Source organism: Streptomyces avidinii (genome assembly GCF_014650695.1).
Classification (GTDB): Bacteria; Actinomycetota; Actinomycetes; order Streptomycetales; family Streptomycetaceae; genus Streptomyces; species Streptomyces avidinii.
Genome location: NZ_BMVL01000011.1, coordinates 57672 through 113489, shown reverse-complemented (window position 1 = coordinate 113489; position 55818 = coordinate 57672). Strand labels below are relative to the sequence as shown.

Here is a 55818-nt window from a genome sequence, read left to right as displayed (position 1 = left end):
GCGTGAAGTACCAGGGGGCCTGGCACACGAACTGGGTCTTCGTCCCCGCCTACAACAACGGCTCCGCGCCCTACGGGCAGTGGTCGGCCACCAAGACCTTCGCCACCGACCAGTGGGCCGCGAGCGAGGACATGAACATGGACGTCGGCCTCGCCGTCGTCGCCCCGCTGAACGGAAAGACCCTGAGTCAGACCGTCGGCGCCCAGGGGATCCTCTTCAACGGCGGCTACAACAAGAAGATGTACTCCTTCGGCTTCCCGGCTGCGGCCCCGTACGACGGCACCAAGCTCGTCTACTGCAGCGGCAACAGCGGCAAGGACTTCCTGCTGACCAAGGACCACAGCCTGGCCTGCAACATGACCGGCGGCTCCAGCGGGGGCCCCTGGTTCCAGGACTTCAATGAGGCCACGGGCCTGGGCACCCAGGTCTCGGTGAACAGTTTCGGTTACACCTTCCTGCCGAACCGGATGTACGGCCCGTACTTCGGCAACGAGGCGAAGGCGGCCTACGACAAGGCCCAGGCCTCCTGACCCCGCAGTCGCCCCCGCCACCCTCACCTGGCCGGTACTCTGTACCGGCCAGGTGGGTTGCCCGAGCGGCCTAAGGGAACGGTCTTGAAAACCGTCGTGGCAGCGATGTCACCGTGGGTTCAAATCCCACACCCACCGCCACACCTCAGTACACGTGCTGAGCGCAAGGGGCGCCCCGATTCCGGGGCGCCCCTTCCGTGTTTCTCCGGGGTCCTGTCGGACCCGCCATCGGTGGCCTTGACCCGTCCGGGTGGTGTTTGTCGGAAGATCGGCGCGGACGATGGGGGCTGTGCGGTTGCGGCCACATCATGACGAATGTATTCAGATCCGTCCGTCGGAACATCACGAATCGAGGCACCTCGTCATGGCTCACCGCAGCGTCCTCACGTCGATCTGGACCTCCGTCCTCGCCGCCCTCGTGGCTCTCCTCTCCTGCTTCGGTCTCGCCGGGAAGGCCGCCCCGGCCTCTGCCTCGGCTCCCGCCGCCGGGGACTCCGCGCCCACCGCCGTGCGTCGGCCGGCCGTCGTGGCCCGGCGGACGTGGCGGGCGATGATGCGGGGCGGTTCGCTGCCGCCGACCATCAAGCAGCGGATCCGCGCCGAGGCGCACGGTAAGACCCCCTCTGTCCGCCGCTCCACCACTGCCGCGGCCATGGGCGCCGCATCGGAAAGCGCGGCCCGCACGCTGACGCCGGTCACTTCCCCTGCTGCAGCCGCAGCCGCCGCCGCAACCGTCGATGTCCCCGCCGCAGCGACCGCCGGCGCCGTCCGGGAAGCGCTCCGGCTGGCCGCGTAGCTCCGTATCCCCTTTCTTCACCGCAGTCGCAGTCGCAGTCGCAGTCGCAGTCGTAGTCGTTGTCGTAGTCGCACGGTCCGGTACGCGGGCGTACGCGCCGCCGCCGGGCAGGAGCAAGAGCACAAGCAGGGCCAGAAGAAGAGGCAGGCGCTGGAGCCCGGTCGGTCGTGGCCGTGGATCGCGCCGCGTGGTGCCCCGGAGCGGGGCACGGATGGACCACCCCGGCTTGCGCCGGGGCGCGCAGGGGGCGTGAAGCTTGGTATTGCAGGGCCGCAGGCCCGGGAGACGGTGGGGTTCCCGGACGGCGCGGCCCTTCTCGGCATGTCCGGGACACGGCGTTCTGGCGGAACGCTTCATTCCTTCTGTGGCGCGGGGTTCAGCCGTTTCCAGAGTGCTGATCTGGGCTGAAGGGGCGTGAATGAGGTTTATCCGATGTTGGTCATACTTGCGGGGGAATCGGGGATTCCGGGGTGGTTCGCCGGGGATTCGGTGGGCAACTCTGGTCTCGCGACGTCGTCACCACGGAACGACCGAGGCGGTCGGCCAACTGCCTCGGAGCAAGTCCCACTTCGGTTTTCTGGAGGATAAAGACATGGCAAGCATCCGTACCGCCCGCGTCATCGCCGCTGTCGCCGCTCTCCCCCTCGCCGTCGCGCTCTGCGGCGGGGTGGCCTCGGCCGACAACGGCTCCTTCGCGAACGACGGATCGAATGCGAGCGTCGCCAGCATCATCGGCAGTGGCGTGGGCGGCAACAACAACGGCAACTCGTCCACGTCGCAGCAGGTGGCCACCGGTTCCGGCGCGTCCAACCAGAACAGCACTGCGCAGGTGAACGGCTCGGCCCTCACCGCGATCGACCAGTCCAACTCGACCGTCGCGGTCAACTTCCACCCCTGGTGGTAGAAGCGGCCTGAGCCGCTCCGATTCTTGAGGGCGTCTGTGCGACCGGACCGGCTGGGGTCCGGTAGCGCAGGCGCCCTCGCGCATGTAGCCCCGACCTTGACACCACAGGTGGATCTGACGGACAGTCAGGTCCCCTTGATGTTGTGATGCCGGGAGGCCTGCGCCGTGCACCTCGCCCCGACCGAAGGCCAGTTGCGGCTCCGCGCCGAACTGCGTGCGTACTTCGAGGATCTGCTGCCGGACGGCGCACCCGAGGATCCGGCCCGTCAGCGCGAACTGCTGCGCCGCATCGGCTCCGACGGACTGCTCGGCCTCGGTTGGCCCGTCGAATACGGCGGCCAGGGCCGAGGTGCCGATGAGCAGTTCGTCTTCTTCGACGAGGCCTACCGAGCCGGCGCCCCCGTCTCCATGGTCACGCTCAACACCGTCGGCCCCACCCTGATGAAGTACGGAACCGAGGAGCAGAAGGACTACTTCCTGCCCCGGATCCTCGCGGGCGAGATCGTCTTCGCCATCGGCTACTCCGAACCGGAGGCGGGCACCGACCTCGCCGCCCTGCGCACCCGTGCGGTCCGCGACGGAGCCGACTGGCTGATCGACGGGCAGAAGATCTTCACTTCCAACGCCCAGAACGCGGACTGGATCTGGCTCGCCTGCCGAACCGACCCGCAGGCCCCGAAGCACAAGGGCATCTCCATCGTCCTGGTGCCCACCGACAGCCCGGGCTTCTCCTGGACCCCCATCAATACCGTCGGCGGGCTCACGACCACCGCGACCTATTACGACTGGGTCCGCGTGCCCGCCGGCCACCTCGTCGGCCCCGAGCACGGGGGCTGGGGCCTGATCACCAACCAGCTCAACCACGAGCGTGTGGCCCTCGCCGCCATCGGCATGCAGGCCGAGGACTTCTACGCGTACGCGCTCGACCACGCCCGCACCCCCGACCCGGTCACCGGAGACCGGCCCGCAGACCTTCCCTGGGTGCAGTCCCGGCTCGCCGAGGCGCATGCGCGACTGGCCGCCGTACGCCTTCTCAACTGGCGCCTCGTCCAGGACGTGGGCAGCGGCGCCCTGGCCCCGGGGGATGCCAGCGGGGTGAAGTTCCTCGGCACCGAGTCCACCGTCGAGGTGTACCGGATGTGCCAGGAGGTGGTGGGCGAGGAGGCCCTGATCCGCGGCCCCGCGGCCTTTGCGGGCGGCGAGCTGGAGCGGATGAACCGGGCCGCCCAGATCAACACGTTCGGCGGCGGGGTCAGCGAGGTCCAGCGGGAGATCGTCGCCATGATGCGGCTCGGTATGAAGGGACGGAAGCGATGACGGCGGACGCGGACGTGAAGGTGAATGCGACCGGGACGGCAGCCGGGCGCGAAGCCGAGGAGGCAGCCCGGTTCCACACGCTGCTCGCGGCCTTCGAGGGGCAGCCGGCCGCCACCGGCGGGCAGGGCAAGGACGCCGTCAACGAGCCGATGATCCGCCACTGGTGCGAGGCGATGGGCGACGCCAACCCCGCGTACACCGGGCCCGACGCCATCGCCCCGCCCACCATGCTCCAGGCCTGGACGATGGGCGGTCTCTCCGGTCATGCGGCCCGCTCCTCCGCCTACGACGAGCTCCTCGGGTTCCTCGACGGCGCCGGTTTCACCTCCGTGGTCGCCACCGACTGCGAGCAGGAGTACCTCCATCCCCTGCGCCCCGGCGACGTGATCACCTTTGACGCCGTCATCGAGTCGGTGTCGCCCCGCAAGACGACCAAGCTGGGCACCGGCCACTTCGTGACCACCCGCATGGACGTCCAGGCGGACGGGGAGCTCGCCGGTACCCACCGCTTCCGCATCCTCAAGTACGCGCCCGCCGCCCGGCCGGTGAAGCGGCCACCGGCGCAGCGCCCCCGCCCGGTGATCAACCGCGACAACCAGGGATTCTGGGACGGGGTGCGGGAACACAGGCTGCTGATCCAGCGCTGCACCGCCTGCTCCACCCTCCGCTTCCCGTGGCTCCCCGGCTGCAATGCCTGCGCGAGCCCCGACTGGGACACCGTCGAGGCCTCCGGCGCCGGCACGGTGTTCAGCTACGTCGTCATGCACCACCCGCCCTTCCCGGCCTTCGACCCGCCCTACGCGGTCGCACTCGTGGAGCTCGCCGAAGGAGTCCGGATGATCAGCAACATCACCGGCGTGCCCTACGACAAGGTGCGCATCGGCCTCCCCGTCCAGCTGGAGTTCCTGCGCGTCGACGACGGCCTCGAACTCCCCGTGTTCCGCGGGAGTGAAGGCTGATGGATTTCCACCCCACCGAGGAACAGGCCACCGCGGCCGGTCTCGCCGCCCGGATCTTCTCCGATCTCGCCACCCATGAACGCCTCACCGAAGCGGGCACCGGCAGCGACGCCGAACTGTGGAAGGCCCTCACCGCGGCCGGACTGATCGCTGCGGTCGAGGAGACCGGCCTGCTCGGGCTGGTCCTGCTGCTGGAGGAACAGGGCCGCACCACGGCACAGGTCCCGTACGCCGCCACCTGCGTGTACGGGATCCTCCCCGTGGCCGCGCACGGCAGCCCCGAGCAGCGCGGCCGTCTGCTGACCGCCCTCGGCACGGGCGACGCGGTGGCCACCGGGGCCTTCCCGGCGCGCGGCCGGATCACCGCCGAGGGCGGCCGGCTCACCGGGATCGCCCCCGTGGTGCCCTGGTTGCGCGATGCCACGCACGTACTCGTCCCGGACGCGGACCGGTCGCTGTGGCTCGTACGGACCGACGCGCCCGGCGTGCGGACCTCCCCGGTGGAGACCACCGCCCCCTGGTCGGCGGGCCGGCTGGCCCTGACCGGAGCCGCAGCCGAACGCCTCGGCTGCGACGGCGCGTACGAGGACACGCTCGCCGCCGCCCGCACCGCCTTCGCCGGACTCCAGGCGGGCGTCTGCGCGGGCTCCCTCGCCCGGGCGGTGGAACACACCTCCACCCGTGAGCAGTTCGGCAGGCCGCTCTCCACCAACCAGGGGGTCATGCTGCGCGCGGCCGACGCGTACATGGACACCGAGGCGATCCGGGTCACCGCGTACGAAGCGGCCTGGCGCATCGACCAGGGCCTTCCGGCACAGGTGCACGCGCTGACGGCCGCCTGGTGGGCCTCGGAGGCGGGCAAGCGGGTCGTGCACGCGGGCCAGCACCTGCACGGTGGCATGGGCGCCGACCTGGACCACCCCGTCCACCGCCACTTCCTGTGGGGCCGCCAACTGGACGCCTATCTGGGCTGCGGCAGCGAGCTGCTGGCCGAGCTGGGGGCCTCGATCGCCGGGTCACCCGCATCCGCTTCGACAGCCGAGGGAGAGCAGGCATGAACGTCGGCGACACGCTGCCGCCACTGGAGATTCCGGTCACCCGCACCTTGATCGTCGCGGGCGCGATCGCCTCCCGCGACTACCAGGACGTGCACCATGACGCGGCGCTCGCGCAGGAGAAGGGCTCCCCGGACATCTTCATGAACATCCTGACCACGAACGGCCTGGTCGGCCGCTACGTGACCGACCGGCTCGGGCCGCGCACCGTCCTGCGCAAGGTGGCCATCCGGCTCGGCGCCCCCAACTATCCGGGCGACACGATGATCCTCACGGGCACCATCACGGCCGTGTCCGGGACCACTGTCGAGATCCGGGTCGTCGGCGCCAACGGCATCGGTCACCACGTGTCCGGATCGGTTACCGCGGAGGTGCCGGCATGAGTGTCCGCACCCGCGACGAGCTCGGCGGCCGCGCCGCCATCGCCGGCATCGGAGCGACCGAGTTCTCCAAGGACTCCGGACGCAGCGAACTCAAGCTCGCCGTCGAGGCCGTACATGCCGCCCTCGACGACGCCGGGCTCACCCCCGCCGACGTCGACGGCATGGTCACCTTCACGATGGACACCAGCCCCGAGATCACCGTCGCCCAGGCGGCGGGCATCGGAGACCTGTCCTTCTTCTCCCGCATCCACTACGGCGGCGGCGCGGCCTGCGCCACCGTCCAGCAGGCCGCCCTTGCCGTCGCAACCGGGGTCGCGGAGGTGGTGGTCTGCTACCGCGCCTTCAACGAGCGCTCCGGGCGCCGCTTCGGGTCCGGGGTCCAGCAGCGGGAGCCTTCCGCGGAGGGGGCGGCCCTCGGCTGGTCGCTGCCCTGGGGGCTGCTGACCCCCGCCTCCTGGGTGGCCATGACCGCACAGTGCTACCTGCACACCTACCACCTGACCCCGGAGGCCTTCGGGCACGTCGCCGTCACCGACCGGCGGCACGCCGCCAACAACCCCGCCGCCTACTTCCACGGCAAGCCCATCACCCTCGCCGACCACGCCGCCTCGCGCTGGATCGTCGAACCGCTGCGGCTGCTGGACTGCTGCCAGGAGACCGACGGCGGCCAGGCAGTCGTCGTCACCACGACCGAGCGCGCCCGGGACCTGCGGCACGCGCCGGCCGTGATCACCGCGGCCGCACAGGGTGCCGGGCGACGTCAGGAGGGCATGACCTCCTTCTACCGCGACGACCTCACCGGGCTGCCGGAGATGGACGTCGTCGCCCGCCAGCTGTGGCGGACCAGCGGGCTGCGGCCGTCGGACATCGACGTCGGCATCCTCTACGACCACTTCACTCCCTTCGTACTGATGCAGCTGGAGGAGTTCGGCTTCTGCGCGCCGGGCGAGGCCGCGGATTTCGTGGCCGCCGACGCCCTGCCGCTCAACACGCACGGGGGCCAGCTCGGAGAGGCGTACCTGCACGGCATGAACGGCATTGCCGAGGCCGTCCGCCAGCTCCGCGGCACCTCCGTCAACCAGGTGGCGGGGGCGGCGCACGCACTCGTCACGGCCGGCACCGGGGTCCCGACCTCCGGGCTGATCCTCGGCGCCGACGGCTGAGATCCACGACCTGTGGCCCCCCATCCCCTCCACCTTCAGGGGGTGGGGACGGCCCTACGCCTACAACCTGAGGTGGATCCACCATCGGCACCTGCGGCCGATCCCATGGCGGGTGGGCACTCCTAGCGTGGAGACATGACCACGCCTGTGTGCACGCTCGCCTCGAATCCGACGCCGTACCCGTCGTTCTCGGCGTACGTCCGGACCCGCGGCACGGTCCTGATGCGCACTGCGCGCTCCCTCACCGCCAACCCGTGCGATGCGGAGGACCTGCTCCAGACAGCCCTCGCGAAGACATATGTGGCCTGGGACCGGATCGAGGACCACCGCGCCCTGGACGGCTACGTCCGGCGGACCCTGGTGAACACCCGTACCTCCCAGTGGCGCAAGCGCAAGGTCGACGAGTTCGTCTGCGACGAGCTTCCGGAGACCGAGGCGGCCCCGACCTCCGACCCCGCCGAGGCACAGGCGCTGCGCGACGCGATGTGGCGCGCGGTGACCCGGTTGCCCGACCGCCAGCGGGCCATGGTCGTCCTGCGGTACTACGAGGACCTGAGCGAGGTGCAGACCGCGGAGCTGCTGGGTGTCTCGGTCGGCACGGTCAAGAGCGCGGTCTCCCGTGCGCTGGGCAAGCTCCGCGAGGACCCGGAGCTCATGCCGGTCCGGTGAGCCGGAGCTGTTTCACGTGAAACGTGAGGACGGCAGCGGATGTTTCACGTGAAACACGCCCTGCTTTCTACTCCCGGGTAGTGACATGCCGACCGGTACGTGCGCAGAATCGGCAGCATCCGTAGCCGCCGCAGCGCCGCAGCGCTCACCGGGAGGACGCTTTGCTCAGCACCATGCAGGACGTACCGCTCCTCGTCACCCGCATACTCCGACACGGGATGACGATCCACGGGAAGTCCCAGGTCACGACCTGGACCGGGGAGGCTGAGCCGCACCGCCGCAGCTTCGCCGAGATCGGCAACCGCGCCACCCGTCTCGCAGGCGCCCTGCGCGAGCAGCTCGGAGTGCAGCAGTCCGAGGCTGTGGCGACTTTGATGTGGAACAACGCCGAGCATGTCGAGGCGTACTTCGCGATCCCCTCCATGGGCGCGGTCCTGCACACCCTCAACCTGCGGCTCCCTCCTGAGCAGCTGGTCTTCATCGTCAACCACGCCGCCGACCGGGTGGTGCTGGTCAACGGCACCCTGCTGCCGCTGCTCGCGCCGCTGCTGCCGCACCTGCCGACCGTCGAGCACGTGGTGGTCAGCGGCATCGGCGACCGCTCCGCGCTCGACGGCCTGAACGTGCAGGTGCACGAGTACGAGGAGCTCCTCGCGGGCAGCTCCGACAGCTTCGACTGGCCCGAGCTGGACGAACGCCAGGCGGCCGCGATGTGCTACACCTCCGGCACCACCGGGGACCCCAAGGGAGTCGTCTTCTCCCACCGCTCGGTCTACCTGCACTCCATGCAGGTCAACATGGCCGAGTCGATGGGTCTGACGGACCGGGACACCACCCTCGTCGTGGTCCCGCAGTTCCATGTGAACGCCTGGGGACTGCCGCACGCCACCTTCATGACCGGCATCAACATGCTGATGCCGGACCGCTTCCTGCAGCCCGCCCCGCTCGCCGAGATGATCGAGCGGGAGAAGCCCACGCACGCCGCGGCCGTCCCCACCATCTGGCAGGGACTGCTGGCCGAGGTCACCGCCAACCCGCGCGACCTGACCTCGATGAAGCAGGTCACCATCGGCGGCTCGGCCTGTCCGCCCGCCCTGATGGAGGCGTACGACAAGCTCGGAGTCCGTGTCTGCCACGCCTGGGGCATGACCGAGACCTCCCCGCTCGGCACGATGGCGCACCCGCCGGCCGGCCTGAGCGCCGAGGAGGAGTGGCCCTACCGGATCACCCAGGGCCGCTTCCCGGCAGGCGTCGAGGCCCGGCTGGTCGGCCCGAACGGCGACCTCCTGCCCTGGGACGGGGAGTCGGCGGGCGAGCTGGAGGTGCGCGGCAACTGGATCGCGAGCTCCTACTACGGCGGCGCGGCCGGCGAACCCTTCCGGCCCGAGGACAAGTTCAGCGCCGACGGCTGGCTCAAGACCGGGGACGTCGGCGTCATCAGCGCCGACGGCTTCCTCACTCTCACCGACCGGGCCAAGGACGTCATCAAGTCCGGCGGTGAGTGGATCTCCAGCGTGGACCTGGAGAACGCGCTGATGGCGCACCCCGAGGTCGCCGAGGCCGCGGTCGTCGCCGTCCCCGACGACAAGTGGGGTGAGCGTCCGCTGGCCACGGTCGTCCTCAAGGAGGGCGCGACCGTGAACTACACGGGCCTGCGTGACTTCCTCGCCCGGACCGTCGCCAAGTGGCAGCTTCCGGAGCGCTGGACGTTCATCGAGGCGGTGCCGAAGACCAGCGTCGGCAAGTTCGACAAGAAGGTCATCCGCAAGCAGTACGCGGACGGCGCACTGGACGTCACCAAGCTCGACTGACGACCACGGGGCCAGGTCGTCTCTGCCGACCTAGCCCCGGGTGAGCCACGGTCGCAGCAGCCTGCTGACCGCGGGCATGGCCAGGTAGGTCATCAGGGTGCTGAACACGACGGCGAAGGCTGCCGTCCGCAGCACGAAGTGCAGATCCACCAGGTACGGCCCGAGCACCGCGTTGCCGATCAGCGAGATCGGGAAGATGGCCAGCCCCGAGCTGATCGCCATCTTCCACCGCGGCGGCGCGGGCCGGGTCGTACCAGGCTTGGCGAACCAGGTCTCCATGCCCTGCAGTTCCCGGCGGGCTATCTCGGTGTGGTGGTGGCCGAGGCAGTTGGAGAACCACTGCGCCCGCTCCGGGGAGTCCTGCCAGCGCTGAAACGCGGCCTGATTGCGGAAGCGGTGGACCAGGAACCACGGCCCGCCCTCCACCGCCGGGCGGAAGAGCCCGTACCCGAGATGGTCCGGGAAGCCCGCGGCCGTCTCCAGGATCCCGTGCGCCCAGGCCTCGAAGGTCTCCTCGTGCCCGGGCTCCACCTGCCGCGCGATGAGCAGGTTCACCTCCCCGTTGTCGGCGGGGACGGTGTGCTCGCTCGTGTGGGTGATGGCCATCGGCCCAGGATTACTAGTTCGTGCCGATCTTGGCCAGCAGGTCCACGATGCGGCCCTGGACGTCCGCCGTCGTGGCCCGCTCCGCGAGGAACAGGACGCTCTCGCCGGAGGCGAGCCGCGGCAGTTCGGCCGGGTCGATGCCGGTCGTCGTGTAGACCACCAGGGGCGTTCGGTTCAGCTGCCCGTTGGCGCGCAGCCAGTCCACGATCCCGGCCCGCCGACGGCGTACCTGCATCAGGTCCATGACCACCAGGTTGGGCCGCATCCGCGTCGCCAGTTCCACGGCGTCGGTGTCGGCACCAGCCCGGGCGACCTGCATGCCGCGCCGTTCCAGGGCGGCGGTCAGCGCGGTCGCGATCTCCTCGTGCTCCTCGATCAGCAGCACCCGGGAGGGGTGCTGCTCGCTGTCGCGCGGCGCGAGCGCCTTCAGCAGTACGGCCGGATCGGCGCCGTACGCCGCCTCGCGCGTGGCGTGCCCCAGCCCGGCCGTGACCAGTACGGGGACCTCCGCGGCCACCGCGGCCTGGCGCAGGGACTGCAGGGCGGTCCGGGTGATCGGACCGGTCAGCGGGTCGACGAACAGCGCGGCGGGGAACGCGGCGATCTGCGCGTCCACCTCTTCGCGGGAATGCACGATCACCGGCCGGTAGCCGCGGTCGCTGAGCGCCTGCTGCGTCTGCACATCGGGCGCGGGCCACACCAGGAGTCGGCGCGGGTTGTCCAGCGGCTCCGGCGGCAGCTCGTCGTCCACGGGCCGCGGCGCGGGCCGGTTGACCACCTCGACGGCGCCGCCCGGACCGTCCAGCGGCTCGGGACCCTCGTCGGCGCCCGCCTCGGGCGCTCCTATCGCGAAGGCCCGGCCCTGCGGGGCGGGCTCGGCGAGTCGGCGACGGCGCCCGGACCCGGAAGCCGCACCGGCCGCGGAGGCAGCGCCGGAGCCGCCCGGGTCCACGGAAATGCCCTGGCCGAGGGTGCCGAGGGCGCGCACGCTGATCGGCTGCGCGGCCTGGCCCTCCGCGGGCGGGTCCTGCGGCCGGCGCGCACCCGGGACCGCAACCGGGCCGGAGGCCTCGTCGTCCTCGGGCGCCGTACGGGCCGCCGGTACGGGCCAGGCCGGGGCGCCGGCCAGCGCGCGGCGCCGCCCGGTGGGGCTCTCGGCGGACTCGGCGGACTCGGTGGGCTGCGCGGCGGGAGCGTCGGGCTCCCCGGCGGGGGCGCCCAGCACGCGGCGGCCACGCCGCCCGGCCGGGGCGTCGGTGTCCGCATCGGCGCCTACGGGAGCCGGAGCGGGGGCCGGGGTCGGGCCGGCGGGCAGTGCGAAGCCGCCCTCGGGGGCGATGGGCCGCGCGGGAGCGGGCGTCGGCCCGAGCCCGGTCGCGGGGACCGGACCGCCGGGCTGCGCCGGACCGGCCGCACCGAGCGCGCGGCGGCGCCCGGCGGGATGCTCGGTCACCGGGACCGGCGGCACCGCGGGTACGGGCGGGAGCGCGGGCATGGCCGTGCCCTGCGGGGGCACGGGCCGGCCGGGGCCGCCCGGGCCGTCGGCGCCGCCACTGCCGTCACCGGCCCGGCCGCGCCGGCGTCCGGTGCCGAGTCCCGCGGGGTTCACCGGGGACTGCGCGAGCTCGGGTCCCGACTCGGGTGCCTCGCCGGCCTCGCCCGCCCGCCGCCGCCCGGAAGGCAGCGCCAGCGCGCCACCACCCTGTGCCACCTGCGCGGCCTCGGGGCCGGGGGTCTCGTCGTCCAGGAAGGCGTCCACACCGCGCCGACCGCGCCGGCCACCGGAGACCTTGCCGGGAGCGGCGCCCCCGGCGGTGCCCGCGCCGTCCGTGGTCGGACCCGTCGGAGGCTTCTCTGCCGGCTCCGGCAGGGTCACCGTTCCGGCGCCCGAGCCGAGCGGGAGCTCCAGCACGTACGCCCCGCCGGGCGCGCCCGGAACCTCCACCGTCTGCAGCACGCCGCCGTGCGCGGCGACGATCCCCCGCACGATGGGTTCGTGCACCGGGTTCCCGCCCTCGTACGGCCCGCGCACCTCGATCCGTACGACATCGCCGCGCTGAGCGGCGGCCACCACGATCGTCGAGTCGCTGTAGCCGCTGCCCTGGCGGGTCTTGCCGGTGGCGTCCACCCCGGCGACGTCCGCGACCAGGTGGGCGAGCGCGGTCGCGATCCGGTCCGCGTCCACCTCGGCCTCGATGGTCGGCGCGTGGACGGCGAACTGTGCGCGCCCCGGGCCGATCAGCTCGACGGCACCGTCGACGCCCGCCGCGACGACGGTGTTGATCAGGACCTTCTTCTTCGAGAGCCGGTCACGGCCGGAGTCCAGGCGCTGGTAGCCGAGGACGTTGTCCACCAGGGTGGTCATCCGCGAGTACCCGGCGGCCAGGTGGTGCAGAAGCTGGTTGGCCTCCGGCCACAGCTGTCCGGCGTCGTCGGCGGCCAGAGTCGCCAGCTCACCGCGCAGCTCGTCCAGCGGCCCGCGCAGGGAGTCGCCGAGGACGGCCATCAGCTGCGCGTGCCGGGCGGCGAGGGCGTCGTAGGGGCGCCGGTCGGTGAAGGTCATGACGGCGCCGACGAGCTGCTCCCCGTCCCGCACGGGCGAGGTGGTCAGGTCGACGGCGACCGGCTGCCCGGCCTTGTTCCACAGCACCTGCCCGCGGACGCGGTGCTTGCGTCCGCTGCGCAGCGTGTCGGCGAGCGGGGACTCCTCGAAGGGGAAGGGGGAGCCGTCGGCGCGGGAGTGCTGGACGAGGCCGTGCAGTTCGCGATTGCCGAGGTCGGTGGCGCGGTAGCCGAGGATCTGGGCGGCGGCCGGGTTGACCAGCACCACCCGTCCGTCGGTGTCGGTGCCCACGACGCCCTCGGCGGCGGCGCGCAGGATCATTTCGGTCTGCCGCTGCGAGCGGGCCAGCTCGGCCTCGGTGTCCACGGTCTGCGAGAGGTCCCGCACCACGAGCATCAGCAGCTCGTCACCGGTGTACGAGGGTTGCGGCTCGCGGTAGGCATCGCGGCCGTCGAGATGGGCGCTGGTGACCTCGACGGGGAACTCGGAGCCGTCGGTGCGGCGCGCGATCATCCGTTTGGGCTTGGCGCGGCCGCCCTCGTCCTCACCGGGCCGGCGCATGGAGCCGGGGATCAGCTTGGAGTCGAACTCCGGCAGGAGGTCGAGCACGCCGCGGCCGACGAGCCCGGTGCCCGGGCTCTCCATGACCTCGAGAGCGATCGAATTGGCGTTGACGACCGTGCCGTTGGCGTTGACGAGCAACAGCGCGTCCGGAAGAGCGTCGAGTATTGCTGCGAGGCGAGCAGCGCCTCGGGATGGCCTGCTGCTCACGACGAGCTTCCTCCCTGACCACAACTACCGGCAAGTCACGGGAGGAGTCTAAGGCCACGGGCCCGTGATGGGGTGGCCGATGTGCGGCGGATACCGCCCATCCCGTGCATCCTCCCAGGTCAGGAACGCCCACTCGGAAGCAGAGGTTCCAACTTGTCCCAGCGGCTGATTTCGCATCCGTTGGTCCGCCGAAACGTGGAGTCCACCCTGTGGCCGTGCCAGGTTCCGGTGATCCGGGCGGTGGCGGGGCCCCCGTACTGCATGGAGCAGATCTGCCGCTGGGACGCGGGGGCGAACGGGTCCTTCCCCTCCCTGGCGAACTGGTCCAGCCGGGCGCAGGCCCCCTCCGCCTGGGGGTGATCGCCGCCGACGGGGTCGCATTCGAGCCGGTACTCCCGGTCCAAGTGACGGTTCCCGGTGTCGGTCATGGCGATGGTGAGGCGGTCGGGTGTCGCCAGCAGCCGGCCCAGTGGCAGCGGGGGCAGCGGCCCCGCCGCCGCGGCGGCCAGGGCGGAGGTGACGGCGAAGGCGGCGAGACGCAGCATGGGGCACTCCAGGTCGTCCGTACGTCGTACGCCTGCCCAACGACGAGGGTCCTGCCGACGTTGCGTGCCACGGCCGCTTTAAGGCTTTGCCCTCCGCCCGTCCCGCCTAGTACCGTGGGAGCGGATTGGTGAGGGGCCCTGCGCCTGTGTCATCATCTGCACGCACCTTCGTACGCGAGGGTGTGCTGGAGGCGTCGCCTAGTCCGGTCTATGGCGCCGCACTGCTAATGCGGTTTGGGTCTTACCACCCATCGAGGGTTCAAATCCCTCCGCCTCCGCACCTCATCGAAGCCCCGGTCCTGACGGACCGGGGCTTCGATGCGTTCCGGGGCAATTCGGTCGGCCGCAGCCTCTGCGCGAGCCCATCCGGATGATCTTCTTCCAGCGCGTTTCCGCAGGTCAGTAGCGGTTTGGCTAATGGATTTCGCGTCCCGGCGAGGTCCATGTATTGTTGTTCTCGCAAGGCCAACGGGGCGCAAAACCCCGAGAAGCCCAAGCACTCGTAGCTTAACGGATAGAGCATCTGACTACGGATCAGAAGGTTGCAGGTTCGAATCCTGCCGAGTGCACAGCAGGACAGAGGCCCCGGACGGAAGTCCGGGGCCTCTGTCGTATGCCCCGACGCTTCCCGTCTCCTCCTTGATGGGGACGGGGTCCCCCGGAGGATGTCAGGGGTGGGATGGCTCTGGCGGGGGACGCCGACCACGGGCCGGCCTCGGTACGGTTTCCGAAGATCGTTCGAAGTCGGAAAACGGGGGCACTCATGGGACTGTTCGGGAACGCGCACACCGTCGACCCCGTGTCGGCGCAGCGGGACTACGCGCGACTGCTGGGGCAGGGGGAGCAGGTGCATGCCGCCTACCTGCTGATCCGGGACACGATCCTGTTCACGGACCGGCGGCTGGTGCTCGTCGACAAGCAGGGGCTCACGGGGAAGAAAGTGGAGTACCACTCCATCCCGTACCGGAGCATCACGCACTTCTCCGTCGAGACCGCCGGGCACTTCGATCTCGATGCCGAGCTCAAGATCTGGATATCCGGCAGCTCGACGCCGATCGAGAAGACCTTCACCAAGGGTGTCGACATCTACGAGGTGCAGGCGATCCTGACGCAGTTCGTCGCCCGGTAGTCGGGCGGGTCGGCCCGGCTACCGCAGGACGCGGGGGAGGCCGGTCACCGACATCACCAGGGAGTAGAGCGAGGTGGTGGCGGTGATGAAGAGGCGGTTGTTCTTGGCGCCGCCGAAGGCGATGTTCGAGACCGGTTCGGGGACGCGGAGGCGGCCGATCAAGGCGCCGTCGGTGGCGTAGCACCGGACACCGTCCTCCATCGCGGCCGCCCACAGCCGGCCCTCGTCGTCGAAGCGGATGTTGTCGACCCGGGGGCAGGTGGTGAAGACCCGGTCGTGGGTGAGGGCGCCGTCGTCGGCGACCTTGAAGGCGCGGATGTGGCCGGCCCGGGTGTCCGCCGCGTACAGCTCGCTCTCGTCGGGAGAGAAGACGAGGCCGTTGGGGCCGAGGAAGCCGTCGGCGACCATTCGGACCTCGCCGGTGGAGGGGTCGGCGCGGTAGAGGTTGCATGCGCCGATCTCGCCGGGTGCGCGGTGGCCCTCGTAGTCGCTGGTGATGCCGAAGTCCGGGTCGGAGAACCAGACGGAGCCGTCAGAGCGGACCACCGCGTCGTTCGGGCTGTTGAGGCGCTTGCCGTCGAAGCGGTCGGCGATGACGGTGAGGCTGCCGTCCGGTTCGGTGCGGGTGACGCGCCGGTTGCCCTGCTCACAGGTGATCAGGCGGCCTTCGCGGTCCAAGGTGTTGCCGTTGGGGTGGCCGGCCGGTGAGCGGAAGACGGAGACGGCGCCGGTCGCCTCGTCCCAGCGCAGCATCCGGTCATTGGGGATGTCGCTCCACACCAGTTGCCGCCAGGCGGGCAGGTAGAGCGGGCCCTCCGCCCAGCGGCAGTCGTCGTGGAGCCGCTCCAGCCGGGCGTCGCCATTGGCGCAGCGGCCGGTCCGGAAGCGCTCGTCCAGAATCTCGTACAAGGTGAGGTCGGCTATGGCAGACATGATTCCCCCTGGAAGAGTTCTACCGAATTATCTTCGGTCTGATGGTGAGATTGCAGGATCAGGTACCGTCTTCGCAAGGGTCGACAGGCCCACGAGAGGAAGATTGCGTGGACGACATCGACCGTGCGCTCGTCCTGCGCCTGCAGCAGGACGCCGGCCAGTCGTACGCCGCCTTGGGCACGGCCGTCGGACTCTCGGCGGGGGCGACCCACGAGCGTGTGCGCAAACTGCGCGAGCGCGGGGTGATCCGGCGGACCACCGTCGACGTCGACCCGGCCGCCGTCGGCAGCGGAGTGCTGGCCTACGTGATGGTCGACTCCAACGCGTGGATGGGCGAGTCCGGCGCCGACTTCGCGGCGATCCCCGAGATCCAGGAGGCGCACATCATCGCGGGCAGTGCGTCCGTGCTGGTCAAGGTGCGCACGGCGTCGACCGAGCAGCTGCAGGACGTCCTGCGCCGCCTCTACGCCATCAACGGCGTCAGCGGTACGCACGCCACCGTCGTCCTTGACACCTTCTTCGAGCGGCCCCTCCCGCTGTGACGTGGTGGTGCACCGGGATCCGGTGGAAGGGCGGCCGCCCCGCCATCGGGTGGTACGGGGACGGGCGAGGCGAGCGGGTGAGCGAGCTCGTGTACGGGCAGCGGATCGCCTTCGCCGCACGCGGGGAGCGGCACTGCCTCGGGGTGTGGCGGACGGGGAAGCGTACGCCCTGCCCCACCGCGGAGACCGTGCCGGGCCGCACCGGGAACGCGCAGTGCCCCGAATGCGCCCGCCTCGACCGGTCGTTCTCCGTGGCGGCCGACACCAACGCCGCCGATCCGCGGACCTACCGGGTCTATCTGGCCTGGTTCGGGCCCGGCATGGTCAAGGTGGGAATCACCGCCGAGGAGCGTGGTCCGGCCCGGCTGCTGGAGCAGGGGGCGGTGGCATGGGCCTGGCTCGGGCGGGGTCCGCTGATGGCCACCCGGCGCACCGAGGAACTGCTGCGGGCGGCGCTCGGGGTGCCCGACCGCATCGCGTACACCCGCAAGCGCGCCGTACGGGCGCACCTGCCGGGTGCGCCCGACCGGGCCCGGGAGGTCGCAGAGCTGCACGCACGGGCGGCGGCGCTGCCCGGGTGGCCGGAGTCGCTGGAGCGGGTGGAATGCGCAGTGGCCGACCACGCCGGGGCATTCGGGTTGGACGCACTGACCGGTCCGCCCGGGCCGGAGCGGGTGCTCACCGAGATGGTGCCCGGCGGGTCCGTCGTGGGCCGGCTGGTGGGCGCGGCCGGTCCCGACCTGCACCTCGCGGACGGGCTCGTGGTGGACGCCCGGCTGCTGGCCGGCTGGGAACTCACCGCCCCCGGGGAGGAGGCGGTGACCGCGGTGCCCACGGTGCAGATCCCGCCCGCCGACGCCGGGGCTCCCGCCGCGCAGGACGGGCTGTTCTGACCACGGTGGACCGCGGCGCGGCCTGCAGCGGTCATGGTCAAAACTTGGATCCCTTTGGCCTCCCGGAGCCGTTTGCGATGGACATGCCGGGGGTCCGCCGCCGAGGGTGTTCGACATGACCACTCAGCCGGTACCGGCCTTCGAACCCCCTTATGTCATGGCTGTTTTCAGCAACACCCGTGCCGCCGACGACAGCGGATACCCCGAGACCCTCGCGCGGTTGAATGAGATCGTCCGGGCGAATCCCGGCTTCCTCGGGTACGAGTCCGCGCGTACCCCCGGCGGCCTCGGCATCACCGTCGCCTACTTCCGCGACCACGAGTCCCTCACCGTCTGGCGGGAGGACCTGGAGCACCGCGCGGCGATGAAGCAGGGCCGCGCCGACTGGTACGAGAGCTACACCCTGCACGTTGCGACCGTCGAGCGGAGCCACGGCTTTGTCCGCAACGGCTGAGGCGGTCCGCGCCTTCCGGGAGCGACTCGGACTGCCCGGACTGGTCGACGTCCACACGCACTTCATGCCCGAGCGGGTCCTGGACAAGGTCTGGGACTACTTCGACGCGGTCGGCCCGCTGACCGGCGTCGCGTGGCCCATCACCTACCGGCACGAGGAGGAGCAGCGCGTCGCGCTGCTGCGGGAGTTCGGGGTCCGTGCCTTCACCGCCATGCTCTACCCGCACAAACCGGCGATGGCCGCCTGGCTCAACGCCTGGTCCGCCTCTTTCGCCGCCCGCACCCCCGACTGCCTGCACACCGCGACCTTCTTCCCGGAGGAGGGCGTGACCGCCTACGTCCGGCGCGCCGTCGACTCAGGGGCCCGGATCTTCAAGGCGCACCTCCAGGTCGGTGGCTACGACCCGAACGACGAGCGGCTCGACCCCGTCTGGGGGCTGCTCGCCGAGGCCGGCATCCCGATCGTGGTCCACTGCGGATCCGGCCCCGTCCCGGGCAAGTACACCGGCCCCGATCCGATCACCCGCCTGCTGGCCCGCCACCCGAGGCTCCCGCTGGTCATCGCCCACATGGGCATGCCCGAGTACGCCGATTTCCTCGACCTCGCCGACCGGTACGCGGAGGTCCGCCTGGACACCACCATGGCCTTCACCGACTTCTCCGAGCAGCTCAGCGGCTTCCCGCCCGGTGACCTGGGACGGCTCGCGGACCTCGGTGACCGGATCCTGCTCGGGACCGATTTCCCGAACATCCCCTACCCCTACGAGCACCAGCTCGTGGCCCTCGAACGGCTCGGCCTCGGCGACGACTGGCTGCGCGCGGTCTGCCACGACAACGGCGCCCGGCTCTTCCGACTCGAAGGCTGACGCCCGGCCCCGGCCCCGGCCCCGGCCGCCCGCGCCAGGTCCCCGTAGCGCCTTTTCCTTTCTCAGGAAATTCACAGGTAGGCGCAAGAACGCTCTCAGAGGCACCGGCCAGCGTGGTCGGTATGACTGCGACGACCACCTCCCATGCGTCCACGTCCACCAACCACCCCGCGGCCCTGGTGCGGCCCGACGGCGGACCCTGCCGGGTCCTCGTCGTCGACGACGAGGCCTCGCTCTCCGAGCTGCTCTCCATGGCCCTGCGCTACGAGGGCTGCGAGGTCCGCAGCGCCGGCGACGGGGCCGGAGCGGTGCGGGCGGCGAGGGAGTTCCGGCCGGACGTCGTCGTCCTCGACATCATGCTCCCCGACATGGACGGCCTGGCCGTCCTGGGGCGGCTGCGCCGGGAGATCCCGCAGGTCCCCGTGCTGTTCCTGACCGCCAAGGATTCGCTGGAGGACCGGATCGCGGGCCTCACCGCGGGCGGCGACGACTACGTCACCAAGCCCTTCAGCCTGGAGGAGGTCGTCGCCCGGCTGCGCGGCCTGGTCCGGCGCTCCGGCGCGGCACAGGCCGCGCGCGGCGGCTCGGTGCTGGCCGTCGGCGACCTGCGACTGGACGAGGACAGCCACGAGGTGGTGCGGGGCACCCGGGAGGTTCACCTGACCGCCACCGAGTTCGAGCTGCTGCGCTACCTGATGCGCAATCCGCGGCGCGTGCTGAGCAAGGCGCAGATCCTGGACCGGGTCTGGTCCTACGACTTCGGCGGCCAGGCCAATGTGGTCGAGCTCTACATCTCCTACCTGCGCAGGAAGCTGGAGAGCGGTATCGGCATGCCGCCGATGATCCACACCCGGCGCGGCGCCGGATACCTGATCAAGCCGGCCGAGTAGTGGCCCTGCGTACGAAACGGCGACCGCGCGGCCGCCGGCCCTGGTCGCTGCGCACCCGGCTCGTCGTCTCTGCGGTGGCACTGATTGCCGTGGTGGGCGCGGCCATCGGAACCGTCACCACCTTCGCCCTGCGCTCGTACCTGGTCACCGAGCTCGACGAACAGCTGAAGACCTCCGTCAGGATGGCCGCCCGGGCGCCCGGCGGGAAACCGGCCCGGGAGAACAGCGCCGGCTTCGTCATGGCTCCCGGCAGCCCGCTGGACGCCGCCGGGATCCGGCTCGATCCCGCCGGGACGGTTCTCGGGACCGCGCGCAATGCCCGCGGCGACGGCTGGTCGGCCGACCCGCCGCCACCGCTGACCGAGGCCCAGGGCAAGACCCTCGCCCAGGCCGCCCGCAAAGCCGCGCAGGGCAAGTCCGAGCCCGTGGACGCCGAGCTTCCCGGACTCGGCAGCTACCGGGTACTGATCGCCCCCGACGGGAGCCTCGCCCTCGGCTTCCCGCTGAGCGACGTCGATTCCACCGTGCGCACCCTGGTCGGCGTGGAGCTCTGCGTGACCCTGGCCGGCCTGATCGCGGCCTCCCTCGCCGGGCAGGTCCTGGTCGGGGTCGCCCTGCGCCCACTGCGCCGGGTGGCCGCCACCGCCACCCGGGTCTCCGAACTCCCCCTCCACAAGGGCGAGCCCGCCCTCCACGAGCGGGTCCCGGAGGCCGAGGCCGACCCCCGCACCGAAGTGGGCCAGGTCGGCGCGGCCCTCAATCGGATGCTGGGCCATGTCTCCTCCGCCCTCACCGCCCGCCAGCAGAGCGAGATGCGGGTCCGGCAGTTCGTCGCCGATGCCAGCCACGAGCTGCGCACCCCGCTGGCTTCCATCCGCGGCTACGCCGAACTGACCCGCCGCGGACGCGAGGAGCCGGGCCCCGACACCCGGCATGCCCTGGGCCGGATCGAGTCCGAGGCCACCCGGATGACCGGCCTGGTCGAGGACCTGCTGCTGCTGGCCCGGCTCGACGCGGGCCGCCCGCTGTCCACCGCCGACGCCGACACCGACCTGGCCCCGCTCGTGGTCGACGCGGTCAGCGACGCCCGCGCCGCCGGTCCCGAGCACCACTGGCGCCTGCACCTGCCCGACGAGCCGGCACCGGTACGGGCCGACCCGGCGCGGATCCAGCAGGTCCTGGTCAACCTGCTCGCCAACGCCCGTACCCACACCCCGCCGGGCACCACCGTCACCGCCCATGTTTCACGTGAAACATCCGCCGTCCGGCTGCGCATCGAGGACGACGGACCCGGCATCGCGCCCGATCTGCTCCCCCGCGTCTTCGAGCGCTTCGCCCGCGGCGACGCCTCGCGCTCCCGGGCCGCGGGCTCCACCGGACTCGGACTGGCCATCGTCCAGGCCGTGGTCACCGCGCACGGCGGGCGGGTCGACGTGCGGAGCAAGCCCGGACGGACCTGCTTCGAGGTACTGCTGCCACACGCGCGGCCGGACCGCGCCGCCTCACAGGCAGGGCACAGGCTCAGCACACAGCGGTGACAGGGCCCCCCGCGAGTGTCGGACCATGCGAACCGACACCTCTCCCGGGGCCCTTCCGGCCCGGGCGCCCCTCGCGCCCGTGCCCGGCGAGCCCGTCCTCGACGTGGTGATCCCTGTGTTCAACGAGGAGGAGGACCTCGGCCCGTGCGTCCGCAGACTGCACGAGCACCTCACCCGGACCTTCCCCTACCCGTTCCGGATCACGGTCGCCGACAACGCGAGCACCGACCGCACCCCCGAGGTCGCGCAGGGGCTCGCCGCCGCACTGGACGGCGTACGCAGCACCCGGCTGGAGGAGAAGGGCCGGGGCAGGGCCCTGCGCACGGTGTGGTCCGGTTCCGAGGCCCCCGTCCTCGCCTACATGGACGTGGACCTCTCCACCGATCTCAACGCCCTGCTGCCGCTGGTCGCACCACTGATCTCCGGTCATTCCGACCTCGCCATCGGTACCCGCCTGGCCCGGACCTCACGGGTGGTGCGCGGAGCCAAGCGGGAGTTCATCTCCCGTGCCTACAACCTCCTCCTGCGGTCCTCCCTCGCCGCCCGGTTCAGCGACGCGCAGTGCGGATTCAAGGCGATCCGGCGCGAGGTGGCCGAACGGCTGCTGCCGTTGGTGGAGGACACCGGCTGGTTCTTCGACACCGAACTGCTCGTCCTCGCGGAGCGCGCCGGGCTGCGGATCCACGAGGTTCCGGTGGACTGGGTCGACGACCCCGACTCCACCGTCCACATCGTCCGTACCGCCACCGAGGACCTCAAGGGCGTCTGGCGCGTGGGCCGGGCACTCGCGGTCGGTGCGCTCCCCCTGGACCGGCTCGCCCGGCCCTTCGGCGACGATCCGCGCGATCGCGCCGCACTGCCCGGGGTCGAGGGGGGACTGGCCCGCCAGCTGCTCGGCTTCTGCGCCGTCGGAGCGCTGTCCACGGTGCTCTACCTGCTCCTGTACTCGGCGTTCCGGGCCGGGACCGGCGCGCAGTTCGCCAACGGCGCCGCACTGCTGCTCTCCGCGATCGCCAACACCGCCGCCAACCGCCGGCTCACCTTCGGGGTGCGCGGCCGGGACCGGGCCGTGCGCCACCAGGCCCAGGGGCTCGTGGTGTTCGGCATCGGGCTGGCCCTCACCAGCGGCTCGCTCGCCGCGCTCGCAGCGGCCACCGCCGATCCTGCCCACGGCACCGAACTGGCCGTGCTGATCACCGCCAACCTCGCCGCCACCGTGCTGCGCTTCCTGCTCTTCCGTGCCTGGGTCTTCCCCGAACGGCGCGACACCCTCGCGAAGGACGACATCCGATGACCACCGCAGCACCCTCGCTCTTCCCGGTCCCCGAGGCCCGCGCCGGCACCGGCCGCCGCACGGTCGACCGTCCCCGGTGGGAGCTCCCCTCCCTCGCCGGACTGCTGATCGCCACCGCCGCCCTGCTCCTGTGGGACCTGGGCTCCTCCGGCTACGCCAACTCCTTCTACTCCGCCGCCGTACAGGCGGGCAGCGAGAGCTGGAAGGCCTTCTTCTTCGGCTCCTCCGACGCCGGGAACTCCATCACCGTCGACAAGCCCCCGGCGGCCCTGTGGCCGATGATGCTGTCCGTCCGGCTCTTCGGGCTCGGAGCCTGGCAGATCCTCGTCCCGCAGGCCCTGATGGGCATCGCCACCACCGGTGTGCTGTACGCCGCCGTGCGCCGCCAGTTCGGCCCCGGAGCCGCGCTGCTGAGCGGTGCCGCGTTCGCACTGACGCCCGTCGCCGCTCTGATGTTCCGCTTCAACAACCCCGACGCGCTGCTGACCCTGCTGCTGACGGCCACTGTGTACTGCGTACTGCGCGCCCTCGACGGGGCCCGCACCCAGTGGCTGGTCTGGGCCGGGGTCGCGGTCGGCTTCGCCTTCCTCACCAAGACCCTGCAGGCCTTCGTCATCCTGCCGCCGCTGGCCCTGCTGTACGCCGTCTGCGCACCCACCCGGCTGCGCAAGCGGCTCGGCCAGTTGCTGCTGGCGGGGCTCGCGATGGTGGTGGCCGGAGGCTGGTGGGTCGCGGTCGTGGAACTGTGGCCGGCCTCCTCCCGCCCGTACATCGGCAGTTCGCAGAACAACTCCTTCCTGGAGCTGACCCTCGGCTACAACGGCCTCGGCCGGATCAACGGCAACGAGACCGGAAGCGTCGGCGGTGGCGGCCGCGCGGGCGGTGGAGGCGGAGGCTGGGGCGAGACCGGTATCGACCGGCTCTTCTCGGGCAACATCGGCGGGCAGATCGCCTGGCTGCTGCCGGCGGCCCTGGTGCTGCTGGTGGCCGGCCTGGTCGTCACCTGGCGGGCCCGCCGAGTCACCGACTCGCTGGACGGCATGGCCCGGGCGGCGTTCCTGGCCTGGGGCGGTTCGCTGCTGATCACAGCGGTCGTCTTCAGCTATATGCAGGGCATCTTCCACGAGTACTACACCGTGGCGCTGGCCCCGTTCGTGGCGGCGCTGATCGGCATGGGGTTCGCCGTGCTCTGGGAGGAGCGGGGCGGCACGGCCGCCGCGATCACCCTGTCCGGCACGCTCGCCCTGACTGCGGTCTGGTCGTTCGTACTGCTCGGCCGGGCCACCGGCTATCTGCCGTGGCTGCGCTGGGCGGTCCTGGCCGGCGGGCTGCTCGCCGCGGCCGCGCTGCCGTTCGCCGCGCGGGCGGGGCGCCGGATGCTCCAGGCCACCGCGGCGCTGGGGGTGGCAGCGGCGCTGGGTGGGCCGTTCGCGTACTGCCTGACCACGGTGAGCACCGCGCACACCGGCTCCATCGTGACCGCGGGTCCGGCGGTGGCGGGCGGCCGGGGCGGACCGGGCGGGATGATGGGCGGCCCCGGAGGCCCCGGCGAAATGCTCCAAGGCGGCCCGGGCGGGGCGCGGCAGGACGGTGGCGGCCGGCCGGGGGCCGGGCAGCAGGGCGGTACCCCGCCGCGAGGCGTCGCGCCGCAGGGGCAGGGCGGCCAGGGCGGGATGCCGCAGGGCCAGGGCGGTACGGGCGGTGCGGGTGCAGGACGCGGCGCCGAACGGTTCGGCGGCGGCCAGGGCGGTCCGGGCGGGCTGCTGAACGGCGCCCGGGTGAGCGCCGAGGCAAGGACGGCCCTCACCACCGACGCCGACGAGTACACCTGGGCGGCTGCCGCGATCGGCTCCCAGAACGCGGCGAGCTACCAGCTGGCCTCCGGGGCGCCCGTCATGCCGATCGGCGGCTTCAACGGCAGCGACCCCTCGCCGACCCTGGAGCAGTTCCAGGAGTACGTGCGGGACGGGAAGATCCACTGGTTCATCGGCCAGAGCACCACCACCGGCGGCGCCGAGGGCGGCATGCCCGGGGGCGGCGGCCGGGGCGGTCCCGGCGGCGGCCCGGGCGCTGGCAGCAGTACGGACATCGAGGCCTGGGTCAAGACCACCTTCAAGGCGACCACGGTCGGCGGAGCCACCTTCTACGACCTGACGGCTTCAGCGACCTGATCCGGCCTCACGGCACCGGACCCCGCCCGCTGATCCGGCCCGATCGGCAGGACACCCCCTAGCATCGAGAGTGCGGACCGGGCATTCCGGACTGATCCACCTGTCGTGAGGAGGGTGCCTGCATGGTGACCGCGGCCGATCCCGGCGAGACCCGGACCAGTGTGTGGCTGGCCACCAGGCCCGCACCCGCCAGACGCCGCAGCGAGGCACCCTCCGGGCTGGACCGGGACCGGATCACCGCCGCCACCGTGCGGCTCCTCGACGCCGACGGGCTGGCCCGGTTCTCGATGCGGCGGCTCGCCGCCGGGCTCGGGGTGACCGCGATGTCCCTGTACTGGTACGTCGACACCAAGCAGGACCTGCTCGAACTCGCCCTGGACCGTGCGCTCGGCGAGCTGAGGCTGCCGACCGCGGTCGAGGAGGGCGCGGTGGAGGGCGGCGGGGGTGGGGCGGACTGGCCGGGCCGGTTGCAGACGCTGGCCCGGAGCTACCGGCGGGTGCTGGCGGACCACCCGTGGGTGGCTCCGCTCACCGCCGCGTATCCGAACATCGGCCCGCACGCGCGGGCCTTCGACGCCGCCCTGCAGCGGCTGTTGGACGCCACCGGCCTGGTGGACGCCGCACGGACCGGCGCCCACCTGGCCGTCTCGCAGTTCCTGCACGGCTGCGGCGGGACGGTCCGGCGGGCGCCGGAGGGCGACTTCTGCCTCGCGCTCGACGTCCTGATCGCGGGCATCGAGGCCAAGGCACCGGCCGGGCACGTACCGGCCCGGCCGGTGCCCGACCGCTCGGGCACCGGCCGGGCAAGCACCGGCTAAGCCTTGACGACGGCCTCCGCGGGGGCCGCCTCGTTCGAGGCCGCGGCCGGGGCGTGGGCCGCCGGCTTCGACTGCAGGGCGACCTCCTTGATGAACACCACCAGCACCAGTCCGAGCAGCGCGAACGGGGCGGCGTAGAGGAAGACGTCGCCGACGCCGTGCCCGTACGCGGACTCGATGACCTCGCGGAACGGCGCGGGCAGCTTGTCCAGGTCGGGGATACCGCCCCCGGCGGTGCCGCCGTGGCCCAGGGCCGCGGCCTTCGGCCCGAGGGCGGCGAGGCCGTCCTGGACGTAGTGGGTGACCCGGTTGGCCATGACCGCGCCCAGCGCGGAGACGCCCATGGCGCCGCCGAGGGAGCGGAAGAAGGTGACGACCGAGCTGGCGGCGCCCAGGTCCTCGGGGGCCACCTGGTTCTGGGTGGCGAGGACCAGGTTCTGCATCATCATGCCGAGACCGAGGCCGGTCACCGCCATGTAGATCGCGATGTGCCAGTAGGGGGTGTCGTAGCGGAGGGTGCCGAGCAGACCCAGGCCGGCCGTCAGCAGGACGCCGCCGGAGACGAGCCAGGCCTTCCACCTGCCGGTCTTGGTGATCACCTGACCGGAAAGGGTGGAGGAGACGAAGAGGCCGGCGATCATCGGAATCGTGAGGATTCCGGACATCGTCGGGGACTCACCGCGGGCCAACTGGAAGAACTGGCTGAAAAACACGGTGCCCGAGAACATCGCGATGCCCACGAACAGGGAGGCCGCCGAGGCCAGGCTGATGGTCTTGTTGCGGAACAGCCTCAGCGGGATGATCGGGTCGCTCGCGCGGGACTCGACCAGGATGAAGAGCAGGCCGAGCACGAGCGCGCCGCCCGTCATCGCCCAGGTCTGCCAGGAGATCCACTCGTAGGAGTCGCCGGCCTGCGTGACCCAGATCAGCAGCAGCGAGACGGCGCCGCTGATCAGGAAGGCGCCCAGCCAGTCCACCTTGACGTCGCGGCGCACGACCGGGAGGTGCAGGGTGCGCTGGAGCACGATCAGGGCGATGATCGCGAACGGCACGCCGACGTAGAAGCACCAGCGCCAGCCCAGCCACTCGGTGTCGGTGATGACACCGCCCAGCAGCGGGCCGCCGACGGTGGCGACGGCGAAGACCGCACCGAGGTAGCCGCTGTACCGGCCGCGCTCGCGCGGGGAGATCATCGCGGCCATCACGATCTGCGCCAGCGCCGACAGGCCGCCGACGCCGATGCCCTGGACCACGCGGCAGGCGATCAGGGTGCCGGTGTTCTGGGACATGCCCGCGACCACGGAGCCGAGGACGTAGATCACGAGGGATATCTGGACCAGCAGCTTCTTGCTGAAGAGGTCCGACAGCTTGCCCCACAGCGGGGTGGCGGCCGTCATCGACAGCAGGGCGGCGGTGACCACCCAGGTGTACGAGGACTGGGTGCCGCCGAGGTCGCTGATGATCTGGGGCAGGGCGTTCGAGACGATCGTGGACGAGAGGATCGCCACGAACATGCCGAGCATCAGCCCGGACAGCGCCTTCATGATCTGGGGGTGGGTCATGGTCACGGAGGTGTCCGTGGACGCGGGTGGGGTGTCGGTTGTCGTCTCCGACTGGGCCATGTCTTTCCTTACCTCTAGAAGCTCGATCGGAGTCGGGCCAGCAGGGTGTTGAGTACGTCGATGTCCTGGGGGGACCAGCCGTGGAGGGCTCTTTCCAGCGAGGCCGTGTAGCGGGCGCCGAGCTCGGTGAGGAGCGCCCGTCCGGCCGGGGTGAGCCGCAGGATCCGGCAGCGTCCGTCGACGGGGTCGATCTCCCGCTCGATCCAGCCGCGGTCGGCGATGTGCGTGACGTGCCGGCTGGTCACCGAGATGTCGACCGCCATGAACTCGGCCAGCCGGCTCAGGCGCATCTCCCCGTGCCGGTCGAGCACGGTCAGGACGGCGGCGGCGCCGGGCGGGCAGTCCGGGGGCAGGTTCCGGGCGAGCTCGCGCTTGACCGCGCCGATTCCGGTGAGCTGGCGGGCCAGCTCCGCGTACGGAGTACCGGGAGCGGCCGAGGAGGTGGTCGCGATGGCCGACGTGGCCGGAGTGCGCTCAGTCGTGGGTGCGGTCTGCACGGTCACCGGGTTCCCCCATCTTGTTGCTTGAGGCAACCATAGAAGCGAATGGTTGCTACAGGCAAATGAATCCGGGGGTGGGGCGGTAAAGGAATCGGAAAACCGGCTAGGGTCCTGCTCCATGGCTGACAACCACAACTCACAGGTCCCCGAGGGCAACTACGACCCCGCGGGCAGCACGCAGATGTTCCGGGCCTTCGTCGAGGAGGCCGCGCCGGCCCGCCAGGCGGGTCCCGGATCCCGTCAGCAGCGCCGCGCCGAGCAGCAGCAGGGGCGGTCCGGGTCCTCGAACCCGGCCGTGAAGGTGGGGCTGGCCCTCGCCCTCGTGCTCGTCGTCGGAGTGGTCGCCTGGGCTGTCCTGCGCTGACGGTCTAGGTCGCCCGGGTGGGCCTGCCCCGACCGGCCTCCGACCGGCCTCTGACCGGCCTCCGACCGGCCCCCGACCGGCCCCCGACCGGACCCCGCGCCGCAGGCGGCTCAGCTCCAGGTGGCGGTGACCTTCCGGGTGTCCACATGCATGCCCAGCGGCACCCGCCAGGACTCCACGCACACCGTGTAGGTCTGCGTCTTCGCGGCCCCGCCCGCCAGAGGCGCCGGCAGGGGCTGGCTCGTGCTGATCGTGGCCCAGTCGATCCCGAGTGCGCCGATGATGTGGGTTGCGAAGGTGACCGTGCCCGCACGGGCCGCAGTGCTCCCGGTGTTGGTGAAGGTCACGGTGACCCGCTCGCACCAGCGGTCGGCCGCGGCCGACCGGACCGGCGCGGACAGCGTCAGCAGGGCCGGCGTGGACGCCGGCGGGCCCGGCGGAGTCGTGCCCGGTCCGGCGGGCGGGCTCGTCGGCGCGCCCGGCGGGGTCGGCCCGCCGGGCGGTGTGGGCGCGCCCGGAGTGCCGGGGGACGGTGGGGTGCTGCCCGGCCCGGTGGGGGCGCCGGAAGTGTTCCCGGAGCCGCCGGGGGCGGTGGTCGTTGCTCCGCCCGGGGCGGAGCCGCCCGGGGTCCCGGATCCCGCGGGACCGGACGTCGTATCGGAGGACTCCGCGGACGCGGAGGATCCGCCCGCCGGGTCCGGGCCGCCGAGCTGCTGGAACTCCACCTGACCCCGCGGCGCCACGTTCTCCCCCGCGCCCCGCTCGGGGCCCGGGGCCGCGGCGCCCACGGCGACATAGCCGCCCCGGGCCGGGCCGCCGCAGCCGGTGAGGCCGGCGGCGGCCGTGCAGCACAGGGCGAGGAGGGTGGTGGCGGCCGCTCGCGATCCCTTTCGCATCGCGCCAGTTTTACTGACGCATCGTCAATTGGGAAGCGCGAGGCGCCGTATCACTCCCCGATGAGGCCCACGCGCAGCTGCGCCAGGGTGCGGGTCAGCAGCCGGGAGACGTGCATCTGGGAGATGCCGACCTCCTCGCCGATCTGCGACTGAGTCATGTTCGCGAAGAACCGGAGCATGATGATCTGCCGTTCCCGGGGCGGGAGTTTGGCGAGCAGGGGCTTCAGGGACTCGCGGTACTCGACGCCCTCCAGTGCGGTGTCCTCGTAGCCGAGGCGGTCCGCGAGGGAGCCCTCGCCGCCCTCGTCCTCGGGGGAGGGCGAGTCGAGCGAGGAGGCGGTGTAGGCGTTGCCGACGGCGAGACCGTCGACCACGTCCTCCTCCGAGACCCCGAGCACGGCGGCGAGCTCCGGCACGGTCGGCGAGCGGTCCAGTTTCTGGGCGAGCTCGTCGCTGGCCTTGGTCAGCGCCAGGCGCAGTTCCTGGAGCCGGCGCGGGACGCGGACGGACCAGGAGGTGTCCCGAAAGAACCGCTTGATCTCGCCCACGACGGTCGGCATCGCGAACGTCGGGAACTCGACGCCGCGTTCGCAGTCGAAGCGGTCGATCGCCTTGATCAGGCCGATGGTGCCGACCTGGACGATGTCCTCCATCGGCTCGTTGCGGCTGCGGAACCGGGCGGCCGCGTAGCGCACGAGGGGCAGGTTCAGCTCGATCAGGGTGTCCCGTACGTACGCCCGGTCGGGGCTGTCCGCATCCAGGCCGGCAAGTCGCTGGAAGAGGGAGCGGGAGAGGGTGCGGGTGTCGATGGCTTCCGAGCGGTCGGACGCTACAGGTGCTGTCGGCGCAGGCACGCTCTTGACGAGCGTGAGCACCTTGGAGCTGCCCTGGTCTACGGACATGCCACCCCCTTGAGGTCGCGGACGGTCGCGTACGGCGCGCCCGTCGGAGGAACGCAGCCTCCACCTGAATACCGGAGGCGGGGCTGCGGCAAACGCGGTTCACGCAGAATGTCACATGTCGGCAACGCGCTGTAGCGCCATGTCGACATATATCTCCAGCGACAGAGCAGGTCAGGAGTCGATCAGTCCGATCTGTCGGGAAACGTGCGAATGATCTCCACTCGTTCCGGTTACGCCTCGATCCTGTTTGCGGATCTCAGTCGGGCGAAACTCCGGGCGAGGAGTCGGGAGACGTGCATCTGGGAGACGCCGAGCTCCACGCTGATCTGCGACTGCGTCAGATTGTTGTAGTACCGCAGGAGCAGGATCCTTTGCTCACGTTCGGGCAGCTGTACGAGGAGGTGGCGGACGAGGTCGCGGTGCTCGACCCCGGCCAGCTCGGGGTCCTCGTAGCCGAGGCGGTCCAGCAGCCCGGGCATGCCGTCGCCCTCCTGGGCGGCCTCCAGTGAGGTCGCGTGGTAGCTGCGCCCGGCCTCGATGCAGGACAGCACCTCGTCCTCGGTGATCCTCAGCCGCTCGGCGATCTCGGCGGTGGTCGGAGTGCGGCCGTGGAGGGTCGTGAGGTCCTCGGTGGCGGCGTTGACCTGGACCCACAGCTCGTGGAGGCGGCGCGGTACGTGGACGGTGCGGACGTTGTCGCGGAAGTACCGCTTGATCTCGCCGACGACGGTCGGCATCGCGAAGGTCGGGAACTGCACGCCGCGGTCCGGGTCGAACCGGTCGATGGCGTTGATCAGGCCGATGGTGCCGACCTGGACCACGTCCTCCATCGGCTCGTTGCGGCTGCGGAAGCGGGCGGCCGCGTACCGGACGAGCGGGAGGTTGGCCTCGATCAGGGCCCCGCGCACCCGGCTGTGCTCGCCGGTGCCCGGCTCCAGGTCCTTCAGCTGCCCGAAGAGGACCTGGGTGAGGGCCCGGGTGTCCGCACCCCTGCTGGGGGGTCTCGGTGCGACCGGGGGCTCCTCGGGCGGCGCCTGGAGGGGTTCCTGGCGGTGTTCCCGCTGGGGTTCCGACTGGGGCGGCACCTGGGGGTCCTGCTGGGGTGGCACTTGAGGCGCAGTACTGGCCGGCACGGTCACGCCACCCCTTCAGTCAACTCTCATCCATCAAAAGCGGTCATAGCATCACAAGAGATGTGCACTGTGTGCAAGCACCGTATATCGCCGTGTTGAGGGCAAGTTGGGCATAGCGGGGCATTATGCCCATTGGTGGGTATGCAAAAAGCCCCCCACCCGTCGGAGTGGGGGGCCGGAAGTCCGGGAACCGCTTCAGCGTACGGGTCAGCGCACCAGTTCGGTCATGAACTCGCCGATGCCGGATGCGGCATCCGATATCCCCTGGAAGCCTATTTCCACGATCTCGGCAGCCCTCTTCGGCTGGGTGATGATCACGAAGAGGACGAACACGGTGAGGGCACCCGTGATGAGCTTCTTGGTGTCCACGTGCGGGCGGCCTCCCCAACCGGTCCTTGCAAGTCGGGTGAGTCTAACCGGTCAGGATTGGGCACTCACCTGTCCTTTAAGGACCAATGGCCCGGTACTCCGGGTCCTTTGCCGTGGCGCGGTGGGTTGCGGCGGGCGCAGGATTGATGTGAGCCCACCGGTTCTGGCAGGAAACCGGTGGGTGAGGGACAGGGCCTCACTGCGGGGTCCGAGCCGCGAGCTTCCCCCTGACTGCGGCCCGGACCGGCAGGTCCGTCCTCATCGGGGGAAGTGGCTTTGTCCCCCCGATGCCGCTTCCCCCGTCCCGTGCGTCGAAGGTCCCGACCGTCGGTCGGGACCTTCCTCGCGTTGTCCCTGACCCCCGTCGGAGGCCGGGGTGCTACTCCAGGCCGCCGGCGAGGTCCGTGAGCGGCTGTACGGGTGCGATGACCGGGGCCAGCTGGTTGGGCAGCTCCATCAGCGCGTTGAGCTGGTTCGCACCGGCGCTGAGCTGCGACCCGATCTCCTGGACGGACGTGGGCTGGGCCCCGGCCGGCATGCCCGGGGCGGCCGCCGGCAGGTCCGGCAGGGTGAGCGGGGAGATCGGGGCGGCCGAGGCGGCGGGAGCGGCGAGGCCCGCGGCGGCCCCCGCGAGGGCGATGGCGGCGAGCATGCGCTGGGTCTTGGTCATACCGTGACAACGGCCGAGGGGGCGGGCGGTCACGCGGGTGTCCTCCGGAGAGAGGATCGGAAAACGCCGAGAGCCCCGACCCTTGCGGGGCGGGGCTCTCGATCGAAGCGGTAGTGGAGGGATTTGAACCCCCGATGGGTTGCCCCATACTCGCTTTCGAGGCGAGCTCCTTCGGCCACTCGGACACACTACCGAGATGGATCCTAGCCTAAGGACCCCCATCCGCCGAAATCGGCGTCCCCGGGGCGTCCCCGGGGCGTCTCCGGGGCGTCTCCCGGGGCCTCGCAGGTGCCGTGCGCAGGGCTTTCCCGAGCCCGGTCCGGCCGGTCAGAGGTCGCGGAAGAAGTCCTTCAGCTGCCTCGCGCACTCCTGCGCGAGGACACCGCGGACCACCTCCGGGCGGTGATTGAGCCTGCGGTCGCGTACGAGGTCCCACAGCGACCCCGCGGCGCCCGCCTTCTCGTCGTCCGCGCCGAAGACGACCCGGGCGACGCGCGACTGCACGAGCGCGCCCGCGCACATCACGCACGGCTCCAGGGTCACCACGAGGGTGCACCCCGGCAGCCGCCACTCCCCGACCGCGGCGGCCGCCCGGCGCAGCGCCAGTACCTCCGCGTGCGCCGTGGGGTCGCCGGTCGCCTCGCGTTCGTTGTACCCGGTGGCGAGGACCTTGCCGTCCGGGCCCAGCACGACGGCGCCGACCGGCACATCGCCGGCCGGCACCGCCCGGGCGGCCTCCTGGAGCGCCAGGCGCATGGAGTCCCGCCACGGATCCCGTACGGGATCGTCGGTGTTCGCAGGGAGCACTAGCGGACGGCCTCCAGGACCTCGGTGGCGCCGAGGGACTCGGCGATCTCCGAGAGGGCGTCCCCGTCCAGGGTCATCAGTTGTTTGTTGGTCACCCCGAGGTCGTCCAGCAGCATCGGGTCGCCGAGCGGACCGGCCGGTACCGGCTCCGCGCCGGCCCCGCCCGCCTCGTCCTCGTCGGCGTCCTCGTCCGTGAACGCGGCGACGGCATCCTCCTCGCCGTCCTCGGTGCCGTCGAGGTCCAGGTCGTCGAGTTCGTCGTCCTCCTCGTCGCTGCCCAGCAGCTCTTTGGTCAGCATCGAGCCGTAGGAGCTGCGGGCGGCCGCGGAGGCGTTCGATACGAAGTAGCGCGGGTCCTCCTCGCCGTCCACGCGGACGACGCCGAACCAGGCGTCCTCCTGCTCGATGAGGGCGACCACCGTGTCGTCGTCGACAGCGGCGGACCGGGCGAGATCGATCAGATCACTGAGGGACTCGACGTCGTCGAGTTCCATGTCGCTCGCTTCCCACCCGTCTTCGGTGCGCGCGAGCAGTGCGGCGAAATACACCGTGACTCTCCCACTGGTCTTAGGCGTGCCGGTTGGAGGTCCCCCCGGCCGGAGGATGGGGCAGAACGGCTGTGCTGCTCGCCGCCCGTACCCCGCCCAATCGGCATCGTGGCAGAAACAGCGGCTGAGCGAGAGGTCTTCCGCGCTTGCGTCGTGCCGTGCCGTGTCCCGGCGGGGGCCGTGCGGGGTTGCGGCGCTGGGGCGGCGGGGCCGTATCGAGGGGTGTGGGGCGGGCGGTGCGGCCCGGACGTGTCGCGGCGTGCCGGGGGCCGGAAGCCGCGCGGTGCACGCCTGCCGGGCCGGATCCGGCCCGCGGGGCCGGAATGCTCCGGGTGGCCGCTGCCGATCGGGGGCGATGACCGGCCAGACCGGGGGACTACCAGCGGAAGGTACGCATCCGCATCTGCTGGCGCATACGTGCCGCACGGGCGCGGCGGGGCTGGACGCGATCGCGCAGCTCACGCGCCTCCATCAGGTCGCGCAGGAACTGCGCGCGGCGGGCCCGGCGCTGCGCCGCGGTCTCCGGCGCCTCGTCGTTCGGCTGCGTCTCGGGCATCGGCCACCACCTGGGCTGGTCGGTCGTCCCCCCTGCACCCACCTTCCCCCGGACGGGCCGTTTGATGCCACCCCGCCGCAGGTCAGGCATCGTCCTTGAGGGTCGGGACCACGGCGACCGGACCGTGCGCGTGGTGGAGCACGGCGTGGGCCACCGAGCCGATCATCATCGACATGGCGGTGCGCCGCGGGTGGTGCCGGCCCACCACGACCAGCGCCGCTGCGCGGGAGGCGGTGACCAGCCGGCCCGCCGGGTCCCCGGGCACCGCGGCCTGCTCGACCGGGACGTCCGGAAACCGCTCACGGAACGGCGCCAGCCGCTCCGTCTGGGACCGCAGCATCTCCCGTTCGGCCGGTACGCCGTCCCCCTCGTCGGCCAGCCCTTCCGGCGGGATCACGGCGAAGGGGCTGTCGATCACCAGGGTCGGCGAGGGCGGGATGGCGTACGCGGAGACCACCTGGACGGTGGTCCCCCGCACGGCCGCCTCCGTGAAGGCGAAGGTCAGTACGTCGTCGGGGGTCTCGGCGGCGTGCAGCCCGAGCACCACCCGCCCGGCCGACTCCTCCGCCTCTGCGTCGGCGCCGGCGCTGCGTTCCGCGTGCGGGACCACGACCACCGGGCAGGCGGCCGTGCTCGCCACGGCACGGCTGCTGGAGCCGAGCAGCAGGCTGGCGAAGCCGCCGCGGCCCCGGGAGCCCATGACCAGCATCCGGGCCTGCGCCCCGATCACCCGCAGCGCCTCGGGCACCGAGCCCTCCAGGGCCTCGTACGTGACCCACTCGGGCAGCCCGGAGCCCTCGCCGCCGCCGAACAGGGACCGGATCCAGTCGCGCACGGGGTCGGCGAACTCCGCGGGCTGCGAGACGTCGTGCAGCGATGCCCGGCGCCCCGCATACAACTGGGCGTGGTCGGGCAGTACATGGGCGACCAGCAGCCCGCTGCCGTGCCGGAGGGCCTCGGTCCGCGCCCAGTCCAGAGCCCTGAGGCTGTGTTCCGATCCGTCGACGGCCGCGATCACCGGTGTGTTGCTCATCAGTCCAGCCTGCTGGGCGTCCGAGCGGGGCGCATCCGCAGGGCCGCGCCGGGCGTGGCCGCCGCTTCGGACGCGAAGGGGCCGCGTCAGCGCGTAGCCTTTTGGGTGCAGGTCGCGTCGTGCGACCGTTTTTGCAGGTCGCAGGCTGAGTTTTGGAGGATGTTGTGCGTTTGCAGGTCGTCGATCACCCCTTGGTGGCGCACAAACTCACCACCCTGCGCGACAAGCGCACCGACTCCGCCACCTTCCGGCGGCTGGCCGACGAGCTGGTGACCCTGCTCGCGTACGAGGCCACCCGGGACGTGCGCACGGAGCAGGCCGACATCGAGACCCCGGTGGCCCCGACCACCGGCGTGAAGCTCTCGCACCCGCGCCCGCTGGTCGTCCCGATCCTGCGTGCCGGTCTCGGCATGCTCGACGGCATGGTCCGGCTGCTGCCGACCGCCGAGGTGGGCTTCCTGGGCATGGTGCGCAACGAGGAGACCCTGGAAGCCTCCACGTACGCGACGCGCATGCCGGAGGACCTCTCGGGACGCCAGGTCTACGTCGTCGACCCCATGCTCGCCACCGGCGGCACGCTGGTCGCGGCGATCCAGGAGCTGATCAAGCGCGGCGCCGACGATGTCACGGCCGTGGTGCTGCTGGCCGCGCCGGAAGGCGTCGAGATCATGGAGCGCGAGCTGGCGGGCACGCCGGTGACGGTGGTGACGGCCGCGGTGGACGAGCGGCTCAACGAGCACGGCTACATCGTGCCGGGCCTGGGTGACGCGGGCGACCGGATGTACGGCTCGGCCGAGTAGAAGAGCCGTACGAGCCGTACGAGCCGTACGGGCTGAGCAGGCCGCCGCCTGCGGCCGTACGGCTCGTTGCGGCCGTACGGCGGTCCGGCGGTCCGGCCCTTCAGCAGTTCTTGGGCGCGGGCACGGGGTTGGCCAGGAGGGCCAGCGCCTTGTCCGCGTCCTCCTTCGTACTCAGCTCCTTGAAGGCGTCGCCCAGGATCAGGTCGACGTCCGCGGTCTCGCGGGTGTCGGTCTGCTGGGTGGTGCCGGCGAGCTGGGTGCCGAGTACGGAGAAGACGGCCTTGTCGGTCGTGGGGGAGCCCAGCAGTATCCCCGTGCCGGGGACCTTCTTGTCGAAGGTGGCCGGGGCGTTGCCCACGTTGCCGATCACGAAGCCGCGTTTGGCCAGTTCGTCACCGACTGCCTTGGCCAGACCCGCGCGCGGGGTCGCGTTGTAGACGTTGACCGTGATCTCCCCGGGCGGGGGGAGCACGACCGCCGGTTTGGCGGCGGCCGAGGCGGTGGAGGCGGCGGCGGGGCCGTTCTTGGCGGCGGCCTCGGGAGGCGTGGTCGGGCAGTCCTTGGCACCCGCAGCCGTGTTCCGCTTCGGGCTGTCGCCCCGGAACACGTCGATGAGCTGCAGGGCCCCGTAGCCGACCAGGGCCAGCGCAAGGATCGAGCCGAGCACGGCGAGGACGATCCGGGTACGGCTCCGCTTACGACTCATACGGGGGTAGGCGGCTCCCGTGACGCGGTACTTTCCGCCCATGCCGGGGGGAGTGAGCATGCTCATGGGCGCAGCGTAGTGCGGCCCGGTGTCGATGCCTACTAAATGATCTGCTGATAGGTCAATGGCGACCCGAAAGGCGCAATCCAGACGAAGTCGTCAGTCCATCTCGAGGACGCGCGCGTGCAGTACCTGGCGCTGCTGCAGGGCGGCGCGCACGGCGCGGTGCAGCCCGTCCTCCAGGTAGAGGTCGCCACGCCACTTCACGACGTGGGCGAACAGGTCGCCGTAGAAGGTGGAGTCCTCGGCGAGCAGCGTTTCGAGGTCCAGCTGGCCCTTGGTCGTCACGAGCTGGTCGAGCCGGACCGGGCGCGGCGCGACGTCCGCCCACTGCCGGGTGGTTTCCCTGCCGTGGTCGGGGTAGGGCCGTCCGCTTCCGATGCGCTTGAAGATCACACGGAAAGCCTACCGGGCCGGTGCATGCGGGCGCAGCCTCGTGACGGTGGTGCAAAAGTGACGAACAGCGCTATTTGGGGAGTGATGCATGAGCGAGAGCACCGACTCCGCCGTCCCGGCGGACCAGACGGGCGGTCAGCCGGGCGAGGTGGCCGAGGCGGGACCCGCCGACCGGATCGCCGCCGGGTACGCCTTCACCGGACCCGCGCTCGACCTCGGGGCTCTGCTGTGGGACGGCCGGTGCCTGCCCGACCGTCAGATCCGCATCCCTCTCGCGATGCTCAACCGCCACGGACTCGTCGCCGGAGCCACCGGCACGGGCAAGACCAAGACGCTCCAGCTCATCGCCGAACAGCTGTCGGCGGGCGGCGTTCCCGTCTTCCTCGCCGACATCAAGGGCGATATCTCGGGGATCTCGGCGCCCGGGACGGCGAACGACAGGATCGGCGAACGGGCCCACGACGTGGCCCAGTCGTGGGAGCCCACCGGATACCCCTGCGAGTTCTACTCGCTCGGCGGGATCGGCCCCGGGATCCCGGTCCGGTCCACGGTCACCGGATTCGGCCCGGTGCTGCTGTCCAAGGTGCTCCAGCTCAACCAGACGCAGGAGCAGTCCCTCGGTCTGATCTTCCACTACGCCGACACCAAGGGCCTGGAGCTCATCGACCTCAAGGACCTGCGCGCGGTCGTCGCCTTCCTCGTGTCCGACCAGGGCAAATCCGAACTCAAGGGGATCGGCGGACTGTCCACCGTGACGGCCGGGGTGACCTGCGGGCGCTGACCGCCTTCGAGCAGCAGGGCGCCTCGGAGTTCTTCGGCGAGCCCGAGTTCGACACCAGCGAGTTCCTGCGCACGGCCGCCGACGGGCACGGACTGGTCTCCGTACTGGAACTGCCCGCGGTCCAGGACAAGCCGCAGCTCTTCTCCACCTTCCTGATGTGGCTGCTCGCCGACCTCTACAACGACCTGCCGGAGGTCGGCGACCTGGAGAAGCCCAAGCTCGTCTTCTTTTTCGACGAGGCGCACCTGCTCTTCAACGGGGCCTCCAAGGCCTTCCTCGCGTCCATCACCCAGACGGTCCGGCTCATCCGCTCCAAGGGCGTCGGCGTCTTCTTCGTCACCCAGACCCCCAAGGACGTGCCGGCGGACGTGCTCGCGCAGCTCGGCAACCGGGTGCAGCACGCGCTGCGCGCCTTCACCCCCGACGACGCCAAGGCGCTGAAGGCGACCGTGAAGACCTTCCCCAACTCCGAGTACGACCTGGAGGAGCTGCTCACCCGGCTGGGGACCGGCGAGGCGGTCATCACCGTGCTCAGCGAGAACGGCGCCCTGACCCCGGTCGCGGCGACCCGGCTGCGGGCCCCTCAGTCGCTGATGGGACCGATCGCGGCGGCGGACCTGGAGCAGGCCGTGAAGTCCTCGCTGCTCTACTCGCGCTACGCGGAGCCGGTCGACCGCGAATCGGCGTACGAGCGGATCAGCGCCGAACAGGCCGCCGCGGAGGCGCAGGCGGAGGCCGCAGCGGCCGCCGCCGAGGCCGAGAAGCAGGCCAGGACGGAGGAGAAGGAGGCCGCGCGTGCTGCGCGCAGCGCACCGAAGCCGGATCCCTCGCTGGCCGAGCAGGTGGTGGGGAGCGGGCTGTTCCGTTCACTGGCCCGCTCGATCGGCACTCAACTGGGAAGGGAGATCTCCCGCTCGATCTTCGGGACGGCGCGCAAGCGGCGGTGACGCGGTGACAGACTCTGGCCCATGCGGACCGAACTCACCGACACCACGTCCAGCAAGGTCAACCGGGCCCTGCTCGAAGCCCGCCGGGCGATAGGCAGCCCCACCATGGGGCTGGTGCTGACCCTTGTGATCGTCACCGACGAGGAGAACGCCTACGACGCCGTACGCGCGGCCTCCGAGGCCTCCCGCGAACACCCCTGCCGCATCATCGCGGTCATCAGGCGGACCTCGCGCGGCCCGCTCAAGCTCCGCGCCAACCGGGTCGACGCCGAGCTCCGGGTCGGCTCGGACGCCGGGACCGGCGAGATCGTGCTGCTGCGCCTGCACGGGGCGCTGACCGAGCAGGCCGGTTCGGTCGTCCTGCCGCTGCTCCTGCCGGACGCACCCGTGGTGGCCTGGTGGCCGGCCGACGCTCCCACCGACCTGGCGGGCGACCCGCTGGGCGCGCTCGCGCAGCGCCGGATCACGGACGCGGCCGCCGCCGTCGACACGATCGGGGTGCTGGACGAGCGGGCCGCCGGCTACCAGCCGGGCGACACCGACCTGGCCTGGACCCGGATCACGTCGTGGCGCTCGCTGCTGGCCGCCGCCCTGGACCAGAAGCCGCTGCCGGTGACCGGCGCGTCGGTGGAGAGCGAGCCCGACAACGCGAGCGCGGAACTGCTGGCGCGCTGGCTGGAGGACCGGCTGGGGGTGCCGGTGGCCCGGGTGGCGAGCGAGGGCCCGGTGATCACCCGGGTCAGCCTGCACACCACGGGCGGGGAGATCCGGGTGGACCGGCCCGCGGGCGTGCTGGCCACCTTGACCCTGCCGGGCAGCCCCGACCGCAGGGTGGCCCTGAAGATCCGCAGCGGCGCCGAACTGATCGCGGAGGAACTGCGCCGCCTCGACGCGGACGTGACCTACGGCTCGGCGCTGCGGCGGCGCCCGCTCCAGACGGAGCTCTCCGCGTAGTGGTTGTCGTAGGTCGCCGAGCTGTCCTTGATGTCCTGCACGGTGGCCTCGCCCGCGTTGACCCGGCCGAGCAGCCGGTAGTAGTCGAAGCGGCCCATGCCGGGGGTGAAGCCGACGAAGACGGCGGCGGTGTGGCCGGGGGCGGGGGCGAAGGCGTGCTTGACCCCCGGCGGGACCGCGATGAAGTCGCCGGCGCCCAGGGTGTGGATCTCGTCGTCGACGAGGATGTCGAGCCGTCCGGCGGTGACGTGGAAGAACTCGGTGGCCTTGGTGTGGAAGTGCACCGGGGCGCCCGCCGCGCCCTCGTCGAAGGTGGCGGTGTTGCAGGTGAGCTCGGCGGTGTCGGTGAGCAGCGTGATGAGGCTGCCGGGAGCGTCCTGGATGGCTTCGGCGGTGGCGGCGCGGGTCGCGATCTCTGTCATGTCCACCAATCTACGGTCTTGATAGACCGGGAACAGAGGTCAATCCGAGGCCTGTCGGGCCGGTCAATTCGGCACCGCTCCACCGCCTGAGCAGGGCGGGGCCCGATCGGCCCCGCCTGCCGCCTTGTCGGCCCGGCCGCCGATCCAGCCGGCCCAGCCCGGCCCGGCCCGGCCGGGCTAGCCGGCCTTGTCCGCCTTGGCGGCCTTCGCAGCGGCCTTCATCTCCTGCTTGTGCGCCCGCACCTTGGCGAGGGACTCCGGGCCCGTGATGTCGGCCGCGGAACGGTAGACGTTCGCCGGGCCGTATCCGCCCGCTGCCTCCCGCCAGCCCGTCGGCCGCACGCCGAACCGCTTGCCCAGCAGGGCGAGGAAGATCTGCGCCTTCTGCTCCCCGAAGCCCGGCAGTGCCTTGAGGCGCTTCAGCAGCTCCTGCCCGGTCGTGGCGTCGGCCCAGACCGCCTCCGCGCTCCCGCCGTAGTGCTCGACGAGGTACGCGCACAGCTGCTGGATCCGCGTCGCCATCGACCCGGGGTACCGGTGGACGGCGGGCTTCTCGGAGAGCAGGGCGGCGAAGGCCTCGGGGTCGTACGCGGCGATGGTGTGCGCGTCGAGATCGTCGGCGCCCAGCCGCTGGGCGATCGTCCAGGGCCCCGAGAACGCCCATTCCATCGGTACCTGCTGGTCCAGCAGCATTCCGACGAGTGCGGCCAGCGGGCTCCGGCCGAGCAGCGCGTCCGCCTCCGGCTGCTGTGCCAGCCGGATGGTGATGTCCTTGTCCATGGCTCCAGCGTCCCGCCTGGGCGCGCTCCCCGCGCGGTCGGCACACCGCGCGCCTAGCGTGAGTACGACCGTCTACGACGACGACAGGTACGAGACGAGGAGTCGATCGACATGTCTGAGTTCCCCGAAGGCGCTCCGTGCTGGGTGGACGCGATGTTCGCCGATGTGGAGGGGGCCAAGGCCTTCTACGCGGACGTGCTGGGCTGGACCTTCGGCGAGGCCAGCAGCGAGTACGGCAACTACACGCAGGCCTACTCCGGCGGCAAGGCCGTCGCGGCCGTCGTGCCGCCGATGCCGGGGGCCGACGCCCCCTCGCAGTGGTGCCTGTACTTCGCCTCGCCCGATGCGGCGGCCACCGCCGAAAAGGTCACGGCGAACGGCGGCGAGGTGCTGATGGGTCCGATGCAGGTGGGAACCTTCGGCACCATGCTGATCGCGAAGGAGCCGAGCGGCGCGGTCTTCGGCGTCTGGCAGCCGGGCGAGCACAAGGGCTTCGAGAAGATGGGCGAGGCGGGCTCGTACGCCTGGGCGGAGGTCTTCACCCGGGAGCCGGCCAAGGCGGACGGCTTCCTGCCGAAGGTCTTCCCGTACGGCGCTCAGCAGATGGACGCGGGCGACGACCCGGAGGCGGCCGGCATGGACTTCAAGGTCTTCAGCGTCGGCGGCAGCGGGAACCCGGTGCTGGGCCGGATGAAGATGGGCGACGAGTTCCCGCCCGAGATCCCGTCGTACATCCAGATCTACTTCGGCGTGCCCGACTGCGACGAGGCGGTGTCGAAGACGCAGAAGCACGGCGGGAAGCTGCACTTCGGTCCGATGGACAGCCCGTTCGGCCGCTTCGCGGCGGTGACGGACCCGCAGGGGGCAGCGTTCGCGGTGATCGACATGTCGACAACGGTGGGGGAAATGCCGAACTTCGGCTGAGCCCTGCCCCGGGCCCGGCCTCCGGCCCGGCTCCGGCCCCTGCCGTGCCGCCGCGTCCGGCGGCACGGCAGGGGCCGGAGCACTGCCGCCGTACGCGGTCCGGAGGGTGTGGGCCGGTGCTCTAGTCGAACAGCACGAGCTTGTCGCGGGTGATCCACTGATCGCTCACCTCGACGGTCCTGGCGATGACCTCGGGATAGCGATCCGCGAGGTAGACCTGTTCGACCTCTTCGCCGGTCTTCCGGTCTTCGATGACCTTCGTGCCGCCGATCTTCATCTTCTTCAGGGTGCCGATCGTCTCTCCCGCGATCAGGGCGTTGAACGCCTTGATGGCCTGCGCGGACTGCTGGACGCTGTCCCGGCTGACGCGGCCCTTGTTCACGTTGATCATGGTGTTCGTGTAGATGGCCCGCGGGTCACGCCCGACGAACTCCTTACTGGCCTCGCCGATGCAGTCGAAGAACATGTCGGCGACGTGCTCCGGCCACGTCTCGGTGATGATCCTGTAGGCGACGATCAGGCCGGTGGCGCTGGCGTGGCACTGCTTGCCCTTGGCGGTGAGGCGGATGATGCGATCCTCGCTGACCGGCCATGTCTCCACCCACCCCTGCAACTGCTCGGCCGTGGGCCTGCCGTTGGTCCACCGAGTCCAGTGCAGGCCCGCGAGGCGGTTGCTGAGGATCTTCAGGGCTGCGCCGTACACGTTGGAGTTGCTCTGCTTCATCTCGGTCAGCTGGGCGACGAAGTCGCCGGCGGTCCGCACGCGCCCCCCGTCGATCGCGGCGAAGGTGTCGGGGTCCATGTTGTAGGTGACCTGGCTGGTCACGGTGATCCCGGTCTCCAGGAGTGCCGCCGCCCGGTGCTGTCCGTCGATGAGGCAGCCGTGCCAGTCGAGCGCGAAGCCCTGATGCGTGGTGCGGTACTGGCCGCTCCGGAGGATGACCTTGAACTTGTCGATGTTGGAGCGCTTGAGCGGGACGCGGTTGCATGTCCGCTTGTCCATCCAGCTCTTGCAGGTTTCGGGTGTCACCTCGATCGTCTCGGTGTAGACGGCCGGGATGCTCTTCGCCTCGCTGGCCACGCTGCCCCCTCGTTGCTTTGCACGGGGGCCGTTCGGTGCTGCCGCCCGGCACCCCCATTCGATCTTGCTTGGGGGGAAACCTATGGAGGGCGTGGCGGAGAGGGGTCCGCATGTCCGCAAGTGGCAGGCATTGATCGGACCGAGACGCTTCCCGGGTGCTCTTGGCGCCCATTCCGCCGGTTCTGCCCCCTTGGGCCGGTACGGACCTCCTCCGGGCAAACGGCGAGCAGGGCTCTCGATGTCGACCCGAGCCGGAATGTCGGTTCTGTATGTCCCGTACGGCCCCGCCGGACTCCGGAACGCGAGGGCCGTCGACGGCGCGGAAGGCGGGAAACGTAGAAGGGCCCCGCTGCAAGCAGCGGGGCCCTTCTACAACGTGCCCGGTGAGGCACTGGCGGAGGATACGAGATTCGAACTCGTGAGGGGTTGCCCCCAACACGCTTTCCAAATGTTCGTACGGGGGTCCGGCGGGGACCGTGGGTGTCCTGACCCGCGGCGGAGCGTCCAGCCCTGCCACGTCCGAACAGCTCTGGACGGGGGCGAATGAGACCAGGACTGAGACCGCCAGGCGCACGTTCATTTGCCGGTCTCCGGGCCGTACCACTGCATGGCTTGGCCTGTGACGGCGGCGATGCAGTCGAAGTCGTGGTCGCGGTGGAGAAGGGTGAGCCCCTGCAGTTCCGCCGTGGCGGCAACGACGAGGTCCACCGCGCCTGCACTGCGATGCTGTCCACGCTGGGTCAACAGCTCTTGGACTCGCCAGGCGCGGTCGTAGGCCCGGTCGTCGACAGGTACCCAGCTGAATACGAGCCGCATGTCCTCGATGCCTCGCGCACGGTCCGCGGCAGAGCGGGCGCTGTAGAAGAACTCCAGCTCGGTGATCGGGCAGGTCGCGATGAGCCCGGCCGCCGCCGCTTGGTCCCAGCCGTACTGTTCGGCGTCGCCGCGCAGGAATCGCGCGAGTGCGCTGGTATCGATCAGGAACTGTGCCGCGCTCACCTCCGGTAGTTCCGCTTGTCCTCGAAGAGGTCCAGGTCGAAGGAGCCGTCTGCGGTGGCAGCCCGCAGCCTGGTGAGCGCCAGGGCCCGCCGCCGGTTCTCCAGTACCTCGCGCAGGGCGGTGTTGACCGTTTCCTTCTTGGTGCTGGTCCCGAGAGCCTGGGCCACGTCGGCCAGCAGCTCGTCATCGAGGTCGATCACGGTTCGGCTCATTCAGGCACCTCCTGTGATATCAGGTCGTACGTCAAGTATATCCGGAAGGGTGTCTACGCGGGCATGACGCAGTGGATACGGGACAGCGTGAAGACACGTTCGGCGTCACGTAGATGGCACCAGGCTTCGAGGTGGGGCGGATCGAGTTGGAGGCGGCTGAGGGTGCGCACGGTGCGGCTTCCCGACGCGGCGACGTATTCGACGGTGATGGCCATACCGGTGTCGATGGCGTGGCCGAGCTGGCGGACGTCCGTGTACGTCAGCTGCTTCGCGTACCCGGCGACGATCTCCTCGGTATCCGTACCGAAGGGGACCCCTGTGCCGAAGGGATCGGGCTCAGGGGCGGTCGGCGGGGCGGTCAGCAGCCGGGCCACCACGGCGTACGAGTCGGCGACGGCCGATGCCTCCGCCGCTCGGTACGTCGAGCGTCCGGTGCCGGCCTTGGTGGCGGCCTTCCGCGGGGCCGGAACGGCGGCGGCCCGTCGAGGGGGCACCTTCTCGATGCGTACGGTCCCGTCCGGGGCCTCGGCGACGGGGGCATAGCCTTGGTCCCGGAGCGCGGCCAGGGTCTTGTCGGGAGGGCTGTCGCTGACGAGCACCGTCGGGGCGAGCTGCCGTAGCCCGAGCGCGGAGAGTCCCCGGTGTGCGGCGAGCTCGGCCAGGAGCGCCGGTTCGTCGCCGTGGATGACGCAGGCGGCAGGGGCGACGCGCACGTGGCCGTGGCGACGTGCGGCATCGGCGATGAGATAGGACAGAGGCTGTGGCAGAGCCCCGTCGGCGATGGCGGTCAGCTCGACCGAGATCTCGTCCGGAGCGTGACCGGCGTCCAGTGCGCGGCGCATGCTGTCGGCGCTGAACCGCCATAGCGAGGCCGTGCCGCTGATCTCCCGGTCCGCGATCGCATCCAGGAACTCCGCGAGGCGTGCCGAGGGCGTGCCGGTGACGACGGCCGTGAGGTCGCCACCGAGCCGGGCCGTGTCGGTGGCCTCGGGCAGCAGGAGCCGGCACGCGGCGGTCAGTTCCTCAGTGTCACCGGCCATCAGCGCCGCACCGAGCGGGGAGAGGGCGCCTCGGGCGATGACGCCCATCAGCTCGGCCTCGCGGACCGCCGCGGCGAAAGGCGTCTCGTCGTGGAACGATGGATGAGCGAACGGACGGTGCCATGCAACGAGTGGCCCCAGATCCGTGGCGGCCTTCACGCCCTGACCTTCGGCAAGCGTTGCCGCCGCTGCGAGCAACCCGCGCCGAGCCTGTAGACAGCCGCCGCAGGGAGGAGCCCCGGCCACGGCGGGGAGCGCCTTGTTGTCCTCGTCGCGGGCCTGCGAGGGAGTGAACTGCAGGTTCCACCACGTGTGAAGCAGCTCGGCGAACCGCGCTGCGGGTTCCTGCGCCGCCCAGGTGTCGTACGCCGCGGTGGGTGCGACGCGGTTGCCGTCGGCGGCCAGCACCCCGGCCGAGTACGCGATCTCCAAGGTGATGCGTACCACTGCGTCGTCGGCCTGTGCCGCCTTGCCGATCCGAGCCAGTTCACGTGCGCCGATCCCGCCGGACTTCAGCCGGGCCGGGGGAGCCGCCGAGCAGGCTGACAGGACCGAGGCGGCGTGGGCCGCGAACGCGGTGGCAGCTGCCGCTGCCTCCCGGTCCACCTCCACCGCGGGGACGGACACCAGCTCCAGGGCAGGCGGTACGGGCGCGAACGGGGCGTGCCAGTCGGGCCCGCGCAGCGCGAGCGCCACTTCGACGGGCATGTGGGCCGGCCCGTATCCGTGGCGGTTACGGATCAGGAAGCCGCGGTCCAGGGCCCATCGCTCGTCCGGTCGGGAGGCGGCCTCGGGAGTTCCGAACATGATGAACTCCGTTTCTCGCGGTGCGGACTTCGCTCGGCGCGCAAGCAGCTGCCGGGCGCCCGAAGGGGCCTTGGCGATCACGGAGGCGACGCGTTGCGGATCGCCATGGTGTTCCAGGACGGCGGCCGTGCGCTGTTGCCTGGTACCGGGCGGCTTGATGCCCAGTGCCGCGAGCATGCCGCGCAGTTCCTCGGAGGTCACGCCTTCCAGAAGCTCCTCCAGCGGAGCGTCCAGCCCCAGGGGCGTCTCCCACGCCTGCCGCAACGGCGCGGCCAAGTGGAGCCTTCCGTCGCTGTCCGGCCATACCAGGGCATGATCGGCCAGAGCCTCCAGCACGCCGTCCAGTTCCCGAGCGGCAGTGGCTGTCGTCGCTCCCAGCCTCCTCGCCAGGGCGCTGCACGACATGGGCGTTCCCAAGGCGGCCAGGGCCTCGGCCACCTGGAGGCACGGCAGGGGAAGCTGCGGCAAGGCGAGCGCCACCGAGCCGGGTCGCAGAAGACGTTCCGACAGTTCCTCCATGGAGCGCGGCTCCGGTGGCACCGCGGCGTCTTTCCGCCTCCCGAGTACGCGCGCCAGCTGTGGGGCGTCGAGACCGCGCAGCCGGGCTGTCAGCGTGGATCGGGACGTCATGGGGCACACCTCGCGAGGCCGGGAACGCGGCTGGGGACCGGAGCGGCCCCGAACGGAGCCAAGGATTGCGCATTCGATGGGTCGGCCGTCGGTACTCGGAAGGGGTTCACCCACGGAGGAGAGCTCTTGATGGGCCGGAGTGTGGGCGGGCCTGGCACGCGCGTGAAATGTCGTGAATATCGGAGATGAGAGAGACCGGAAGTGAGACCAGGGCATGCAGAAGACCCCGGCCGGTTTCCCGGTCGGGGTCTTCAAGTGCCCGGTGAGGCACTGGCGGAGGATACGAGATTCGAACTCGTGAGGGGTTGCCCCCAACACGCTTTCCAAGCGTGCGCCCTAGGCCACTAGGCGAATCCTCCGCCGCAAACAATACAAGACGTTGAGGGGTGCTCGCGAACGTGATCGTCGGACGGAGGCCGGGTCGGGGTCCGGCTCGATTCCGGGGGCTTCCATCCGCTAGGGTGGGGCCAGCCCCTCACGTGGCGCTATCTCACCCAACTCCCCCAGGGCCGGAAGGCAGCAAGGGTAAGTGGGCTCTGGCGGGTGCGTGGGGGGCGCTTTGCGTTCCGGGCGCCCTCCGGGGGCATCGGCGGGCCGCTGATGTCGGTGGGCCCGGATAACCTCGTATACGTGTCGTCCCTTGCGCTGTACCGCCGCTATCGCCCCGAGTCGTTCGCCGAGGTCATCGGGCAGGAGCATGTCACTGCCCCGCTGATGCAGGCCCTGCGGAACAACCGGGTCAATCACGCGTACCTGTTCAGCGGGCCGCGCGGGTGCGGCAAGACCACCAGTGCGCGCATCCTCGCCCGGTGTCTGAACTGTGAGCAGGGTCCCACTCCCACCCCCTGCGGGGAGTGCCAGTCCTGTCGGGACCTGGCCAGGAACGGGCCCGGGTCCATCGACGTCATCGAGATCGACGCCGCCTCGCACGGTGGTGTGGACGACGCCCGTGACCTGCGGGAGAAGGCCTTCTTCGGGCCGGCGTCCAGCCGCTACAAGATCTACATCATCGACGAGGCCCACATGGTCACCTCGGCGGGCTTCAACGCCCTGCTGAAGGTGGTCGAGGAGCCGCCGGAGCACCTCAAGTTCATCTTCGCCACCACGGAGCCGGAGAAGGTGATCGGGACCATCCGGTCCAGGACGCACCACTACCCCTTCCGGCTCGTGCCGCCCGGCACCCTGCGGGACTACCTGGGCGAGGTCTGCGGGCGCGAGGGGGCCAGGGTCGAGGACGGCGTGCTGCCGCTCGTCGTGCGGGCCGGCGCCGGCTCCGTGCGTGACTCGATGTCCGTCATGGACCAGCTGCTCGCCGGTGCCGCCGACGACGGTGTGACGTATGCCATGGCCACCTCGCTGCTCGGCTACACCGATGGTTCGCTGCTCGACTCCGTCGTCGACGCCTTCGCCGCCGGGGACGGGGCGGCCGCGTTCGAGGTCGTCGACCGGGTCGTCGAGGGCGGGAACGACCCGCGCCGGTTCGTCGCCGACCTGCTGGAGCGGCTGCGCGACCTGGTGATCCTGGCCGCCGTGCCGGACGCCGGGGAGAAGGGGCTGATCGACGCCCCCGCCGACGTCGTGGAGCGGATGCAGGCCCAGGCTTCCGTGTTCGGCGCCGCCGAGCTGTCGCGTGCCGCCGATCTGGTCAACACCGGACTCACCGAAATGCGCGGCGCGACCTCGCCCCGGCTCCAGCTGGAGCTGATCTGCGCCCGGGTGCTGCTGCCCGCCGCGTTCGACGACGAGCGGTCCTTCCAGGCCCGGCTCGACCGGCTGGAGCGCAGCGGCGCGGCCGCCGCCTTCGCCGCGCCGCCGGCTGCGGGTCCCGCCATGGGCTACGTGCCCGGGCCCGAGGCGCATCCCATGGCGCCCGCCGGTCCCGGTGGGGGCGTCGCTGCCGTGCGTGCCGCCGCCGGGGTGCCCGCTCCCGCTGCCGAGCCGGTTCAGGCCGCGCCCGCCGCTGCTCCCGCGCCCGCTGCTCCGGCGCCTGCTCCCGCAGCCCCCGCACCCGCTCCCGCAGCTCCCGCCCCCGGCGCGTGGCCAGGTGCAGCGCAGCCCGGGAGCGGCGCCCCCGGTGCCTGGCCGGGAGCCGCGGCCGCCGCGGCGCCGGTTGCCCCGACTGCCCCCGCCGCCGGTGCCTGGCCCAGCGCGTCCGCTCCCGGACCCGCGTCCGCGCCCGCACCCGTCGCCCCGGCCGCCGCCCCCGCGCCGGCCCCCGCGGCCGCCGCCCCCTCCCCCGGCATGGCCGCCGGAGCCGGGCAGGTGCAGGCGATGTGGCCGGGAGTGCTGGAGGCCGTCAAGAACCGCCGCCGTTTCACCTGGATCCTGCTCAGCCAGAACGCCCAGGTCACCGGCTTCGACGGGACCACCCTCCAGCTGGGCTTCCCCAATGTGGGCGCCCGCGACAACTTCGCCAGCAGCGGCAGCGAGGACGTGCTCAAGGCGGTCCTGGCCGAGCAGTTCCAGGTCAACTGGAAGATCGAGGCCGTCGTCGGCGGCGGGTCCCCGGCCCCGGTCCAGACCTCCTCGTACGGCTCCTCGTACGGCGCCCCGGCCGCGCCCGCCCCCGCCTACAGCCCGCCGCCCCCGGCGCAGCCGCAGCAGCCCTCCAGCTCGCAGAACCCGCCCGCGCAGCAGTACGCGACGCAGCAGCAGCCCCAGCAGTCGGCTCCCGCCCCGCAGCCCCCCGTGCAGCAGGCACCCCCGCCGGTGGCCCCCGAGGACGACCACGCGGAGGACGACGATCCCGACCTCGTCGAGAGCGCCCTGACCGGACACGACCTGATCGTGCGCGAGCTCGGAGCCACTGTTGTGGAGGAATACACAAATGAGTAGCCGGTCCTGATTGGGTGGCCGCACGAAGGCAGCCGCCCCGTCCCGGCTAGGCTGAGCAGCGTGAAGGTCCTCGTCATCGGCGGCGGCGCCCGCGAACATGCCCTGTGCCGCTCTCTGTCCCTCGACCCCGCCGTGTCCGCCCTGTACTGCGCTCCCGGCAACGCCGGTATCGCCGACGTGGCCACGCTGCGCCCGGTCGACGCCCTCGACGGTGCAGCCGTCGCCACTCTCGCCACCGAACTCGTCGCCGACCTGGTCGTCGTCGGCCCTGAGGCCCCGCTCGTCGCCGGCGTCGCCGACGCCGTGCGCGCCGCCGGCATCCCCGTCTTCGGGCCGTCCGCCGAGGCGGCACAGCTCGAAGGCTCCAAGGCCTTCGCGAAGGACGTGATGGCCGCGGCCGGGGTCCCGACCGCGCGCAGCTACGTCTGCACCACCCCCGAAGAGGTGGACGAGGCCCTCGACGCCTTCGGCGCCCCGTACGTCGTCAAGGACGACGGCCTCGCGGCCGGCAAGGGCGTCGTGGTCACCGACGACCTGGCCGTCGCCCGCGCGCACGCGCTCGCCTGCGACCGCGTGGTCATCGAGGAGTACCTCGACGGTCCCGAGGTCTCGCTCTTCGCCATCACCGACGGCGTCACCGTGGTCCCGCTCCAGCCGGCGCAGGACTTCAAGCGCGCCCTGGACGGCGACGAGGGCCCCAACACCGGCGGCATGGGCGCGTACTCCCCGCTGCCCTGGGCCGACCCGAAGCTGGTCGACGAGGTCATGGAGCTGGTCCTCCAGCCGACCGTCGACGAGCTCCGCCGCCGCGGCACCCCCTTCTCCGGGCTGCTCTACGCAGGCCTCGCGATCACCGGTCGCGGTACCCGGGTCATCGAGTTCAACGCCCGCTTCGGCGACCCCGAGACCCAGGTGGTCCTGGCCAGGCTGCGCACCCCGCTCGCGGACGTCCTGCTGAACGCCGCCAACGGCACCCTGGACACCCTGCCCCCGCTCGTCTGGCGCGAGGACGCAGCGGTCACGGTGGTCATCGCCTCCCACAACTACCCCGAGACCCCGCGTACCGGGGACCCGATCGAGGGCCTGCTCGACGTGGCCGCCGAGGACGAGCCCGATGCCTACGTGCTGCACGCCGGGACCCGGCGCGAGGGCAACACGGTGGTCAGCGCGGGCGGCCGCGTGCTGTCGGTGACGGCGACCGGTTCTGATCTGGCGCAGGCCCGCGCCAAGGCGTATAAGGCGGTGGCGCGTATCCGTCTCGACGGCTCGCAGCACCGTACGGATATCGCGGCCAAGGCGGCCGAGGGCCGCTGACCAGCGGATCCGCAGACCCGCGGGCCCGGTGCGCACTTTGTGCGCCCGGGCCCGCGGGCGCGTTCGCGTGCGACTGCATCCGGCCGCGTTCGAACGCACCCAGCTTTACCCAAAGCCATTCCATCGGGTGATCGTCACCCTGTCTGCCTGACGCCCGCGCGTGCCCCAACTAGGGTGCGGCGCAAGCATTCCGGCACTTGGCCCACCGGCATTGCGATGTCAGTGGCGGGTGTCACAGTGGGGGAGTGAGCAACGTCGCCGCAGGGCAGAGGGGGTGAGGTCCGGCCGTGTCCGGAACCGGTTCGATCATGGAAGCGGGCGTGCCGTCCGCGCGTTCCCGCGCTCTGGCCGTGCTGCGCGTGCGCAGCAGGGCCTTGGCCGTCGGGCTGCTGCCCGCCGCCCTCGCGGTGGTGCTGGTCGCCGCCCGGACGACGGGCCGACTGGCAGGTGATCCCTGGCCCACGGTGACCCTCGTCGTGTGCGCGGTCGCCGCCCTGGTGCTCCTCGTCGGCGGTGCCTTCGCCGCCGTGGTGCTGCGGGCGAGCCCCGCCGTGACGCCGACGGTGCCGCTCTCGGAGGCCGCCGCGCCCGATCTCTACCGGCTGGTGCGGGACCTGGCCGACCGGATGGACGTGCCGCCCCCCTCCGCCATAGCCCTGACGCCCGACTGCGACAGCTGGCTGGAGGACCGCACGCACGCGGCCCACCGCCGCGACGCCGTCCGCATGTCCGCAGCGGGGGCCGGATCCACCGCAGAGCCCGGGCCGGAGTCCGCGCCGGGCGCCGCCCCCGTGCTGGTGATCGGCTCGCCCTTCCTCTGGTGGATGCGGGTCGCGGAGCTACGGGCGGTCCTTGCGCCCGTCGTCGCCGGTACGGGACCTTCCGCCCACCCGGACATAGCCGACGCGCGCGGCTTCGTACGGGGCCTGGACGCCGCCGTGGACGTGGGCACCCGGCGCGGCCTCGGCTGGATCGCCCCGCCGGCCCGGCTGCTGCTGCGGCTGTGCCGGACGGACGCCGCCGAGATGGAGCGCGGAGTGGCCGCGGCCGCCTCGGAGCGTGCACAGGGTGTGGACTACGGGCTGCGCATCGTCGCCCAGGAGCAGGTCGGCCTCGCCTACGCCGGGTGGGACCGGCTGCTGACCCGGGTCGCGCTGCCCGCCTGGAGGATGGGCCGCTGGCCGGCGCACCTCGACGCCGGGGTGGTCTCCGCACTGACCGAGCTCTCCCGGCGGGACCGGCTGGCCGAGGGCTTCACCTCGCGGCTCGGCGAGCGGCCCGCCTGCGACCTGCTGGAGCAGCCCGGGCTGATCGACGAGGCAACCTCGCTGCTGGCCGCGCGGCTCTTCCACGGCGGTCCGGCCGAGGCCGGCCCCGACTGGTCCCCGGTGGACTGGGCGGCGTATCCGGAGGAGGTCGTGGACCGCAAGTGGCGGACGGAGGCGGCTCGCCTGCACGCGGCGCTGGACGCCCTGGCCGTTCCGGCGGGACTGCCGCCGGGCCCGTCGGGCGCCACGGCTTCCACGGCTCCCGCCGCCCCCGCGGCCCCGGCCGCGACGAGCGGCGCCGGCGGCCCCGTGGCCCGGTCCGGCTCCTCGGGCCACACCACGCTCGCGGCCGCCGACTCCCCGCCGCCCACGGCGGACGGCTTCGCCGGGCCCACCCTGGAGCGGGTGCTGGGCTACCTCACGGACCTCGGCGGCGAGGGCGCGGCCGGCGAGGCGCTGGCCGGCCGGATCAGCGGTGAACTGGCCCGCGAGGAGCGGGACGCCGGACCGGCCGCCGGAGCCGGGAAGGCGCGCGGTGCGGACGCCGTCCCGCTGTTCCCGCTCCAGCCGCCGCGCAGTGGCCGGGACCTGCTGGCCGACCACGTGACGGCGATGGTGTGCTGTGCGGCCGTGGACTCGGCCGGCGCCACCCCCGGCCTGGACTGGCTCGACGGGCCGGTCCTGCTGGTCGGCGGCGACCGCCGCTCCGATCTGGCGCCGCGCGTGCTGTGCCTGGTCGAGGAGGGGAACCCGGAGCCCCTGCGGGACTGGCTATCGGCCCTCGGGGTCCGCCCGGAGAAGCCGGTCCGCCTGGTCTGAAGCGGGTCGCGCCGCCCATCGGCAGCCCGTCCCAGGAGTCCCCGGGAGGGTTACGGCTCGCACAAACGGACGGATGCCAATGTTCCGTTCCCGTCAATTCGCGACGAACAGTGACGGGCTGCGTGCGTTATGTGATGTGCTGGGACCGGTCGCAGTTGGGTGTCCTGAAGCAGGTGGCGAAAAACGCTTCCTCCGCTCAGCCGTTGACGCCTACCGAAGGCGATGTACGCCCGTACGGGGGAGCGAGGGAGGGGAGCGGTCATGGGTGCGGACCAGATCCGGCGTTGGGAGTCAGGTGCGCTCGCGCACGCCGTCAACGACCCCTTCGGACAGGGCCCCCTGCCCTGGTTCCGGGGCAGCGAGCTCTACTTCGACGACACCGGCCACGTCGTGCCCTGGTACGTGGACCCGGCGGCCGCGGCCGCCGGTACCGGCCAGATCCCCCGCGCCCGCGGCAACGGCGGCCCGCGCACCGCCGACGACGTGCACCGCCAGATCAAGGGATTCGCCTCCACCGGCGCAGTGGCCCCCGGCGAGGCCATCGACTTCCACATCACCGTGGACCCGCCCCAGCAGTTCTCCGTCGACGTCTACCGGATCGGCCACTACGGCGGCGACGGGGCCTCCAAGATCACCACCAGCCCCCGTCTCTCCGGCATCGTCCAGCCGGCCCCGCTCGCCGCCGACCGCACCGTTTCCTGCCACCACTGGTGGCTGTCCTGGCGCCTGCAGGTCCCCTCGTACTGGAGCGTCGGCGCGTACGTCGCCGTGCTCACCACCGTCGACGGCTACCGCTCCCACATCCCCTTCACGGTCCGCGACGATCACCCCGCCGACCTCCTGCTCCTCCTTCCGGACATCACCTGGCAGGCCTACAACCTCTATCCGGAGGACGGCCGCAGCGGCGCCAGCCTGTACCACGCCTGGGACGAGCAGGGCCGACTGCTCGGCGAACAGGACGCGGCCGTCACCGTCTCCTTCGACCGCCCCTACGCGGGCGCCGGCCTGCCCCTGCACGTCGGCCACGCCTACGACTTCATCCGCTGGGCCGAGCGCTACGGCTACGACATCGCCTACGCCGACACCCGCGACCTGCACGCCGGCCGCGTCGACCCGACCCGCTACCGGGGCCTGGTCTTCCCCGGCCACGACGAGTACTGGTCGGCCCCCATGCGCCGCACCGTGGAGCGCGCCCGCCGGCACGGCACCTCGCTCGTCTTCCTCTCCGCCAACACCATGTACTGGCAGGTCGAGCTCGGCCCGTCCGCCTCCGGGGTCGACGACCGCCTCCTCACCTGCCGAAAACGGCGCGGACCGGGCCGCCCCAGCCTGTGGCGCGAGGTCGACCGCCCGGAGCAGCAGCTGCTCGGCATCCAGTACGCGGGACGGGTCCCCGAACCCGCCCCCCTGATCGTGCGCAACGCCACGCACTGGCTCTGGGACGCCACCGGCGCCGGCGAGAACGACGAACTGCCCGGGCTGGTCGCTGGGGAGGCCGACCGCTACTTCCCGCGCACCCAGCTGCCCGAGCACCAGGACCGGATCCTGCTGGCGCACTCCCCGTACCTCGACAGCGAGGGCCACCGCCGCCACCAGGAGACCTCCCTCTACCGGGCGCCCAGCGGCGCACTGGTCTTCGCCTCCGGCACCTTCGCCTGGTCCCCGGCCCTCGACCGCCCGGGCCACGTCGACGAGCGGGTGCAGCGGGCCACGGCCAACCTCCTCGACCGGATCTGCAAGCACGACTGACCCCGCGACCGCTCCCGCCCGAAGCCGCGACAGCCTCCCGCCCGATCTCCCGCTCGATCTACCGCCCGCCCCTCGGCCGACCCGCAGCGCGGACCCCTGTCCGCGGCAGAGGACCCAGGTGCGCGAGAATCGGAGTGCGCTTCATACAGAACCACAGGGAGACCCCGTGTCCGGATTCGTCGAAAAGCCCGAGCCGGTTCAGGTTCCGGGCCTCGTCCACCTCCACACCGGCAAGGTGCGCGACCTCTACCGTGACGAGGACGACCGCCTCGTCATGGTCGCCAGCGACCGCATGTCCGCCTTCGACTGGGTGCTGCCCACCGAGATCCCGGACAAGGGCCGCGTCCTGACCCAGCTCTCCCTGTGGTGGTTCGACCAGCTCGCGGACCTCGTCCCGAACCACGTCATCTCCACCGACCTGCCCGCCGGCGCCCCCGCCGACTGGGCCGGCCGCACGCTCATCTGCCGCAACCTCGACATGGTCCCGGTCGAGTGCGTGGCCCGCGGCTACCTCGCCGGCTCCGGCCTCGCCGAGTACAACGAGACGCGTACGGTCTGCGGCCTCGGCCTGCCCGAGGGGCTCGTGGACGGTTCCGAACTGCCCGCCCCGATCTTCACCCCGGCCGCCAAGGCCGCCGTCGGCGAGCACGACGAGAACGTCTCCTACGAGGAGGTCGCGCGCACCACCGGCGCCGAGACGGCAGCGCTGCTGCGCCAGACCACCCTGGCCGTCTACGGCCGCGCCCGGGACATCGCGCGCGAGCGCGGGATCATCCTGGCCGACACCAAGTTCGAGTTCGGTTTCGACCCGAAGGACGGCAGCCTCGTCGCTGCCGACGAGGTGCTGACCCCGGACTCCTCCCGCTTCTGGCCGGCCGACCAGTGGGAGCCGGGCCGCTCGCAGCCCTCCTTCGACAAGCAGTACGTCCGCGACTGGCTGTCCTCCCCGGCCTCCGGCTGGGACCGCAAGGGCGAGCTCCCGCCGCCGGCCCTCCCGGCCGAGGTCGTCGCCCGGACCAGCGCCAAGTACATCGAGGCCTTCGAGCGCCTCACCGGCCAGTCCTGGTCGTAGGTACGAGAGAAGCCCCCCGGTCCGAGGACCGGGGGGCTTCTTCGTTACAGAGCGGACAACGCGACTCGAACGCGCGACATCCACCTTGGCAAGGTGGTGCTCTACCAACTGAGCTATGTCCGCAGGTGCGCCGTAACGCGAGAACTACTATACCCAACCTCGCTCGCGCGCGAGACGCACTGCCGTGTGCCGATTCTCCGCACCCAGCTTCGTCGCCGCCGAC

Annotated in this window: 53 protein-coding genes, 6 tRNA genes, 1 other RNA gene and 1 pseudogene (2 of these 61 running past the window's edge); 34 read left to right on the top strand and 27 right to left on the bottom strand. The window is 71.7% G+C overall.

What is annotated here, in order from left to right; genetic code table 11:
* The 11 genes from IE257_RS26695 to IE257_RS26645 all read left to right on the top strand — a co-directional run.
* Nucleotides 1-530, top strand: partial view of a trypsin-like serine peptidase gene (locus IE257_RS26695; RefSeq protein ID WP_189972452.1) — the 3' portion only. 418 nt of this gene lie to the left of the window's left edge; the window shows 530 of its 948 coding nt (coding positions 419-948); its start codon lies beyond the left edge, outside the window; the stop codon is at nucleotides 528-530.
* Nucleotides 531-581: 51 nt separating this feature from the next.
* Nucleotides 582-671, top strand: a tRNA-Ser gene (locus tag IE257_RS26690).
* A gap of 223 nt (nucleotides 672-894) precedes the next feature.
* Nucleotides 895-1326: a DUF6344 domain-containing protein gene (locus IE257_RS26685; RefSeq protein ID WP_189972451.1), complete on the top strand. Its 432-nt coding sequence runs from the start codon at nucleotides 895-897 to the stop codon at nucleotides 1324-1326.
* A gap of 592 nt (nucleotides 1327-1918) precedes the next feature.
* On the top strand, nucleotides 1919-2230 hold the full coding sequence (locus IE257_RS26680; RefSeq protein ID WP_189972450.1) for a hypothetical protein: 312 nt from the start codon (nucleotides 1919-1921) through the stop codon (nucleotides 2228-2230).
* A gap of 165 nt (nucleotides 2231-2395) precedes the next feature.
* Nucleotides 2396-3547: an acyl-CoA dehydrogenase family protein gene (locus IE257_RS26675; RefSeq protein WP_189972449.1), complete on the top strand. Its 1152-nt coding sequence runs from the start codon at nucleotides 2396-2398 to the stop codon at nucleotides 3545-3547.
* Nucleotides 3544-4506: a bifunctional MaoC family dehydratase N-terminal/OB-fold nucleic acid binding domain-containing protein gene (locus IE257_RS26670; protein ID WP_189972448.1), complete on the top strand. Its 963-nt coding sequence runs from the start codon at nucleotides 3544-3546 to the stop codon at nucleotides 4504-4506. Before IE257_RS26675 ends, IE257_RS26670 begins: the two co-directional genes overlap by 4 nt.
* The gene (locus IE257_RS26665; protein ID WP_189972447.1) at nucleotides 4506-5564 is read left to right on the top strand and encodes an acyl-CoA dehydrogenase family protein; all 1059 of its coding nucleotides are present in this window, start codon (nucleotides 4506-4508) and stop codon (nucleotides 5562-5564) included. The genes IE257_RS26670 and IE257_RS26665 overlap by 1 nt, the downstream gene beginning before the upstream one ends.
* The gene (locus tag IE257_RS26660) at nucleotides 5561-5944 is read left to right on the top strand and encodes a MaoC family dehydratase (RefSeq protein WP_189972446.1); all 384 of its coding nucleotides are present in this window, start codon (nucleotides 5561-5563) and stop codon (nucleotides 5942-5944) included. The genes IE257_RS26665 and IE257_RS26660 overlap by 4 nt, the downstream gene beginning before the upstream one ends.
* Nucleotides 5941-7107 (top strand): lipid-transfer protein, encoded by a 1167-nt coding sequence (locus tag IE257_RS26655; protein WP_189972445.1) that lies wholly within the window; start codon nucleotides 5941-5943, stop codon nucleotides 7105-7107. Before IE257_RS26660 ends, IE257_RS26655 begins: the two co-directional genes overlap by 4 nt.
* A 135-nt stretch (nucleotides 7108-7242) precedes the next feature.
* Nucleotides 7243-7776: a SigE family RNA polymerase sigma factor gene (locus tag IE257_RS26650; protein ID WP_189972444.1), complete on the top strand. Its 534-nt coding sequence runs from the start codon at nucleotides 7243-7245 to the stop codon at nucleotides 7774-7776.
* 161 nt (nucleotides 7777-7937) lie between these two features.
* Nucleotides 7938-9587 carry a long-chain fatty acid--CoA ligase gene (locus IE257_RS26645; RefSeq protein ID WP_189972443.1) on the top strand — a complete coding sequence of 550 codons (1650 nt, stop codon included), beginning with the start codon at nucleotides 7938-7940 and terminating at the stop codon, nucleotides 9585-9587.
* Nucleotides 9588-9617: 30 nt separating this feature from the next.
* Here the strand turns inward: IE257_RS26645 and IE257_RS26640 are convergent, their stop codons facing one another.
* From IE257_RS26640 to IE257_RS26630, 3 genes are all read right to left on the bottom strand, one after another.
* Nucleotides 9618-10193 carry an antibiotic biosynthesis monooxygenase gene (locus IE257_RS26640; protein WP_189972442.1) on the bottom strand — a complete coding sequence of 192 codons (576 nt, stop codon included), beginning with the start codon at nucleotides 10191-10193 and terminating at the stop codon, nucleotides 9618-9620.
* A 13-nt stretch (nucleotides 10194-10206) separates the two neighbouring features.
* On the bottom strand, nucleotides 10207-13527 hold the full coding sequence (locus IE257_RS26635) for a response regulator (RefSeq protein WP_189972441.1): 3321 nt from the start codon (nucleotides 13525-13527) through the stop codon (nucleotides 10207-10209).
* A 119-nt stretch (nucleotides 13528-13646) separates the two neighbouring features.
* Nucleotides 13647-14072, bottom strand: a complete 426-nt coding sequence (locus IE257_RS26630; protein WP_189972440.1) for an SSI family serine proteinase inhibitor — start codon at nucleotides 14070-14072, stop codon at nucleotides 13647-13649.
* Nucleotides 14073-14259: 187 nt separating this feature from the next.
* Here IE257_RS26630 and IE257_RS26625 point away from each other — a divergent pair.
* The 3 genes from IE257_RS26625 to IE257_RS26615 all read left to right on the top strand — a co-directional run bounded on the left by IE257_RS26625 (nucleotide 14260) and on the right by IE257_RS26615 (nucleotide 15201).
* A tRNA-Ser gene (locus IE257_RS26625) sits at nucleotides 14260-14350 on the top strand.
* Nucleotides 14351-14568: 218 nt separating this feature from the next.
* Nucleotides 14569-14641 (top strand) — tRNA-Arg (locus tag IE257_RS26620).
* Nucleotides 14642-14835: 194 nt separating this feature from the next.
* A complete protein-coding gene (locus IE257_RS26615; RefSeq protein WP_030384022.1) occupies nucleotides 14836-15201 on the top strand; it encodes a PH domain-containing protein in 366 nt (121 codons plus the stop codon).
* Between the two features lie 18 nt (nucleotides 15202-15219).
* On the opposite strand, the gene IE257_RS26610 is transcribed toward IE257_RS26615, so the two are convergent.
* Nucleotides 15220-16134 carry an SMP-30/gluconolactonase/LRE family protein gene (locus tag IE257_RS26610; protein ID WP_189972439.1) on the bottom strand — a complete coding sequence of 305 codons (915 nt, stop codon included), beginning with the start codon at nucleotides 16132-16134 and terminating at the stop codon, nucleotides 15220-15222.
* Nucleotides 16135-16241: 107 nt separating this feature from the next.
* On the opposite strand from IE257_RS26610, the gene IE257_RS26605 reads away from it, so the two are divergent.
* From IE257_RS26605 to IE257_RS26565, 9 genes are all read left to right on the top strand, one after another.
* A complete protein-coding gene (locus tag IE257_RS26605) occupies nucleotides 16242-16676 on the top strand; it encodes an Lrp/AsnC family transcriptional regulator (protein ID WP_030384024.1) in 435 nt (144 codons plus the stop codon).
* Complete coding sequence (locus IE257_RS26600; RefSeq protein ID WP_189972438.1) at nucleotides 16673-17569, top strand: DUF2797 domain-containing protein; 897 nt, start codon at nucleotides 16673-16675, stop codon at nucleotides 17567-17569. The genes IE257_RS26605 and IE257_RS26600 overlap by 4 nt, the downstream gene beginning before the upstream one ends.
* A gap of 115 nt (nucleotides 17570-17684) precedes the next feature.
* Complete coding sequence (locus IE257_RS26595; RefSeq protein ID WP_189972437.1) at nucleotides 17685-18023, top strand: antibiotic biosynthesis monooxygenase family protein; 339 nt, start codon at nucleotides 17685-17687, stop codon at nucleotides 18021-18023.
* Nucleotides 17980-18888 (top strand): amidohydrolase family protein, encoded by a 909-nt coding sequence (locus IE257_RS26590; RefSeq protein ID WP_372453117.1) that lies wholly within the window; start codon nucleotides 17980-17982, stop codon nucleotides 18886-18888. The genes IE257_RS26595 and IE257_RS26590 overlap by 44 nt, the downstream gene beginning before the upstream one ends.
* Before the next feature lie 122 nt (nucleotides 18889-19010).
* On the top strand, nucleotides 19011-19778 hold the full coding sequence (locus tag IE257_RS26585) for a response regulator transcription factor (protein ID WP_281064106.1): 768 nt from the start codon (nucleotides 19011-19013) through the stop codon (nucleotides 19776-19778).
* A gap of 74 nt (nucleotides 19779-19852) precedes the next feature.
* Complete coding sequence (locus IE257_RS26580; RefSeq protein ID WP_372453118.1) at nucleotides 19853-21316, top strand: sensor histidine kinase; 1464 nt, start codon at nucleotides 19853-19855, stop codon at nucleotides 21314-21316.
* 25 nt (nucleotides 21317-21341) lie between these two features.
* Nucleotides 21342-22610, top strand: coding sequence for a bifunctional glycosyltransferase family 2/GtrA family protein (locus IE257_RS26575; RefSeq protein WP_189972435.1), 1269 nt, complete (start codon nucleotides 21342-21344; stop codon nucleotides 22608-22610).
* On the top strand, nucleotides 22607-24781 hold the full coding sequence (locus tag IE257_RS26570; RefSeq protein ID WP_189972434.1) for an ArnT family glycosyltransferase: 2175 nt from the start codon (nucleotides 22607-22609) through the stop codon (nucleotides 24779-24781). The genes IE257_RS26575 and IE257_RS26570 overlap by 4 nt, the downstream gene beginning before the upstream one ends.
* 122 nt (nucleotides 24782-24903) lie before the next feature.
* Nucleotides 24904-25599 carry a TetR/AcrR family transcriptional regulator gene (locus IE257_RS26565; RefSeq protein ID WP_189972433.1) on the top strand — a complete coding sequence of 232 codons (696 nt, stop codon included), beginning with the start codon at nucleotides 24904-24906 and terminating at the stop codon, nucleotides 25597-25599.
* Here IE257_RS26565 and IE257_RS26560 read toward each other — a convergent pair.
* A complete protein-coding gene (locus tag IE257_RS26560; protein WP_505383559.1) occupies nucleotides 25596-27161 on the bottom strand; it encodes an MDR family MFS transporter in 1566 nt (521 codons plus the stop codon). The two genes, IE257_RS26565 and IE257_RS26560, sit on opposite strands and share 4 nt — an antisense overlap.
* 74 nt (nucleotides 27162-27235) lie before the next feature.
* Nucleotides 27236-27673 carry a MarR family winged helix-turn-helix transcriptional regulator gene (locus IE257_RS26555; RefSeq protein WP_189972561.1) on the bottom strand — a complete coding sequence of 146 codons (438 nt, stop codon included), beginning with the start codon at nucleotides 27671-27673 and terminating at the stop codon, nucleotides 27236-27238.
* Between the two features lie 166 nt (nucleotides 27674-27839).
* Here IE257_RS26555 and IE257_RS26550 point away from each other — a divergent pair, with 166 nt between their 5' ends.
* Complete coding sequence (locus IE257_RS26550) at nucleotides 27840-28085, top strand: hypothetical protein (protein ID WP_189972431.1); 246 nt, start codon at nucleotides 27840-27842, stop codon at nucleotides 28083-28085.
* A 110-nt stretch (nucleotides 28086-28195) separates the two neighbouring features.
* Here IE257_RS26550 and IE257_RS26545 read toward each other — a convergent pair whose 3' ends face one another.
* The 10 genes from IE257_RS26545 to IE257_RS26500 all read right to left on the bottom strand — a co-directional run bounded on the left by IE257_RS26545 (nucleotide 28196) and on the right by IE257_RS26500 (nucleotide 34999).
* Nucleotides 28196-28981, bottom strand: coding sequence for a hypothetical protein (locus IE257_RS26545; protein ID WP_229920673.1), 786 nt, complete (start codon nucleotides 28979-28981; stop codon nucleotides 28196-28198).
* Between the two features lie 50 nt (nucleotides 28982-29031).
* Nucleotides 29032-29883, bottom strand: a complete 852-nt coding sequence (locus tag IE257_RS26540) for an RNA polymerase sigma factor SigF (RefSeq protein WP_189972430.1) — start codon at nucleotides 29881-29883, stop codon at nucleotides 29032-29034.
* A 230-nt stretch (nucleotides 29884-30113) separates the two neighbouring features.
* Nucleotides 30114-30992: an RNA polymerase sigma factor SigF gene (locus IE257_RS26535; protein ID WP_372453119.1), complete on the bottom strand. Its 879-nt coding sequence runs from the start codon at nucleotides 30990-30992 to the stop codon at nucleotides 30114-30116.
* Nucleotides 30993-31223: 231 nt separating this feature from the next.
* A complete protein-coding gene (locus IE257_RS26530) occupies nucleotides 31224-31385 on the bottom strand; it encodes a hypothetical protein (RefSeq protein ID WP_184791566.1) in 162 nt (53 codons plus the stop codon).
* A 379-nt stretch (nucleotides 31386-31764) separates the two neighbouring features.
* The gene (locus tag IE257_RS26525; protein ID WP_189972428.1) at nucleotides 31765-32055 is read right to left on the bottom strand and encodes a hypothetical protein; all 291 of its coding nucleotides are present in this window, start codon (nucleotides 32053-32055) and stop codon (nucleotides 31765-31767) included.
* A 108-nt stretch (nucleotides 32056-32163) separates the two neighbouring features.
* Nucleotides 32164-32248, bottom strand: a tRNA-Ser gene (locus tag IE257_RS26520).
* A 134-nt stretch (nucleotides 32249-32382) separates the two neighbouring features.
* The gene (tadA, locus tag IE257_RS26515; protein ID WP_229920687.1) at nucleotides 32383-32811 is read right to left on the bottom strand and encodes a tRNA adenosine(34) deaminase TadA; all 429 of its coding nucleotides are present in this window, start codon (nucleotides 32809-32811) and stop codon (nucleotides 32383-32385) included.
* A 50-nt stretch (nucleotides 32812-32861) separates the two neighbouring features.
* Nucleotides 32862-33410 carry a tRNA adenosine deaminase-associated protein gene (locus tag IE257_RS26510; RefSeq protein WP_030384041.1) on the bottom strand — a complete coding sequence of 183 codons (549 nt, stop codon included), beginning with the start codon at nucleotides 33408-33410 and terminating at the stop codon, nucleotides 32862-32864.
* Between the two features lie 376 nt (nucleotides 33411-33786).
* Nucleotides 33787-33966: a hypothetical protein gene (locus IE257_RS26505; protein WP_030384042.1), complete on the bottom strand. Its 180-nt coding sequence runs from the start codon at nucleotides 33964-33966 to the stop codon at nucleotides 33787-33789.
* Nucleotides 33967-34048: 82 nt separating this feature from the next.
* A complete protein-coding gene (locus IE257_RS26500; RefSeq protein WP_229920672.1) occupies nucleotides 34049-34999 on the bottom strand; it encodes a universal stress protein in 951 nt (316 codons plus the stop codon).
* A gap of 164 nt (nucleotides 35000-35163) precedes the next feature.
* Here IE257_RS26500 and upp point away from each other — a divergent pair, with 164 nt between their 5' ends.
* A complete protein-coding gene (upp, locus tag IE257_RS26495) occupies nucleotides 35164-35799 on the top strand; it encodes a uracil phosphoribosyltransferase (RefSeq protein ID WP_030010426.1) in 636 nt (211 codons plus the stop codon).
* A gap of 100 nt (nucleotides 35800-35899) precedes the next feature.
* Here the strand turns inward: upp and IE257_RS26490 are convergent, their stop codons facing one another.
* Nucleotides 35900-36571 carry a LytR C-terminal domain-containing protein gene (locus tag IE257_RS26490; RefSeq protein ID WP_229920671.1) on the bottom strand — a complete coding sequence of 224 codons (672 nt, stop codon included), beginning with the start codon at nucleotides 36569-36571 and terminating at the stop codon, nucleotides 35900-35902.
* Nucleotides 36572-36664: 93 nt separating this feature from the next.
* Nucleotides 36665-36961, bottom strand: a complete 297-nt coding sequence (locus IE257_RS26485) for a type II toxin-antitoxin system VapB family antitoxin (RefSeq protein ID WP_030010424.1) — start codon at nucleotides 36959-36961, stop codon at nucleotides 36665-36667.
* An 88-nt stretch (nucleotides 36962-37049) separates the two neighbouring features.
* On the opposite strand from IE257_RS26485, the pseudogene IE257_RS26480 reads away from it, so the two are divergent.
* Both IE257_RS26480 and opcA read left to right on the top strand, forming a co-directional pair.
* Nucleotides 37050-38689 (top strand): annotated as a pseudogene (locus IE257_RS26480) (helicase HerA-like domain-containing protein).
* 21 nt (nucleotides 38690-38710) lie between these two features.
* Complete coding sequence (gene opcA / locus IE257_RS26475) at nucleotides 38711-39643, top strand: glucose-6-phosphate dehydrogenase assembly protein OpcA (protein ID WP_189972426.1); 933 nt, start codon at nucleotides 38711-38713, stop codon at nucleotides 39641-39643.
* Here opcA and IE257_RS26470 read toward each other — a convergent pair.
* The gene (locus tag IE257_RS26470) at nucleotides 39592-40065 is read right to left on the bottom strand and encodes a cupin domain-containing protein (RefSeq protein WP_189972425.1); all 474 of its coding nucleotides are present in this window, start codon (nucleotides 40063-40065) and stop codon (nucleotides 39592-39594) included. The two genes, opcA and IE257_RS26470, sit on opposite strands and share 52 nt — an antisense overlap.
* A 177-nt stretch (nucleotides 40066-40242) precedes the next feature.
* Nucleotides 40243-40845: an HhH-GPD-type base excision DNA repair protein gene (locus IE257_RS26465; RefSeq protein ID WP_189972424.1), complete on the bottom strand. Its 603-nt coding sequence runs from the start codon at nucleotides 40843-40845 to the stop codon at nucleotides 40243-40245.
* A 111-nt stretch (nucleotides 40846-40956) separates the two neighbouring features.
* Between IE257_RS26465 and IE257_RS26460 the strand changes: the two genes are divergently transcribed.
* Complete coding sequence (locus IE257_RS26460) at nucleotides 40957-41769, top strand: VOC family protein (RefSeq protein ID WP_189972423.1); 813 nt, start codon at nucleotides 40957-40959, stop codon at nucleotides 41767-41769.
* A 121-nt stretch (nucleotides 41770-41890) separates the two neighbouring features.
* On the opposite strand, the gene IE257_RS26455 is transcribed toward IE257_RS26460, so the two are convergent.
* The 5 genes from IE257_RS26455 to IE257_RS26435 form a co-directional block, all read right to left on the bottom strand.
* A complete protein-coding gene (locus IE257_RS26455) occupies nucleotides 41891-42850 on the bottom strand; it encodes a hypothetical protein (protein WP_229920670.1) in 960 nt (319 codons plus the stop codon).
* A 576-nt stretch (nucleotides 42851-43426) separates the two neighbouring features.
* Nucleotides 43427-43849: a PIN domain nuclease gene (locus tag IE257_RS26450; protein WP_189972422.1), complete on the bottom strand. Its 423-nt coding sequence runs from the start codon at nucleotides 43847-43849 to the stop codon at nucleotides 43427-43429.
* Entirely contained in the window at nucleotides 43846-44061 is a 216-nt protein-coding gene (locus IE257_RS26445) for a type II toxin-antitoxin system VapB family antitoxin (protein ID WP_097868235.1), read from the bottom strand. The genes IE257_RS26450 and IE257_RS26445 overlap by 4 nt, the downstream gene beginning before the upstream one ends.
* Nucleotides 44062-44114: 53 nt before the next feature.
* Nucleotides 44115-46538: a helicase-associated domain-containing protein gene (locus tag IE257_RS26440; protein WP_189972421.1), complete on the bottom strand. Its 2424-nt coding sequence runs from the start codon at nucleotides 46536-46538 to the stop codon at nucleotides 44115-44117.
* A gap of 271 nt (nucleotides 46539-46809) precedes the next feature.
* Nucleotides 46810-46897: transfer RNA gene (locus tag IE257_RS26435), tRNA-Ser, on the bottom strand.
* 107 nt (nucleotides 46898-47004) lie between these two features.
* Between IE257_RS26435 and ffs the strand changes: the two genes are divergently transcribed.
* The 6 genes from ffs (at nucleotide 47005) to IE257_RS26405 (ending at nucleotide 55595) form a co-directional block, all read left to right on the top strand.
* Nucleotides 47005-47103: signal recognition particle sRNA small type (gene ffs / locus IE257_RS26430), an RNA gene on the top strand.
* 65 nt (nucleotides 47104-47168) lie between these two features.
* Nucleotides 47169-49373 (top strand): DNA polymerase III subunit gamma and tau, encoded by a 2205-nt coding sequence (locus IE257_RS26425; RefSeq protein WP_189972420.1) that lies wholly within the window; start codon nucleotides 47169-47171, stop codon nucleotides 49371-49373.
* A gap of 60 nt (nucleotides 49374-49433) precedes the next feature.
* Nucleotides 49434-50687 carry a phosphoribosylamine--glycine ligase gene (gene purD / locus IE257_RS26420; RefSeq protein WP_189972419.1) on the top strand — a complete coding sequence of 418 codons (1254 nt, stop codon included), beginning with the start codon at nucleotides 49434-49436 and terminating at the stop codon, nucleotides 50685-50687.
* Nucleotides 50688-50995: 308 nt separating this feature from the next.
* On the top strand, nucleotides 50996-52774 hold the full coding sequence (locus tag IE257_RS26415; RefSeq protein WP_189972556.1) for a M48 family metalloprotease: 1779 nt from the start codon (nucleotides 50996-50998) through the stop codon (nucleotides 52772-52774).
* Between the two features lie 261 nt (nucleotides 52775-53035).
* Nucleotides 53036-54523, top strand: coding sequence for a N,N-dimethylformamidase beta subunit family domain-containing protein (locus IE257_RS26410; RefSeq protein WP_189972418.1), 1488 nt, complete (start codon nucleotides 53036-53038; stop codon nucleotides 54521-54523).
* Between the two features lie 166 nt (nucleotides 54524-54689).
* The gene (locus tag IE257_RS26405; protein WP_189972417.1) at nucleotides 54690-55595 is read left to right on the top strand and encodes a phosphoribosylaminoimidazolesuccinocarboxamide synthase; all 906 of its coding nucleotides are present in this window, start codon (nucleotides 54690-54692) and stop codon (nucleotides 55593-55595) included.
* 50 nt (nucleotides 55596-55645) lie between these two features.
* Here the strand turns inward: IE257_RS26405 and IE257_RS26400 are convergent.
* A tRNA-Gly gene (locus tag IE257_RS26400) sits at nucleotides 55646-55718 on the bottom strand.
* 24 nt (nucleotides 55719-55742) lie between these two features.
* A protein-coding gene (locus IE257_RS26395) for a response regulator transcription factor (protein ID WP_030390140.1) crosses the window boundary here: on the bottom strand, nucleotides 55743-55818 show its end. 536 nt of this gene lie beyond the right edge of the window; 76 of the gene's 612 nt are visible here — the last part of the coding sequence; its start codon lies beyond the right edge, outside the window; the stop codon is at nucleotides 55743-55745.

What these genes read in the sequence shown, in the direction of transcription:
- IE257_RS26615 (WP_030384022.1), top strand. Translation starts at nt 14,836, where the DNA reads ATGGGACTGTTCGGGAACGCGCACACCGTCGACCCCGTGTCGGCGCAG.
- IE257_RS26650 (WP_189972444.1), top strand. Translation starts at nt 7,243, where the DNA reads ATGACCACGCCTGTGTGCACGCTCGCCTCGAATCCGACGCCGTACCCG.
- IE257_RS26680 (WP_189972450.1), top strand. Translation starts at nt 1,919, where the DNA reads ATGGCAAGCATCCGTACCGCCCGCGTCATCGCCGCTGTCGCCGCTCTC.
- IE257_RS26585 (WP_281064106.1), top strand. Translation starts at nt 19,011, where the DNA reads ATGACTGCGACGACCACCTCCCATGCGTCCACGTCCACCAACCACCCC.
- IE257_RS26470 (WP_189972425.1), bottom strand. Translation starts at nt 40,065, where the DNA reads ATGACAGAGATCGCGACCCGCGCCGCCACCGCCGAAGCCATCCAGGAC.
- IE257_RS26525 (WP_189972428.1), bottom strand. Translation starts at nt 32,055, where the DNA reads ATGACCAAGACCCAGCGCATGCTCGCCGCCATCGCCCTCGCGGGGGCC.
- IE257_RS26440 (WP_189972421.1), bottom strand. Translation starts at nt 46,538, where the DNA reads ATGACGTCCCGATCCACGCTGACAGCCCGGCTGCGCGGTCTCGACGCC.
- IE257_RS26595 (WP_189972437.1), top strand. Translation starts at nt 17,685, where the DNA reads ATGACCACTCAGCCGGTACCGGCCTTCGAACCCCCTTATGTCATGGCT.
- IE257_RS26500 (WP_229920672.1), bottom strand. Translation starts at nt 34,999, where the DNA reads ATGAGCAACACACCGGTGATCGCGGCCGTCGACGGATCGGAACACAGC.
- IE257_RS26570 (WP_189972434.1), top strand. Translation starts at nt 22,607, where the DNA reads ATGACCACCGCAGCACCCTCGCTCTTCCCGGTCCCCGAGGCCCGCGCC.
- IE257_RS26460 (WP_189972423.1), top strand. Translation starts at nt 40,957, where the DNA reads ATGTCTGAGTTCCCCGAAGGCGCTCCGTGCTGGGTGGACGCGATGTTC.
- IE257_RS26445 (WP_097868235.1), bottom strand. Translation starts at nt 44,061, where the DNA reads ATGAGCCGAACCGTGATCGACCTCGATGACGAGCTGCTGGCCGACGTG.
- IE257_RS26415 (WP_189972556.1), top strand. Translation starts at nt 50,996, where the DNA reads ATGGAAGCGGGCGTGCCGTCCGCGCGTTCCCGCGCTCTGGCCGTGCTG.
- IE257_RS26660 (WP_189972446.1), top strand. Translation starts at nt 5,561, where the DNA reads ATGAACGTCGGCGACACGCTGCCGCCACTGGAGATTCCGGTCACCCGC.
- IE257_RS26540 (WP_189972430.1), bottom strand. Translation starts at nt 29,883, where the DNA reads ATGTCCGTAGACCAGGGCAGCTCCAAGGTGCTCACGCTCGTCAAGAGC.
- tadA (WP_229920687.1), bottom strand. Translation starts at nt 32,811, where the DNA reads ATGCGCCTGGCGCTCCAGGAGGCCGCCCGGGCGGTGCCGGCCGGCGAT.
- IE257_RS26630 (WP_189972440.1), bottom strand. Translation starts at nt 14,072, where the DNA reads ATGCTGCGTCTCGCCGCCTTCGCCGTCACCTCCGCCCTGGCCGCCGCG.
- opcA (WP_189972426.1), top strand. Translation starts at nt 38,711, where the DNA reads ATGCGGACCGAACTCACCGACACCACGTCCAGCAAGGTCAACCGGGCC.
- IE257_RS26670 (WP_189972448.1), top strand. Translation starts at nt 3,544, where the DNA reads ATGACGGCGGACGCGGACGTGAAGGTGAATGCGACCGGGACGGCAGCC.
- IE257_RS26410 (WP_189972418.1), top strand. Translation starts at nt 53,036, where the DNA reads ATGGGTGCGGACCAGATCCGGCGTTGGGAGTCAGGTGCGCTCGCGCAC.
- IE257_RS26560 (WP_505383559.1), bottom strand. Translation starts at nt 27,161, where the DNA reads ATGACCCACCCCCAGATCATGAAGGCGCTGTCCGGGCTGATGCTCGGC.
- IE257_RS26565 (WP_189972433.1), top strand. Translation starts at nt 24,904, where the DNA reads ATGGTGACCGCGGCCGATCCCGGCGAGACCCGGACCAGTGTGTGGCTG.
- IE257_RS26505 (WP_030384042.1), bottom strand. Translation starts at nt 33,966, where the DNA reads ATGCCCGAGACGCAGCCGAACGACGAGGCGCCGGAGACCGCGGCGCAG.
- IE257_RS26545 (WP_229920673.1), bottom strand. Translation starts at nt 28,981, where the DNA reads ATGCGAAAGGGATCGCGAGCGGCCGCCACCACCCTCCTCGCCCTGTGC.
- IE257_RS26465 (WP_189972424.1), bottom strand. Translation starts at nt 40,845, where the DNA reads ATGGACAAGGACATCACCATCCGGCTGGCACAGCAGCCGGAGGCGGAC.
- IE257_RS26575 (WP_189972435.1), top strand. Translation starts at nt 21,342, where the DNA reads ATGCGAACCGACACCTCTCCCGGGGCCCTTCCGGCCCGGGCGCCCCTC.
- IE257_RS26665 (WP_189972447.1), top strand. Translation starts at nt 4,506, where the DNA reads ATGGATTTCCACCCCACCGAGGAACAGGCCACCGCGGCCGGTCTCGCC.
- IE257_RS26490 (WP_229920671.1), bottom strand. Translation starts at nt 36,571, where the DNA reads ATGAGCATGCTCACTCCCCCCGGCATGGGCGGAAAGTACCGCGTCACG.
- IE257_RS26685 (WP_189972451.1), top strand. Translation starts at nt 895, where the DNA reads ATGGCTCACCGCAGCGTCCTCACGTCGATCTGGACCTCCGTCCTCGCC.
- IE257_RS26610 (WP_189972439.1), bottom strand. Translation starts at nt 16,134, where the DNA reads ATGTCTGCCATAGCCGACCTCACCTTGTACGAGATTCTGGACGAGCGC.
- IE257_RS26550 (WP_189972431.1), top strand. Translation starts at nt 27,840, where the DNA reads ATGGCTGACAACCACAACTCACAGGTCCCCGAGGGCAACTACGACCCC.
- IE257_RS26640 (WP_189972442.1), bottom strand. Translation starts at nt 10,193, where the DNA reads ATGGCCATCACCCACACGAGCGAGCACACCGTCCCCGCCGACAACGGG.
- IE257_RS26655 (WP_189972445.1), top strand. Translation starts at nt 5,941, where the DNA reads ATGAGTGTCCGCACCCGCGACGAGCTCGGCGGCCGCGCCGCCATCGCC.